Origin of the sequence: Bergeyella cardium, assembly GCF_009914665.1 — a bacterium.
Classification (GTDB): Bacteria; Bacteroidota; Bacteroidia; order Flavobacteriales; family Weeksellaceae; genus Bergeyella_A; species Bergeyella_A cardium.
In genome coordinates this window covers 1,974,728-2,032,398 of sequence record NZ_CP029149.1, presented here as the reverse complement: position 1 = coordinate 2,032,398, position 57,671 = coordinate 1,974,728, and the positions used below count along the sequence as shown (strand labels likewise).

General features: G+C 40.7%; 53 protein-coding genes, 2 tRNA genes, 1 other RNA gene and 1 pseudogene (2 of these 57 running past the window's edge). 38 read left to right on the top strand and 19 right to left on the bottom strand.

Features of this window, described 5'->3' with window-relative positions; translation table 11 throughout:
* The 3 genes and pseudogenes from purE to DBX24_RS09275 all read right to left on the bottom strand — a co-directional run.
* On the bottom strand, positions 1 to 172 hold the start of the coding sequence (gene purE, locus DBX24_RS09285) for a 5-(carboxyamino)imidazole ribonucleotide mutase (protein WP_120488923.1). Its footprint begins 332 nt before the window's first position; only the first 172 of its 504 coding nucleotides appear in the window; it begins with the start codon at positions 170 to 172; its stop codon lies off the left edge, out of view.
* A 570-nt stretch (positions 173 to 742) separates the two neighbouring features.
* Positions 743 to 1,751 (bottom strand): annotated as a pseudogene (locus tag DBX24_RS09280) (peptidylprolyl isomerase).
* Between the two features lie 84 nt (positions 1,752 to 1,835).
* Positions 1,836 to 2,354, bottom strand: coding sequence for an FKBP-type peptidyl-prolyl cis-trans isomerase (locus DBX24_RS09275; protein WP_160224663.1), 519 nt, complete (start codon positions 2,352 to 2,354; stop codon positions 1,836 to 1,838).
* A gap of 114 nt (positions 2,355 to 2,468) precedes the next feature.
* Here DBX24_RS09275 and lipA point away from each other — a divergent pair, with 114 nt between their 5' ends.
* The 4 genes from lipA to DBX24_RS09255 all read left to right on the top strand — a co-directional run bounded on the left by lipA (position 2,469) and on the right by DBX24_RS09255 (position 6,676).
* Positions 2,469 to 3,329: a lipoyl synthase gene (gene lipA / locus DBX24_RS09270; protein ID WP_160224662.1), complete on the top strand. Its 861-nt coding sequence runs from the start codon at positions 2,469 to 2,471 to the stop codon at positions 3,327 to 3,329.
* 70 nt (positions 3,330 to 3,399) lie between these two features.
* Positions 3,400 to 3,624 (top strand): hypothetical protein, encoded by a 225-nt coding sequence (locus DBX24_RS09265; RefSeq protein ID WP_160224661.1) that lies wholly within the window; start codon positions 3,400 to 3,402, stop codon positions 3,622 to 3,624.
* 69 nt (positions 3,625 to 3,693) lie between these two features.
* On the top strand, positions 3,694 to 5,076 hold the full coding sequence (locus tag DBX24_RS09260; protein WP_160224660.1) for a dipeptidase: 1,383 nt from the start codon (positions 3,694 to 3,696) through the stop codon (positions 5,074 to 5,076).
* Positions 5,077 to 5,440: 364 nt separating this feature from the next.
* The gene (locus DBX24_RS09255) at positions 5,441 to 6,676 is read left to right on the top strand and encodes a site-specific integrase (RefSeq protein ID WP_160224659.1); all 1,236 of its coding nucleotides are present in this window, start codon (positions 5,441 to 5,443) and stop codon (positions 6,674 to 6,676) included.
* A gap of 871 nt (positions 6,677 to 7,547) precedes the next feature.
* Here DBX24_RS09255 and DBX24_RS09245 read toward each other — a convergent pair.
* The 3 genes from DBX24_RS09245 to DBX24_RS09530 all read right to left on the bottom strand — a co-directional run bounded on the left by DBX24_RS09245 (position 7,548) and on the right by DBX24_RS09530 (position 13,475).
* Positions 7,548 to 8,732 carry an efflux RND transporter periplasmic adaptor subunit gene (locus DBX24_RS09245; RefSeq protein ID WP_160224657.1) on the bottom strand — a complete coding sequence of 395 codons (1,185 nt, stop codon included), beginning with the start codon at positions 8,730 to 8,732 and terminating at the stop codon, positions 7,548 to 7,550.
* Positions 8,733 to 8,737: 5 nt separating this feature from the next.
* Positions 8,738 to 13,069, bottom strand: coding sequence for a CusA/CzcA family heavy metal efflux RND transporter (locus DBX24_RS09240; protein ID WP_160224656.1), 4,332 nt, complete (start codon positions 13,067 to 13,069; stop codon positions 8,738 to 8,740).
* Positions 13,070 to 13,154: 85 nt separating this feature from the next.
* Positions 13,155 to 13,475 carry a DUF6660 family protein gene (locus DBX24_RS09530; protein WP_009750737.1) on the bottom strand — a complete coding sequence of 107 codons (321 nt, stop codon included), beginning with the start codon at positions 13,473 to 13,475 and terminating at the stop codon, positions 13,155 to 13,157.
* A gap of 418 nt (positions 13,476 to 13,893) precedes the next feature.
* Here DBX24_RS09530 and DBX24_RS09230 point away from each other — a divergent pair, with 418 nt between their 5' ends.
* The 10 genes from DBX24_RS09230 to DBX24_RS09185 all read left to right on the top strand — a co-directional run bounded on the left by DBX24_RS09230 (position 13,894) and on the right by DBX24_RS09185 (position 22,343).
* Complete coding sequence (locus DBX24_RS09230) at positions 13,894 to 14,598, top strand: GIN domain-containing protein (protein WP_160224655.1); 705 nt, start codon at positions 13,894 to 13,896, stop codon at positions 14,596 to 14,598.
* Between the two features lie 66 nt (positions 14,599 to 14,664).
* On the top strand, positions 14,665 to 16,386 hold the full coding sequence (locus DBX24_RS09225) for a phospho-sugar mutase (protein WP_120488929.1): 1,722 nt from the start codon (positions 14,665 to 14,667) through the stop codon (positions 16,384 to 16,386).
* A 64-nt stretch (positions 16,387 to 16,450) separates the two neighbouring features.
* Complete coding sequence (locus tag DBX24_RS09220) at positions 16,451 to 17,599, top strand: cysteine desulfurase family protein (RefSeq protein ID WP_160224654.1); 1,149 nt, start codon at positions 16,451 to 16,453, stop codon at positions 17,597 to 17,599.
* A 90-nt stretch (positions 17,600 to 17,689) separates the two neighbouring features.
* Positions 17,690 to 18,007 (top strand): thioredoxin, encoded by a 318-nt coding sequence (gene trxA, locus DBX24_RS09215; protein WP_120488931.1) that lies wholly within the window; start codon positions 17,690 to 17,692, stop codon positions 18,005 to 18,007.
* A 135-nt stretch (positions 18,008 to 18,142) separates the two neighbouring features.
* A tRNA-Asp gene (locus tag DBX24_RS09210) sits at positions 18,143 to 18,216 on the top strand.
* 29 nt (positions 18,217 to 18,245) lie between these two features.
* Positions 18,246 to 18,319 (top strand) — tRNA-Asp (locus DBX24_RS09205).
* Between the two features lie 130 nt (positions 18,320 to 18,449).
* Positions 18,450 to 20,075 carry an L-glutamate gamma-semialdehyde dehydrogenase gene (gene pruA, locus DBX24_RS09200; protein ID WP_120488932.1) on the top strand — a complete coding sequence of 542 codons (1,626 nt, stop codon included), beginning with the start codon at positions 18,450 to 18,452 and terminating at the stop codon, positions 20,073 to 20,075.
* 127 nt (positions 20,076 to 20,202) lie between these two features.
* Positions 20,203 to 20,580 (top strand): large conductance mechanosensitive channel protein MscL, encoded by a 378-nt coding sequence (gene mscL, locus DBX24_RS09195; protein WP_120488933.1) that lies wholly within the window; start codon positions 20,203 to 20,205, stop codon positions 20,578 to 20,580.
* Positions 20,581 to 20,640: 60 nt separating this feature from the next.
* Entirely contained in the window at positions 20,641 to 21,048 is a 408-nt protein-coding gene (gene tsaE / locus DBX24_RS09190) for a tRNA (adenosine(37)-N6)-threonylcarbamoyltransferase complex ATPase subunit type 1 TsaE (protein WP_120488934.1), read from the top strand.
* Positions 21,049 to 21,158: 110 nt separating this feature from the next.
* Positions 21,159 to 22,343, top strand: a complete 1,185-nt coding sequence (locus tag DBX24_RS09185) for a sigma-54-dependent transcriptional regulator (RefSeq protein ID WP_120489692.1) — start codon at positions 21,159 to 21,161, stop codon at positions 22,341 to 22,343.
* A 70-nt stretch (positions 22,344 to 22,413) separates the two neighbouring features.
* On the opposite strand, the gene DBX24_RS09180 is transcribed toward DBX24_RS09185, so the two are convergent.
* Together DBX24_RS09180 and DBX24_RS09175 are read right to left on the bottom strand one after the other, a co-directional pair.
* Positions 22,414 to 22,824, bottom strand: coding sequence for a type II toxin-antitoxin system HicB family antitoxin (locus DBX24_RS09180; protein ID WP_160224653.1), 411 nt, complete (start codon positions 22,822 to 22,824; stop codon positions 22,414 to 22,416).
* 42 nt (positions 22,825 to 22,866) lie between these two features.
* A complete protein-coding gene (locus tag DBX24_RS09175; RefSeq protein WP_120488936.1) occupies positions 22,867 to 23,049 on the bottom strand; it encodes a type II toxin-antitoxin system HicA family toxin in 183 nt (60 codons plus the stop codon).
* A 302-nt stretch (positions 23,050 to 23,351) separates the two neighbouring features.
* On the opposite strand from DBX24_RS09175, the gene DBX24_RS09170 reads away from it, so the two are divergent.
* The 9 genes from DBX24_RS09170 (at position 23,352) to map (ending at position 35,165) form a co-directional block, all read left to right on the top strand.
* The gene (locus tag DBX24_RS09170) at positions 23,352 to 24,716 is read left to right on the top strand and encodes an MATE family efflux transporter (protein ID WP_120488937.1); all 1,365 of its coding nucleotides are present in this window, start codon (positions 23,352 to 23,354) and stop codon (positions 24,714 to 24,716) included.
* 425 nt (positions 24,717 to 25,141) lie between these two features.
* Positions 25,142 to 26,992, top strand: a complete 1,851-nt coding sequence (locus tag DBX24_RS09165) for a DNA topoisomerase IV subunit B (protein ID WP_160224652.1) — start codon at positions 25,142 to 25,144, stop codon at positions 26,990 to 26,992.
* 35 nt (positions 26,993 to 27,027) lie between these two features.
* Positions 27,028 to 27,576, top strand: a complete 549-nt coding sequence (locus tag DBX24_RS09160; RefSeq protein ID WP_160224651.1) for a hypothetical protein — start codon at positions 27,028 to 27,030, stop codon at positions 27,574 to 27,576.
* 5 nt (positions 27,577 to 27,581) lie between these two features.
* Positions 27,582 to 28,871, top strand: a complete 1,290-nt coding sequence (locus tag DBX24_RS09155; RefSeq protein ID WP_160224650.1) for a TIGR00341 family protein — start codon at positions 27,582 to 27,584, stop codon at positions 28,869 to 28,871.
* Positions 28,872 to 31,451, top strand: a complete 2,580-nt coding sequence (locus tag DBX24_RS09150) for a DNA gyrase/topoisomerase IV subunit A (protein WP_160224649.1) — start codon at positions 28,872 to 28,874, stop codon at positions 31,449 to 31,451.
* A 539-nt stretch (positions 31,452 to 31,990) separates the two neighbouring features.
* Complete coding sequence (locus tag DBX24_RS09145) at positions 31,991 to 32,629, top strand: rhomboid family intramembrane serine protease (protein ID WP_160224648.1); 639 nt, start codon at positions 31,991 to 31,993, stop codon at positions 32,627 to 32,629.
* A complete protein-coding gene (locus tag DBX24_RS09140) occupies positions 32,626 to 33,885 on the top strand; it encodes a CinA family nicotinamide mononucleotide deamidase-related protein (RefSeq protein ID WP_160224647.1) in 1,260 nt (419 codons plus the stop codon). Before DBX24_RS09145 ends, DBX24_RS09140 begins: the two co-directional genes overlap by 4 nt.
* 30 nt (positions 33,886 to 33,915) lie before the next feature.
* Positions 33,916 to 34,347: a BT0820 family HAD-type phosphatase gene (locus DBX24_RS09135; protein ID WP_120489693.1), complete on the top strand. Its 432-nt coding sequence runs from the start codon at positions 33,916 to 33,918 to the stop codon at positions 34,345 to 34,347.
* 8 nt (positions 34,348 to 34,355) lie between these two features.
* Complete coding sequence (gene map, locus DBX24_RS09130) at positions 34,356 to 35,165, top strand: type I methionyl aminopeptidase (RefSeq protein ID WP_120488944.1); 810 nt, start codon at positions 34,356 to 34,358, stop codon at positions 35,163 to 35,165.
* 167 nt (positions 35,166 to 35,332) lie between these two features.
* Here map and DBX24_RS09125 read toward each other — a convergent pair whose 3' ends face one another.
* Entirely contained in the window at positions 35,333 to 37,000 is a 1,668-nt protein-coding gene (locus DBX24_RS09125) for an MBOAT family O-acyltransferase (RefSeq protein ID WP_185123856.1), read from the bottom strand.
* 21 nt (positions 37,001 to 37,021) lie between these two features.
* Complete coding sequence (locus DBX24_RS09120; protein ID WP_120488945.1) at positions 37,022 to 38,362, bottom strand: SGNH/GDSL hydrolase family protein; 1,341 nt, start codon at positions 38,360 to 38,362, stop codon at positions 37,022 to 37,024.
* 393 nt (positions 38,363 to 38,755) lie between these two features.
* Between DBX24_RS09120 and ssrA the strand changes: the two genes are divergently transcribed.
* Positions 38,756 to 39,155: a transfer-messenger RNA gene (ssrA, locus tag DBX24_RS09115) on the top strand.
* Positions 39,156 to 39,241: 86 nt separating this feature from the next.
* Here the strand turns inward: ssrA and moaA are convergent.
* From moaA to DBX24_RS09525, 5 genes are read right to left on the bottom strand one after another with little or no spacing between them, the layout of a single operon-like run.
* Positions 39,242 to 40,234, bottom strand: coding sequence for a GTP 3',8-cyclase MoaA (moaA, locus tag DBX24_RS09110; protein WP_160224646.1), 993 nt, complete (start codon positions 40,232 to 40,234; stop codon positions 39,242 to 39,244).
* The gene (locus DBX24_RS09105) at positions 40,224 to 40,523 is read right to left on the bottom strand and encodes a C4-dicarboxylate ABC transporter permease (RefSeq protein WP_120488947.1); all 300 of its coding nucleotides are present in this window, start codon (positions 40,521 to 40,523) and stop codon (positions 40,224 to 40,226) included. Before DBX24_RS09105 ends, moaA begins: the two co-directional genes overlap by 11 nt.
* Before the next feature lie 17 nt (positions 40,524 to 40,540).
* Positions 40,541 to 41,071, bottom strand: a complete 531-nt coding sequence (locus tag DBX24_RS09100) for a QcrA and Rieske domain-containing protein (RefSeq protein ID WP_120488948.1) — start codon at positions 41,069 to 41,071, stop codon at positions 40,541 to 40,543.
* Between the two features lie 19 nt (positions 41,072 to 41,090).
* Positions 41,091 to 41,666, bottom strand: a complete 576-nt coding sequence (locus DBX24_RS09095; RefSeq protein ID WP_120488949.1) for a 4Fe-4S dicluster domain-containing protein — start codon at positions 41,664 to 41,666, stop codon at positions 41,091 to 41,093.
* 56 nt (positions 41,667 to 41,722) lie between these two features.
* Positions 41,723 to 42,607, bottom strand: coding sequence for a molybdopterin oxidoreductase family protein (locus DBX24_RS09525; RefSeq protein ID WP_245957175.1), 885 nt, complete (start codon positions 42,605 to 42,607; stop codon positions 41,723 to 41,725).
* A gap of 69 nt (positions 42,608 to 42,676) precedes the next feature.
* Here DBX24_RS09525 and DBX24_RS09085 point away from each other — a divergent pair, with 69 nt between their 5' ends.
* Together DBX24_RS09085 and DBX24_RS09080 are read left to right on the top strand one after the other, a co-directional pair.
* Positions 42,677 to 42,862, top strand: a complete 186-nt coding sequence (locus DBX24_RS09085) for an ABC transporter permease (protein WP_260392816.1) — start codon at positions 42,677 to 42,679, stop codon at positions 42,860 to 42,862.
* A gap of 4 nt (positions 42,863 to 42,866) precedes the next feature.
* Positions 42,867 to 43,481, top strand: coding sequence for an ATP-binding cassette domain-containing protein (locus DBX24_RS09080; protein WP_120488950.1), 615 nt, complete (start codon positions 42,867 to 42,869; stop codon positions 43,479 to 43,481).
* Between the two features lie 255 nt (positions 43,482 to 43,736).
* Here DBX24_RS09080 and DBX24_RS09075 read toward each other — a convergent pair whose 3' ends face one another.
* Both DBX24_RS09075 and DBX24_RS09070 read right to left on the bottom strand, forming a co-directional pair.
* A complete protein-coding gene (locus DBX24_RS09075; RefSeq protein WP_120488951.1) occupies positions 43,737 to 44,690 on the bottom strand; it encodes a KpsF/GutQ family sugar-phosphate isomerase in 954 nt (317 codons plus the stop codon).
* Positions 44,691 to 44,738: 48 nt separating this feature from the next.
* Complete coding sequence (locus DBX24_RS09070; RefSeq protein WP_120488952.1) at positions 44,739 to 45,125, bottom strand: SRPBCC family protein; 387 nt, start codon at positions 45,123 to 45,125, stop codon at positions 44,739 to 44,741.
* A 41-nt stretch (positions 45,126 to 45,166) separates the two neighbouring features.
* Here DBX24_RS09070 and DBX24_RS09065 point away from each other — a divergent pair, with 41 nt between their 5' ends.
* On the top strand, positions 45,167 to 45,778 hold the full coding sequence (locus DBX24_RS09065) for an NUDIX hydrolase (RefSeq protein WP_120488953.1): 612 nt from the start codon (positions 45,167 to 45,169) through the stop codon (positions 45,776 to 45,778).
* Positions 45,779 to 45,949: 171 nt separating this feature from the next.
* Here the strand turns inward: DBX24_RS09065 and DBX24_RS09060 are convergent, their stop codons facing one another.
* Positions 45,950 to 47,236, bottom strand: a complete 1,287-nt coding sequence (locus DBX24_RS09060; RefSeq protein ID WP_120488954.1) for an adenylosuccinate synthase — start codon at positions 47,234 to 47,236, stop codon at positions 45,950 to 45,952.
* A 117-nt stretch (positions 47,237 to 47,353) separates the two neighbouring features.
* On the opposite strand from DBX24_RS09060, the gene DBX24_RS09055 reads away from it, so the two are divergent.
* The 11 genes from DBX24_RS09055 to dapB all read left to right on the top strand — a co-directional run bounded on the left by DBX24_RS09055 (position 47,354) and on the right by dapB (position 56,844).
* Positions 47,354 to 47,812 (top strand): GtrA family protein, encoded by a 459-nt coding sequence (locus DBX24_RS09055; RefSeq protein WP_120488955.1) that lies wholly within the window; start codon positions 47,354 to 47,356, stop codon positions 47,810 to 47,812.
* 9 nt (positions 47,813 to 47,821) lie between these two features.
* The gene (locus DBX24_RS09050) at positions 47,822 to 48,712 is read left to right on the top strand and encodes an endonuclease/exonuclease/phosphatase family protein (RefSeq protein ID WP_120488956.1); all 891 of its coding nucleotides are present in this window, start codon (positions 47,822 to 47,824) and stop codon (positions 48,710 to 48,712) included.
* A 27-nt stretch (positions 48,713 to 48,739) separates the two neighbouring features.
* Positions 48,740 to 49,486 (top strand): deoxyribose-phosphate aldolase, encoded by a 747-nt coding sequence (gene deoC, locus DBX24_RS09045; protein WP_120488957.1) that lies wholly within the window; start codon positions 48,740 to 48,742, stop codon positions 49,484 to 49,486.
* A gap of 114 nt (positions 49,487 to 49,600) precedes the next feature.
* Complete coding sequence (aroB, locus tag DBX24_RS09040; protein WP_160224645.1) at positions 49,601 to 50,656, top strand: 3-dehydroquinate synthase; 1,056 nt, start codon at positions 49,601 to 49,603, stop codon at positions 50,654 to 50,656.
* A gap of 30 nt (positions 50,657 to 50,686) precedes the next feature.
* Complete coding sequence (gene lpxK / locus DBX24_RS09035) at positions 50,687 to 51,727, top strand: tetraacyldisaccharide 4'-kinase (protein WP_160224644.1); 1,041 nt, start codon at positions 50,687 to 50,689, stop codon at positions 51,725 to 51,727.
* Entirely contained in the window at positions 51,711 to 52,523 is an 813-nt protein-coding gene (locus DBX24_RS09030) for a purine-nucleoside phosphorylase (protein ID WP_160224643.1), read from the top strand. Before lpxK ends, DBX24_RS09030 begins: the two co-directional genes overlap by 17 nt.
* 305 nt (positions 52,524 to 52,828) lie before the next feature.
* Positions 52,829 to 53,662, top strand: coding sequence for an energy transducer TonB (locus DBX24_RS09025; RefSeq protein WP_160224642.1), 834 nt, complete (start codon positions 52,829 to 52,831; stop codon positions 53,660 to 53,662).
* Between the two features lie 167 nt (positions 53,663 to 53,829).
* Entirely contained in the window at positions 53,830 to 54,591 is a 762-nt protein-coding gene (locus DBX24_RS09020; protein WP_160224641.1) for a ParA family protein, read from the top strand.
* Positions 54,592 to 54,628: 37 nt separating this feature from the next.
* Positions 54,629 to 55,519 carry a ParB/RepB/Spo0J family partition protein gene (locus tag DBX24_RS09015; protein ID WP_160224640.1) on the top strand — a complete coding sequence of 297 codons (891 nt, stop codon included), beginning with the start codon at positions 54,629 to 54,631 and terminating at the stop codon, positions 55,517 to 55,519.
* A 15-nt stretch (positions 55,520 to 55,534) separates the two neighbouring features.
* Positions 55,535 to 56,125, top strand: a complete 591-nt coding sequence (locus tag DBX24_RS09010) for a DUF5683 domain-containing protein (protein WP_120488964.1) — start codon at positions 55,535 to 55,537, stop codon at positions 56,123 to 56,125.
* 17 nt (positions 56,126 to 56,142) lie between these two features.
* On the top strand, positions 56,143 to 56,844 hold the full coding sequence (gene dapB, locus DBX24_RS09005) for a 4-hydroxy-tetrahydrodipicolinate reductase (RefSeq protein WP_120488965.1): 702 nt from the start codon (positions 56,143 to 56,145) through the stop codon (positions 56,842 to 56,844).
* A gap of 426 nt (positions 56,845 to 57,270) precedes the next feature.
* Here the strand turns inward: dapB and DBX24_RS09000 are convergent, their stop codons facing one another.
* On the bottom strand, positions 57,271 to 57,671 hold the 3' portion of the coding sequence (locus DBX24_RS09000; RefSeq protein WP_160224639.1) for a BspA family leucine-rich repeat surface protein. The gene runs 1,528 nt beyond the window's last position; the window shows 401 of its 1,929 coding nt (coding positions 1,529-1,929); its start codon lies beyond the right edge, outside the window — the gene reads right to left on this strand; it ends in the stop codon at positions 57,271 to 57,273.

The window sequence follows — 57,671 nt, the reverse complement described above, 5'->3', positions numbered from 1 at the left end:
TGGCTCTCAGCCCTCTTGATTTTGCAGATTTTGCATACTCAAACATTCTCTCGGGGGTGCGATGTGCAGAGACTACCGTAAGCTCGTAGGGGATTTCAAGGCTTTTTAAAAAATCAGCGGCTTGTTGCATAACGGGCAAATCACTCTGGCTGCCCATAATAATACCTATCATTTTATTATTTTTTTAGATTTTAAAGCCTCAAAGATAGGGTTTAAATTAATACGGTTTATAACCTATATCTTTATTTATATAAATAGAGCAAATTTTTATTAAATAAGCAAAATTGGTGTTCTTTGGAAGAGCGTTTATCAATATATTATAAAGATGATTTTTATTCTTTTTTGTCTCTTAATTAAGATGGTTAGTATAGTTGTATTTCCTTTTTCTTTCCTTCATCCGTAGGAGCCTTTCCTCTATCGGGAGGAGCTTCTCCTTCACATTTTTTTAAATGCCCTACTTATTGATTATAAGAGGGACTTACTCAAAAATTATTTCAAACAGATTGCTGATAAAACCCTACCCAATACGGAACAAAAAAAAGACTGCTTTTATGATAAAAACAGTCTTTCGGGTTTCTAATTTCTAGTTTAAGCACGCTCCATACTAGTAGCTAAGAATCTCACCGACTACGGTGTAAGTGCTTGCCACGCTGTGGTCTGCTTCACCGGCTACGATATAAGTGTCTCACCGGCTACGGTGTAAGTGCTCGCCACGCTAGTGGCTGCCTCACCGGCTACGGTGTTATTTGACTTGTACGAGCTTTACATCGAAGATGAGCCAAGCGTTTGGAGGGATTACACCTCCTGCACCTCTGGTGCCGTATGCTAAATCTGGTGGGATGATGAAGGTAGCTTCATCGCCTTCGTTGAGGAGGAGGAGCCCTTCGTCCCAACCGCGGATTACTTGCCCTGTGCCTACGGTAAATTCAATGGGCTCTCCTCGTTTGAAGGAGTTGTCAAACTCATTACCATTGGCTAATCTTCCTGCGTAGTGTACGGCTACATTTTTACCAGCTTCTGCCTTTGTACCGCTTCCTTTTTTGGTGATTTTGTAGAGGAGACCAGATGCGGTTTGTGTCATATCTTTTTTCAGATTTTCCAATTGTTTTAGTGCTTCCTCTTCCTGTTTTTTGATGAGTGCGGCGTTGTTTTCTTGAATTTTGGTTTTACCTTCTTCAAAAACTTTTGCAGCGTCGTAGTGCTTGTATTCATCTCCTTTGCTGAATATGGAAACTTTTTGGAGGACTACATTTTCTTTGGGTTTATCTCTTTCGTCTCTTTCTACGCTTGCAATGCTTTCAATTACTTCCTCTCCTTTTACCACTTTACCGAAAACGGTGTGCTTGCCATCGAGCCAAGGCGTAGCTACTTCTGTGATGAAGAACTGAGAGCCGTTGGTATTAGGTCCAGAGTTTGCCATAGAGAGGTAGCCCTTTCCGAGGTGTTTCAGGTCGTTTTTCTCATCATCAAACTTATAACCAGGCTCGCCCATCCCTGTACCGAGAGGGTCTCCTCCTTGAATCATAAAATCCTTAATCACGCGGTGGAAGATGGTACCATCGAAATAAGGTTTACCTTTTAGTTCTGCCTTTACAGAAGTGTTTTTTACCCTCTGCAAGGCTGATGAAACTCGCTACTGTAACGGGAGATTTCTTGTCCTCAAACTTCACGAGCATATTCCCTTTGGAAGTTTGAAGGTTTGCATAAAGCCCATTGTCGAGGCTTTCATAAGTTGCTTTGTCTACATTCATTTTTTTATAAATTGGTGTGCAGCTCACTATGGAAGTGAGAACCGCAGCGGTTAAAAATCCTTTTATTTTCATTTTTATAAATATTTAATTTCTTTTTAATCTGATGATGAGAGGCAAGTCTGCTGGGATTTTATCTCCATCGCCTAAAATTCCGTATGCTAATGATGAGGGCACCAGTAATACCATTTCTTCATTGGGTTTTAGGTATTTTAAAGCGTCTTCTACAGCTTTTAATTCTTCAATCTTAATAGGAGAAACCTCTTTCTGTACTACCGCTGGTGAGGGATAAATAGCCGTTGCATTAAAATCCGAAAGGCTGTATTCATAAGAATATAGCACTCCATTAGAGGCTTTTCTCCCTTTAAAATCTATACTTGACCAATAGTTCATAGCAGTGGGGTAGAAGTTCTGCTTTGCTTTCTCTTTTATCCAGTTTTTAATGAACTCCCGCTCTTGCTGGTTTCTGTTTTTGTTCTTTTTTTTGGACTGTTCCATATCATTTGCAATAGGGGCATTCATCCCATTTGCGGGGGAATATACTTTAGACTTCTCACAAGCGGAGAAACATAGAGTACCCAAAGCAATGATATAGATTTTTTTCATAAATGATGGCAAAAGTAGTGAATTTAATCTTTACCTCCTCACGATTGGGAATTATAAAATATTCCTTAATTTTGGCGAGATTTTTCACAAATGAAAATATCGTATTAGAAAGAAATGGAAGAACAAAGTACGCTTACCAACAAACCTAAATGGATACGCGTAAAGCTCCCAACAGGAAAGAATTATCGAGAGCTTCGCAGTTTGGTAGACAAATATAAACTCAATACCATTTGCCAGAGTGGGAGTTGCCCAAATATGGGAGAATGCTGGGGATACGGTACCGCTACATTTATGATTCTCGGGAATATCTGTACCCGAAGCTGTGGTTTCTGCGGTGTGAAAACAGGAAAACCCCTCGATGTAAACTGGGATGAACCAGAAAAAGTAGCTCGGTCTATAAAATTAATGAAGATTAAGCACGCTGTACTTACTTCGGTGGATAGAGATGACCTAAAAGATATGGGCTCCATACTCTGGGCAGAAACCGTAAATGCCGTTCGTAGAATATCACCAGGAACCACTATGGAAACCCTGATTCCAGACTTTCAAGGGGTGAGGAAAAATATAGACAGGCTGGTAGAAGTAGCACCAGAAGTTATATCTCACAATATGGAAACCGTAAAAAGGCTTACCCGAGAAGTGAGAATACAAGCTAAGTATGAGAGAAGTCTTGAAGTCCTTAAATACTTGAAAGAAGCAGGGCAGAGACGAACAAAAACAGGGATAATGCTCGGATTAGGAGAGGAGAAAGACGAAGTCTTCCAAGCGATAGAAGACATTAGAAATGCAGATGTAGATGTTATTACTCTGGGACAGTATCTTCAGCCTACTCGTAATCACTTACCTGTAAAGAGGTTCATCTCCCCAGAAGAGTTTGATGAGTACGGAGACTTTGCCCGCAGTCTTGGTTTTAGGCATGTGGAGAGTTCCCCTCTGGTGAGGTCTTCTTACCACGCAGAAAAACATATTCATTAATGGTAAGTTGTTGTGTAAGAAATTAGAAATACTTATTTTTGGCAAAATTTTAAATAGAAAATTAAGAATAATGAAAAAAATAGTTTTAGGTTTATCCTTAGTGGCATTGGTAGCCGTTAGCTGTAAAAAACTTCCTGAGGGAGGGAATAAAAATATCCTGAAATTGGAAGACGGTGTAGAAAGATACACCGATGATGAGCAGTCTCACTCCGAAGAAGAGCATACAGCTCCTGAAACTGCAGAAGCAGAAGCTACACCGGCAGATTCTGCTCAGGTAGAACAACCAGCTCACTAAGAAAAAAAAGAGAATAATGCCTTCTGTGTCTATCAGTGGGCATTTTTATTTTAACTTAAAATGACAACAATGCAAAAAACATTAGATTATATTCATCAAAATAAAGACAGATTCGTAGAGGAGTTATTTGATTTATTGAGAATAGCTTCTATTTCTGCTGACCCAGCATATAAAAATGATGTCCTCAAATGTGCCGATAAAGTAGCAGAATACCTCCAAAAAGCGGGAGTAGATAATGTAGAAGTTTGCCAAACAAAAGGCAATCCTATCGTATATGGGGATAAATTCATCAACCCAAACCTGCCTACTGTTTTGGTTTATGGGCATTACGATGTGCAGCCACCAGACCCGATAGAGCTTTGGAATAAACCTCCTTTTGAGCCTTATATTGAGAAAACGGATATCCACCCTGATGGTGCTATCTTCGCCAGAGGAGCAGCGGATGATAAAGGGCAGTTTTTTATGCACTTAAAGGCATTTGAAGCAATGATAAATACCGATGCTCTGCCTTGCAATGTTAAGTTTATTATAGAAGGAGAAGAAGAAGTCGGCTCCGTAAGTTTGAGCGATTTCGTCAATGAAAACAAGGAAAAACTCTCTTGTGATTGCATCCTTATTTCAGATACCAGCCTCTATTCTATGGAGCAGCCTACTGTAACTACTGGGCTCAGGGGGCTCAGCTATGTAGAGGTAGAAGTAGAAGGTCCTAATCGCGACCTCCATTCGGGTTTATACGGAGGTGCAGTGCCCAACCCGATCCATACCCTCAGCAGGATGATTGCTCAGCTGATAGATGAAAACGGTCATATCACTATCGATGGATTTTATGATAATGTACAAGTTGTTTCCCTCGAAGAAAGAGCCGAGATGAACAAGCTAAAAGATAATGTAGAGGAATACAAAAACGCCATCGGTCTTAGGGGGGTAGAGGGCGAGAAAGATTATACTACTCTTGAGCGAACCTCCATTCGTCCTACTTTGGACTGCAATGGCATCTGGGGAGGTTACACTGGCGAAGGGGCAAAAACCGTTATCCCATCTAAAGCCTATGCTAAGATCTCTATGCGCCTCGTGCCTTATCAAACGCCTGAAGAGATTATAGAGAAATTCACCCAATACTTCCATAAAATCGCGCCTGATAATGTGAAAGTAACCGTAAATCCGCATCACGGTGGGCTTCCTTATGTTCTTCCAATAGATACTAAGGAGTTTCAATCTGCCAAAAAAGCTATGGAAACGGCTTTCGGTAGGGAGGTTCTCCCATTCAGGAGTGGTGGTAGCATCCCAATTACCACAATGTTTGAGCAAGTTCTCGGTTCCAAATGCGTCTTAATGGGCTTTGGATTGGCGTCAGATGCTATCCACTCGCCAAATGAGCATTATGGGCTCTCCAACTTCTTTAAAGGTATAGAGAGTATTCCTCTCTTTTTTCAAAATTATGCTAAGCAATAAATTTTAGCTATGAGTCATTGGTTTTCGGTTAATAGCTGAAAGCCAATGGCTTTATAAAAAACTCAATAAAACAGATGAAAATAACAATCTTACTTTTTTCAACAAAATTACGAATAAAAAGCAAAACTACAAAAAATAATGTAATTAGCTCATACAAAGAGGATTAATTTTTTGACAGGAAGATAAGAGAAGACAGAGTCTTAGATGTTTTAGATAGGTTTTTTCAAAATTAGGTTTCTAAATCGTTACCTAATACATTGAAAAATATTTTTTATTAATAGGTTATATTTCAGTGTTTTACACCTTTTTTCATATTGTACAGTAACTTGATAAAAAGTACTTTCACAAATTAAAAAATTAGAGTATGAAAAAAGTAAAACGCTCAACCTTTAAGGTATTGTTTTACCTTAAAAAGAATGCCCCAAAGAAGAATGGTAAGGTTGCTATTATGGGGCGTATTACCATTGACAATCAAGTAGCTCAGTTTAGTACCAAACTTGAAATCCTTCCACAGAAATGGGATTTGAAATATGGCAGGGTAACAGGTAAAACAGAGGAAGCTACCCAACTCAACCGCAAGCTAGAAGAGATCCGTTCACGTATGGTTACTCATTATGAGGAGCTGATGAAGTATGAGGGAGTGGTTAATGCTCAGAAGCTAAAAGCTACTTTTCTAGGTATAGGAGTAATGGAAGATTCCTTGCTAAAAGTCTATGAGAAGTTTAAAGAGGACTTTGCCCTGATGGTAGAAAAAGGTGTTAGAAGTTATAGTACGCTCAACAAATACGAAAATGTATACACTCATTTGAGTGAGTTTATACAGTACAAATACCGCAGAAGTGATATTTCTTTCAAAGAGCTTACAGAAGACTTTATCAACGATTTTGACTTCTATCTTAGAGTTAATAAAAGTCTTACTCACAACACAATATGGGTTTATATGATGCCCCTTTGTAAAATGGTAGAAATAGCCATAGACAAAGGTATTATCTACCGCAATCCCTTTAAGAATTACATAAGCTCTATGGAGGAAAAAGATAGAGGCTATTTGCTTAGAGAGGAAGTAGAAACTCTTTTACAATATCACCCTAAGAGTGCTTCTGCTGAATTAGTACGAGACCTATTTGTATTTAGTTGCTTTACAGGTTTTTCGTATATTGACATCAAGCAGCTCAAGAAAAGTCACTTACAATCGTTCTTTGACGGTAACAAATGGCTTATCAAACGTCGTCAGAAATCCGATGTACCTTGTAATGTACGCCTATTGGATATAGCCGAGAAAATTATTGAAAAATATGAGGGTACGACTCGTACTGAGGCACTGTTTCCTACGCCCTCCAACACTAATTGCAATCTCTTAATCAGAAAGATGATGAAAGATTGTAACATCATTCGTGAAAAACCCATTTCATTTCACTGGGCACGCCATACCTTTGCTACTCTGTTCTTAACAGAAGGAGTCCCCTTGGAAAGTGTTAGCAAGATGATGGGACATAAGAATATCAAAACCACCCAGATTTATGCTAAAATCACCAATGAGAAAATTAGCAAGGATATGGAAATTGCTGCCGAACGATTAAAAAACTTAAAGATAGGATAACTAACTAATTTCTTCTTAGAATTAAAATCCATTGATAACATTTCAAAAAGAGATGTGTCAATGGATTTTTTTGTTGCCTTACAGAAAGCTATCTCACAAAGATAAGAGTGTTATTAAGACTTACCTATTTTCCCTATTTTAAACACTTAAGGCACGTAATGGCGGTTCGTTGTTCGAGTGCAAAGGTATTTCTGTGTTCTTAACGCTTCTTGCAAGGTCAAGCCCGATGGGTTTTTAAAAAAATCTCCAGCCCTTGTCCGTTGTCCTGCGGGTAGTATTTTTTTGAAAAACCTTGCAGAAGCTAAACACAGACCTTTTATGGCACTCGAAACGAAACCAGCTCATTCCGACCTTTAAGCGAATAAAAAAAATGTCAAATATGAGAAAAATGCCGCTTCTTACAGATTGTTTTTTGAAACGAATACCGCTTTTCCTCCCATTGTCGAATAAAAAATTTCAAACTATGTAGCTACCTAATTACGTTTTTACCTTCGTACATACTTGCTTGCTTTGATGCGTGAATGCAAAGTAATGTACAAATATACATATAGCTTTACATAGAATTGTAAATAACTCTGTAAGTAAGTGATTAAATATATTGCTAATATGCCCTAAATCACTTTATGAGCTTGTAGTGTTTATCTCCTTTTCTTATGGTTAATTAAAATTTGACCTTTAGGGAGAATTTTCTGTTCACCGGAACAGAGCAAGTTGTGTTTTGAGGCACGCATTAGGCGTTTAGGCACTCAAAACAACTTGCCCTTGCAGGGAGCTTAAAAAGCACTCCGAAGTCGTGATTTTTTACTTTTATATTTTTATTGTATTTCTAATGTAATAAAATTTTAATAATATATCCGATACATTACCAATTCTAATCACTATCTTTTCCAGCATTTACTAAGGTTGCGTTGATAAAGAATGCTCCTTTGGTGGCAATAGTCTGTTCGGGGGCTATAGGTTTTACAGGGGCAATGGCAGTATACCCACTTTCGGAAGCTCCTTTTACTACCTCCACTTTCTCAAAAGAGGTTTCTTTATCCGAAGTTTGGGTTACCAGAAAAATGTAGAATTTACCAGCATCCTCTACGATAGCCTCGTTAGGTACAGCAGGGGTCGTTTGTTTGTCAAGACTGATAACCCCTGTTACATTCATTCCATTGATGAGCCCTTGTTTGTCACCCTCTACGTGGCAATGTACAATGATGCTTTTGCTTTCGTTTTCAAACGAAGCCGCAATGTTATACACTTGGGCATCATATTCGCGAGAGGTGTTATTGGTAGGGTTGAAGTGCACTTGTTGTCCTACCTTAATGTAAGGCAAGTCACGCTCATACACTTGCAAGTGCAGGTGTAGCGAACTGTTGTCGATGATTTCCACAATAGGGGTGGAGGCATCTATATAAGCCCCTTTGTTAGTATATACCGCACTGATATTCCCACTAATAGGAGCCACTATCGCCAAAGTAGATTGCATTCCCTTATCGGTGAGTGTTTGAGGGTTTAAGCCCATTAGGCGTATTTGTTCTTCAAGCGAAGCTTTTTCGGTACGGAGAGTGCGTAGCTGAGTAGTAGCGGCTTGTAGGTTCTTACCAGTACCAGCATTCCCTTCATAGAGGGTTTGCTGACGGTCAAGTTCTTGTTTAGCAAGTTCTATCTGACCATTAACGGTGAGCAAGCGCTGTTGTTGTTGCAAGAATTCTGGGTTAGAAACAGTAGCGATTACTTGCCCTTTTTGCACATAACTGCCTATCTCTACCTTTACGCTCTTGATAATCCCCGCATATACAGTCGATACCTTCGCCTGATGGTCGGCAGGCACGCTCAGTATTCCATTGGCTTTGAGGGTAGCGGCAAGAGCTTTTTCTTCTATATGTCCCAAACGAATATCTACAGTTTGGATTTGAACTTGGGTAAGGGTGGTGAGGTTGCCTCCTTCTTCGTGGTGTTCTTCGCGCTCTTCGAGCTTTTGATTATTGGTAGTTGTAGGAGTGCCATTGCAGGCTGATAGACTAATTCCTATAAGGATAAAAGCGATTTTTATACCATATTTTTTCATTTGTTTTACTGGTTTAAAAGGGATTGTATTTCTATTACTTTTTGATTAAGCGCCTCGATACTCTCAAGGTATGCCAAGCGGGTATCTACGGCTGTCTGTAGGGTGTAAAGGTACTCCACATAGCTTATTTCACCTGCGCTATACCCTAACTGATTGGCTCGGATAATGCGCTCGGCTTCAGGTAGCGCTTCTTGTTTGTAAAACTGATATTTTTGCAAATTCAGTTGGTATTCCTCTTGCAGATTTATCCATTGAGTTTTAAGCTGTTTTTCTGTTTGTTGAGCTGCTTCTATAGCTGCTTCTTTCTGATATTTATAAGCTTTCACCTTGGCACGGGTAGCGGTAAAAATAGGAACTGAAAGCCCTATGGTGGCAAAGTGAAAACGTTTACTTCTATCAGTATAGGTCTCTACCCCTCCAATGGTTTGCATTCCTATAAGAGACTGATTGGTATAGCCCAATGTAAGGTCGGGCAGGGCTTGGGCACGCTCTAGACGTTTGTTGTGCTCAGCTATGTTTGCTTCTTGATAGCTGAGTTGTACCAAAGGGTGCTGAGAGAGTTGTACATCCGAAGGCTCACTGAGTAACAAAGGCTCATACACGGGCGACTTGGTAATGGTAAATGCTTCTTCTGTTTGCATTAACGTACGCAAGTTGCGATAGGTAGCTTGTTGTATAGTTTTGTTCTGTTGAAGTAACAAACTTATTTCTCCTTTCTTCACTTGGGCAGTGTTAATATCTATCTTCTTGGTATCCCCTGCTTTATAGCGTACTTCAGCAATGCGAATAAAATTATTGTAGAGACTATCAAGCTGCAAGAGCTGTTCCTCTTTAAAAGTCAAATATTGCAATTGCTGATATGCGTTGCGCACTTGCCGCTTCAGTTCATTCTGCTGAAGGGCTAATTGCCCTTGTTGTAATTGTGTCTCTGCTTGATAGAGCTTTTTGCGAGCAGCAAATACTGTAGGCAAAGGAATAGATTGTGATACACCTACTGAAAGGTCTTTTTCAGCACTGCTGTACTGCCCGTATTGCCCTGTAAAGTCTGTTTTAGCCAATTCAAAAGAGGTTCGCTCTTTAGCACTTGCTCCTTGTAGCTTGAGTTGTGCTGCCTTAATCACTCCATTGTTCTTAAGGGCTATTTGCTCTATTTCTTGTAGCGAGTAAGACTGCTGAGCGTGTAGCGCTATAGGACTGATAAGCAATAGGGCTATCGTGAGTACTTTAGCTGAAGGACGGCGCCAAGAAAAGGTACTATTGAAAGCGATGTAAAGCAACGGAAGCACGAAGAGGGTGAGGAAGGTAGCCGATACTAACCCCCCAATAACCACTGTAGCTAAGGGGCGTTGTACTTCTGCTCCTGCTCCTTGACTGAGTGCCATAGGTAGGAAACCTAAGCTCGCCACCATAGCCGTCATTAGCACAGGGCGTAAACGCATTTCGGTACCCGTAATCACGCGATGCAAAAGGTTGGTCATTCCTTCTTTTTTCAGCTGGTTGAAAGTGCCAATAAGCACTATACCGTTGAGCACTGCTACCCCAAAGAGCGCGATAAAACCAATACCCGCACTAATACTAAAAGGCATTCCCCGAAGAAGCAAGGCAAATACGCCCCCAATGGCACTCATCGGGATAGCGCTAAAGATGAGCAATGATTGTTTTATAGAGTGGAAAGCAAGGTATAACAAGAAAAATATTAAAAGTAGGGCTACAGGCACGGCTATGAGCAGTCGGTCGGTGGCTTGTTGTAGGTTCTCAAACTGACCGCCATAGGTAAAGTAATAGCCCGTAGGGAGCTTTACGCCCTTTAATTTTTGTTCTATATCACTCACCACACTCTGCACATCGCGCCCTTGCACGTTGAAGCCAATGACGATACGGCGCTTGCCTGCTTCACGGCTTACTTGTGCGGGGCCTAATTCATATTTGATAGTGGCCAATTGGCTCATCGGCACCTGCCCATTTTCGGTAGCTACCATCATATGCTGTACATCGTCAATTCCGGTACGATGGAGGCTATCGAGGCGTACCACAAGGTCGAACCTTCGTTCGTTCTCGAAGACAACCCCAGCCTTCTTACCAGCAAAGGCGGTACTGAGTACCTCATTGACCTCTTGCACCGAAAGTCCGTAGTTGGCCAAACGCACACGGTCGTAAGTAACATTGATTTGCGGAAGTCCGCTTACTTTTTCGACCTGTGGGGCGGTAGCACCTTCTGTTTTCTGGATAAGTTGGCTTACTCTTTGGGCGTAGTGGGCGAGGGTATCCATGTTTTCTCCAAAGATTTTTATCGTTACATCCTGTCTGACACCTGTCATCAATTCGTTGAAATGCATTTGTATAGGCTGGCTTTTCTCAAAAAAGACCCCAGGAATATCCTTGAGCCGCTCAATGATGGCATCTCCTAATTCCTCATAGGAGCGACCACTTTTCCATTGGTCTTGGCTCTTGAGTACGATCACAATATCGGAGGCTTCCAGCGGCATAGGGTCGGTAGGTATTTCGGCAGAACCTGTTTTGCCTATCACCATTTTCACCTCGTCGAACTCACGAATCAGGCGAGAGGCCTGCATGGAAGTCTCCAAGCTCTGCTTCAGGGAAGTGCCCGGTGGCAGAATACATTCAAAAACAAAATCGCCTTCTTGTAGTTGTGGAATAAACTCACCTCCCATACGGCTGAAAATGCCTACCGCAAGAACGAACAGTACCACGGTACTGCCTATTATCCATCCCCTAAGGCGGATAGAACGGACAAAGAGCGGTTGGTAGTGACGGTAGAGCCAGCTTATCATTCGCTCGGCAAAACTGCGCTTGTCACTTACTGTTTTAGGTAGGAGCAAAGCGCTCATGGCAGGGATATAAGTCAGGGAAAGGATCAGGGCACCCAAAATAGCAAAGACGACGGTTTGTGCCATAGGGCGGAACATCTTGCCCTCTACTCCTACCAAGGTAAGAATGGGAATATACACCATCAGGATGATAATCTCTCCGAAGGTGGCACTACTGCGTATTTTGGAAGCGGAATGGAATACCTCCTCATCCATTTGTGCTTGGGTAAGTCGTTGGTGGTTCTTTCGGATCGCCAAGTGGTGCATCACTGCTTCTACCACGATAACCGATCCATCTACGATAATTCCGAAATCTATCGCTCCCAAGCTCATCAGGTTGGCACTTACTCCAAAGAGGTTCATCATTCCTAAGGCAAAGAGCAAGGAGAGCGGAATGGCCGTGGCAACAATCAGTCCGGCACGCAGGTTCCCTAAGAAAAGTACTAAGATGAAGATGACAATTAGCGCCCCCTCTAAGAGGTTTTTCTCTACTGTATGGATGGCGCGTTGTACCAAGTCCGTGCGGTCTAAGAATGGCTCTATCACTACATCTTCAGGTAGGGATTGCTGTATGGTGGGCAGTTTTTCTTTGATCCGACTGACTACCTCGTGGCTGTTTTCGCCCTTGAGCATCATCACTACCCCACCTACGGCATCTACTTCGCCATTATAGGTAAGGGCACCATAGCGGATGGCACTGCCCAAGCGCACCTCGGCTACATGCTTGATAAAGAGGGGAGGGGTGTGCTTGCCTACGGCTATATTGCCTATGTCTTCAAGGGAGCGAGCCATGCCTATTCCTCGGATAAAGTAGGCATTGGGGCGCTTGTCGATATAGGCACCTCCTGTATTTTGGTTGTTCTGCTCCAAAGCAGTGAAAATATCACTGACACTCACCCCCATGGCACGGAGGCGATCAGGGTCTATAACCACCTCATACTGCTTGAGTTCGCCTCCAAAGCTGTTGATTTCGGCTATTCCTTTGGTACCATAGAGTTGGCGAGCCACGATCCAGTCCTGCATGGTGCGGAGGTCTTTGGCGGAATATTTGTTTTTGCTCTGTTCCGTAGGGCGAATGATATACTGATATACCTCCCCCAGTCCGGTACTCACGGGTGAGAGTTCGGGCGAGCCTATGCCTTGAGGGATTTGCTCCTGTGCCTCCTTGAGCTTTTCATTGACTAGCTGGCGGGCAAAGTAGATGTCCATATCCTCGCTAAAGACGGCTGTGATGACCGAGAGGCCAAAGCGGGAAATACTGCGTGTTTCCTCCAGCCCAGGAATATTGGCGATGGCTTGCTCAATAGGAAAAGTAACCAGTTGCTCTACCTCTTGTGAGGCCAAAGTAGGGGTAGAGGTGATGATTTGTACTTGGTTGTTAGTAATATCTGGAACGGCATCAATGGGGAGCCTTGTAGCACTCCATACGCCCCAAAAAATAAGCATAAGGGTCATGAATCCTACAAATAGCTTATTTTTGATGCTAAATAGTATGATTTTGTCTAACATTTCTAATAAGAATTAATGATTAGTTAATGACTAATGATGGGTGAGATGACTAATGAACAATCACTTGAGATGAAGAAAGAAAAGACTATATCTTGGGAGGAGTCCAGATATTCCCATAGCAGTTCGAAGACCATACGGTCAGGGGATAGCTATAGGAGGGAATGGTTGCGGTGGCTTGAGCAATGGTTAAGGCCTCATAAGTAGTGGGCGTGCTGATTACCATTTGGCAGCAAGTGCAAATGCAGAAAGGTGAACAGCTATCCAAATGAAAATGAGAGTGTTCCCCAGTTGGGGCTGTTACAAATTCATAAGAAGCTGAAGACTCCTCACCTTCAAGCATATCCGTACAAGGCAGCCCAGTGAGTGCCAACAGATATAAGCTAAGTATGAAGGTGAAAAATCTCATATTGGGAGCAAAGATACATTTTTTTCAATCTGACAAATTTTTTTGATTTTGTCGCATTCTACTACATAATTAAAAATAACACATCTGACACATTACCAGCTCCACGCAGACGTGCAGCAACGCACGTCTGCGGGTGCAAAGGTAAATTTTTTTGGTTATATTGTCAAGATGTTGTACCTTTGCACCTAGAAGTTACTGAGAAAATAGGTATAATCAAATGAAATAAGAGCTATTACTAAATCATTACCTAATCTTCTTGTAATTCCTGTATCTTCTTTATTTAAAATAGATTATAAAAGTAGTTTCAATTTTCATACAAAATATTATTTATAGACCTATATTTTGTCCCCCCATTGCTTTGAAAACACTAAAAAAAGCAATACTTTTGAGGAGCTTTTTTATCAATAGCATCTCAAAAATGAAAAATCTTATCTCTTTATTTCTCATCTCTCTTTTGCTCATCAGTTGTAGCAAACTCAAACCCGAAGGAGATATCCAACAAAAACAAATCCCACTAAAAAATTTCTCCTCCATAGATGCTAAGGGGAAATTCAGAGTGTTTTGGCTGAAATCCGAACAAAATCTATTAGAAATCGAGACTTATCCCAACTTCATTGATAATCTGAATATCAATATAAAGGATGAAAACCTCACCATTTCCGAGAAAAAGGAAACTTTCGGTAATGGATTCTACAGTATCACCATTTTCTCCAAAAATACCCCCTCAAAAATCACCCTTAGAGACTCTATCGAGTTCAATGTTTCGGGGCAATTAGCATTAAAAAACCTAAAATTATCCCTTAGTGATAATTCAAAATTCATCGGAGCAGTAAAATCTGACCGTACAGAGATTGAAATGCGGCACTCCAGCCTTGCCAACTTCAAAGGCTTCACCCGAGAGGCATTAATTAAGATAAAAGATACAGCGGGAATCATTGCACCTTATTGGGAAGTTAATACCCTTAGTATCAATTCCCATAACGGAGCTTATGCGGAGGTCAATACACAAGATTCCATAAAAGCAGACTTAAAAAACACCACGAAATTCGTTTATTATAATAGCCCTGTAAAGATTTTTAAGGCAGATAAAACCGTGAAAATCCAAAATATTAATCCGAAATAAAAATTAACCCCCTTACTCGCTAAGGAGTATCTTAAAACCAGATAATAATAACTAAAATCATAGATTATGACAGCATTAGAAAGAGCTAAACAATGGCTTACAGACGCTTTTGATGAGGAAACCAGAGCTCAGGTTCAGAAGCTCATCAATGAAAACTCAGCAGAATTAGAAGATTCCTTCTACAAAGCCCTCGAATTTGGTACTGGGGGGATGAGAGGTATTATGGGCGTAGGCACCAATCGCCTAAATAGATACACACTTGGGCAGGCTACTCAAGGACTTGCCAATTACCTCAAGGAGCAGTTCCCTGGTGAGGAGATTAAGGTTGCTGTGGCGTTTGATGTTCGAAATAATTCTCCAGAATTCGGAAAAATCGTTGCCGATGTCCTTACGGCAAACGGCATTAAAGTCCTCCTCTTCAAGGAGCACCGCCCTACGCCTGAGCTTTCATTTACAGTGAGAAATAAGAAGTGTAATGCGGGTATCGTCCTCACTGCATCGCACAATCCACCAGAATATAATGGCTATAAAGTCTATTGGAATGATGGCGCACAAGTCGTACCTCCCAATGATGAAAACATTATCAAAAATGTATATGCTGTAAATTTTGCAGATATTAAATTTAATGGAAACGACTCACTTATAGAATGGATAGGAGAGGAGCAAGATGATGTATACATTGATGCTTGTATGCAAAATTCCCTTTATCAAGAGGATAAAATCGGTTATGATAACCTTAACATCGTCTTCACTTCCATACACGGTACTACTTACACTACCATCCCTAAAGCACTTGCAAAGGCAGGTTTTAAAAAGGTAGATTTAGTCTCCGAGCAGATGATTCCGAGTGGCAATTTCCCTACTGTTGAGAGTCCTAATCCAGAGGAACCCGCTGCTCTCAGTATGGCGCTCAATCTTGCAGAGATAACCAATGCAGATATCGTTATCGGTTGTGACCCCGATGGCGACAGGCTCGGCATTGCCGTACGAAACCTCGATGGTAAAATGCAGCTCCTCAATGGCAACCAGACCAATACTGTTCTTTCGTATTACATCCTTGAGCAGTGGCAGCGTCTCGGTAAGCTCCAGCCTTCGGATTTCATCGGTTCCACCATCGTTACCTCAGATATTTTCTTTGATATTGCTAAAAAGTTCGGTATCGAATGCAAAGTAAGCCTCACAGGCTTTAAGTGGATTGGAAAAATGATTCGAGAGGTAGAAGGTAAGCAGAAATTCATCTGTGGAGGCGAAGAGAGCTTTGGATTTATGACGGGTGATTTCGTGAGAGATAAAGACTCTTGTGGCTCCATCCTCCTTGCCTGCGAAGCAGCAGCTTGGTGCAAGGCTCAGGGCAAAACCCTCTTCCAATATATGATTGATATCTATAAAGAAGTTGGCTTCTACTACGAAGGGCTCGTTAATGTGGTTAGAAAAGGAAGAACAGGTGCTGAGGAAATCAGCCAGATGATGACGAATTTCAGAAGCAATCCTCCAAAGCAGATCGCTGGTTCTCCTGTAGCCGAAATCCGAGATTATAAGGAGAGAACCCGCTTCTCTGTAGCTCAAAATACCACTGAACCTATCACCGATGTGCCTCAGTCTAATGTTCTCATCTTCTATACTGAGAATGGAAACAAAATCTGCGTCCGTCCTTCGGGTACAGAGCCTAAAATTAAGTTCTATGTATCGGTTAAAGCAAGCATCACCTCAGAAGAAGACTTTAGAAAAGAACTCCCAGTCTTGGAAGCTCAGATAGAGCAGGTGAAAAAGGACTTAAACCTCATCTAAATATTCATTCTTGTTGAATTTTAAAAAAGCCGTATTTTTACACACCTAAAAAAAATCTAATAAGATGAATAGAGTATATCTTGATAATGCTGCTACCACTCCTCTTTCTGAAGAGGTCGTTGATGCGATGGTAGAGGTGATGAAAATTAGCTATGGAAATCCTTCCTCTACCCATAGTTTTGGGCAAGAAGCAAAGGCTCTTATAGAGGGCGTTCGTCGCAATATTGCCGATAGTCTTAAGGTTCAACCTGCCGAGATTGTCTTTACCTCTTGTGGTACGGAGTCTAATAATCTCATCATCAAATCCTGTGTAGAGCATCTCGGTGTAGAGCGTATCATCACTTCTCCACTGGAGCACAAGTGCGTGGCAGAGTCTGTCCGAGATATGAAAGCTCGAAAAGGGGTAGAGGTGGTCTATATCCGACCGAATCATCAGGGAGATCTCAGCCTTGATGATATAGAAAAAGCTCTCCAAAGCTCCGATAAAAAGACTCTCGTTACCCTTATGCACGCCAATAACGAAGTCGGGAATATCTATGATATAAAGGCAATAGGTGAGCTATGCAAAAAGTATAATGCCTATTTTCACTCAGATACGGTGCAGACCATCGGGCATTTGGACTTGGATTTTTCTAAGATGAATATAGACTTCGCTTCCTGCTCTGCTCATAAATTTCACGGACCAAAGGGCAATGGCTTTGCCTATATTAGGAAATCTACTAAGCTAAAGGGAATGATTTCTGGTGGTGGTCAGGAGCGAGATATGCGGTCGGGTACCGAGAATGTGGTTGGTATTGTAGGCTTAGGCAAAGCCTTTGATTTGTGTATCCAAAACCTTGAAATCTATAAGAATAAGATTCAAGAGATAAAGGATTATACCATTCATCAGCTCATAGATAAAATTAAAGGTGTGAAGTTCAACGGTCGCTCCTCAGAGGCGGAGAACAGCCTCTTTACACTGGTGAATGTCCTTCTTCCGTTTAAAGACCCGCTTATCGGTTTCAAACTGGATATGAAAGGCATTGCTATCTCGCAGGGGAGTGCTTGTTCATCGGGAGCAGCAAAACCCTCTACCGTTATGCTAATGCTCCTCACCGATGAGGAAATGGAGAATTGTACGCCGCTTAGAGTGTCTTTCAGCCATTATACTACGAAGGAGGAAATAGACAAGTTGGTAGAGGCTCTTGTAAGCATTCAGCAGGATTTTAAATAGATGAAAACAATGTTTCAGATAGATGTAGAAAAAGATAATTGTGTATTATTTTACTACATTTGCAAAGTTAAAATAAGAAAAGAATAAATTATGGCATTAGAAATTACAGACAGCAGTTTCAAAGAATTAGTTTTAGATTCTGATAAGCCCGTATTGGTAGATTTTTGGGCAGTATGGTGTGGGCCTTGCCAAATGCTTGCTCCTGTTATTGATGAACTCTCTCAGGACTTTGAAGGTAAAGCAGTAGTAGGCAAGGTAGATGTAGATAACAACCAAGAGGTATCCGTACAATATGGAATCAGGAATATCCCTACGCTTCTTATTTTTAAAAATGGGGAAGTAGTAGATAAAATCGTGGGTGTAAATCCTAAATCTGTTATAGCAGAGAAATTATCTGCACATTTATAGGAAAAAAACACTATTGAAAATCAATACCCTTTTATCCAAAGGGTATTTTTTTTGGAAAAAAGTTTTGGAGGTTTGCAGAAAAACTATACTTTTGCACTCGTCAAAAAGGAACAACGCTCTTTATTAACACTAATTGATCCGGTAGTTCAGCTGGTTAGAATGCCGCCCTGTCACGGCGGAGGTCGCGGGTTCGAGTCCCGTCCGGATCGCAGAAATAGATTTTTCTCATAAGTTTATTGATCCGGTAGTTCAGCTGGTTAGAATGCCGCCCTGTCACGGCGGAGGTCGCGGGTTCGAGTCCCGTCCGGATCGCAGAATCTCACTAATGATTTAGTGAGATTTTTTGTTTTTTAATCCTACAAAAAGAAATTTTATTCTTTCGTTTTAAAATCTTAAATTTGGGCAAAATTTAATTATTCAAATACATTAAAAAAAGAAAAATATGTCAAAAGCAATTTCACAAGTTCCTATTGCGATTAATGAGCCAGTAAGAACTTACGAACCAGGAAGCCCAGAGGTAAAAAACCTTATTTCCACTTACCAAAAAATGTGGAATGAGAAAGTAGAAATCCCAATGATTATCGGTGGAAAAGAAGTAAAATCTGATGAAAAAGTAAGATTAGAATCTCCACAAGACCACCAGCACGATTTGGGATTTTTTTATAGAGGTAATGCAAGCCATATAGACCAAGCTATTGAAGCTGCTTTGGCTGCAAAACCGAAGTGGAATGCTCTCGGTTGGGAGCAGAGAATTTCTATTTTCCTTAAAGCGGCTGACCTTATTGCTGGCCCTTACAGAGATAGAATAAATGCAGCTACAATGATCGGGCAGTCTAAGAATGTGCACCAGGCAGAGATAGATTCCGCTTGTGAGCTTATAGACTTCCTTAGATTTAATGCAGAATTTATGACGGAAATGTACTCCGAGCAGCCGGTTTCAGATAACGGAATCTGGAATAGAGTAGAGTACAGACCACTTGAAGGTTTCTGTTTTGCGCTTACTCCGTTTAACTTTACTGCTATCGCGGGCAACCTCCCTTCTTGTATGGCGATGCTTGGGAATGTAGTCGTTTGGAAGGCTTCCGATAAGCAAATCTATGCAGCAAGTGTCATTATGGAGGTATTCAAAGAAGCGGGACTTCCAGATGGGGTGATCAACCTCGTGTTCTCACCAGGTAAGGAAACAGCAGATAAGGTTCTTACTCACCCAGATTTCGCGGGCTTGCATTTTACAGGCTCTACCGCAGTATTCCAAAGTATGTGGAAGAAAATAGGAGAGAATATTCATAACTATAAATCTTATCCGAGAATTGTAGGTGAAACGGGGGGTAAAGACTTCGTTATCGCTCACACTTCTGCGGATGTAGATGCCGTAGCTACTGCATTGGTAAGAGGTGCGTTTGAGTATCAAGGTCAGAAATGCTCTGCAGCTTCCAGAGCTTATATCCCTCAATCTCTTTGGGCAAAAGTAAAAGAAGCCTTAGCAGCTCAGCTCAGAACGGTTAAAGTAGGTACGCCAGAAGACCCATCCAACTTCGTAAATGCGGTGATCGACAAGGCATCTTTCGAGAAATGCAAGGGGTATATAGACAGAGCAAATGCCTCTTCTGATGCAAAAGTAATCTTCGGAGGTAAGTGCGATGGCAGTAAAGGCTGGTTCGTGGAGCCTACCATCATCGAAACAACCAACCCAAAATACGAGAGTATGGTAGAAGAAATCTTTGGCCCAATCCTCACCATCTATGTTTATGAAGATGAAAAGTGGACTGAAACGCTCAAATTGGTAGATACCACTTCTCCTTATTCATTAACGGGGTCTGTATTCGCGAGGGACAGATATGTGATAGATGAGGCTTTCAAGGCATTAGAAAACGCTTCGGGTAATTTCTATATTAATGACAAACCAACGGGTGCTGTTGTGGGTCAGCAGCCATTCGGTGGCGGTAGAGCGTCTGGAACCAATGACAAAGCAGGCTCTAAGATGAACCTACTCAGATGGGTTTCCGTTCGTTCGATTAAAGAGACTTTCGTAAGCCCTAAGGACTATAAATATCCTTATTTAGGCTAATATAAACGCGAATAATCTTAAAAGGTGGAGATCTAATCTCCGCCTTTTTTGTTGGATAAATAGAGATTATCTATTGTCAGTTTTAAAATTAAACTCATACTTTTGTCCATCAAAATAGTTAAAAATTATGAGTTTGATTAAAGAATTTAAAGCATTTGCATTCAAGGGAAATGTGATTGATTTGGCTGTCGGTGTCATCATCGGGGCAGCATTTGGTAAGATTGTATCCTCGCTGGTAGATGATGTCATCACGCCGCTGCTACTCAACCCCGTATTAAAAGCAGCGGGAGCGGATAATATTGCAAAACTCTCTTGGAATGGAGTTACTTACGGCAACTTCCTTTCATCGGTTATCAGCTTCTTTTGTATTGCGCTCGTTCTTTTTTGGTTGATAAAAGGAGCGAATAAGCTGAACAAAAAACCAGAGGAAGCACCCGCGCCACCAGCTGGTCCTACGCAGGAGGAGCTCCTTGCAGAAATCAGGGATTTGCTCAAAAACAAATAAGAATCTCACGACCGCTGAAAGGCGGTTTTTTTATTTATATTTGGCGCTTTAATTTTTCGTATGGAGTTTAAAATACACCGATTAGAGGAGTGGAATGAGGTGATAGATGCCCTCCTCCCGCATATAAAGCACAATATTCTCCTGATGAGGGGAAATCTCGGAGCGGGGAAGACTACCTTTACGCAGTTTTTACTAAAGAAGCTCGGTAGCGCAGATGAAGTCTCCTCGCCCACTTATGCTATCGTAAATGAGTATCATTCCCCGAGAGGCAGGGTTAATCACTTCGATTTGTACAGGATGAAGTCCATAGAAGAGGTTTATGATATAGGCATAGAGGAATATCTTGATAATGCTTTTCTGAACATTATCGAGTGGGCAGAGATTTATGAGCCCGCGCTCGAAGGTATCCCTTATCATAGCCTCAGCATAGAGGTGGAGGAGGGCGTGCGCAGGGTGGTTTTTGAATAACCCCGAGCCATAATCTTCTAAAAACTTATTAAATTTTATCAATATGCCGCCAAAGGAATGATTTTTGCCTCTGGGCAGTGCATTATAAAAACAGAAAAATTAATCAAGTTATGTCTCAAAAGGTTCTTATCGTAGAAGATGAAAAAACGATTTCTGGGGTGCTTCATAGCATCCTTTCGGATGAGCTTCCAGAGTATGATTTCACCATTGCCGAAGATGGCCTCGAAGGTTTAAAGAGGGTAGAAAAAGAGGAGTTCAGCTTAGTGATTTCGGATATTAAAATGCCTAAACTTTCGGGTTCAGACTTTCTCAAACAGAGCTTAAGCATTAATCCAGACCTTACTTTTATAATGATTTCCGGGCACGCAGATATAGATACTGCGGTTTCCTGCTTAAAGGAGGGTGCGTATGATTTTATCTCAAAACCGATAGACATCAACAGGCTGCTGACGAGTGTGAGGAATGCTCTGGACAAAGGAAACTTGAAGAAAGAGAATAAAACCCTCCAAAGCGAGAATAAAACCTTAAAGAAGAAAGTCAATAAGAAATACCAGATGATTGGCGAGAGCGAGCCCCTGAAAAAAATACAGCAGATGATAGATAAAGTTGCTGCATCGGATGCAAGGGTGCTCATCACAGGTCCCAACGGAGCAGGGAAGGAGCTGGTAGCCCACGCGATTCATTCCCAGAGCGAGCGCTCCAAAGGTCCTATAGTGGAGGTGAATTGTGCAGCCATCCCTTCCGAGCTTATCGAGTCTGAGCTTTTCGGGCATATAAAGGGCTCTTTCACTGGCGCTATAAAAGATAAATCTGGGAAGTTTGAGCAAGCAAATGAGGGCACTATTTTCCTCGATGAAATAGGGGATATGAGTCTTATAGCCCAAGCGAAAGTCCTCCGAGCTTTGCAAGAAAATAAGGTTTCTCCTGTGGGCAGCGATAAGGAGATTAAAGTTAATGTTCGCGTACTGGCAGCGACCAACAAGGATATGAAAAAGGAAATTGCCGAAGGGCGTTTCCGTGAGGACCTATACCATAGAATTTCGGTAATAGAAATCTATGTACCTCCATTGGACGAAAGAAAAGAGGACATACCACTTCTCGTAGAGCATTTTGCGAAACTCATTGCAGATGAGCAAGGAAATACCCCGAAAAAATTTTCTAAAGAGGCGATAAAAAAACTTCAATCTTTTTCGTGGACGGGCAATATCCGAGAGCTGAGAAATGTGGTAGAAAGGCTTATCATCCTCGGTGGGAACCCTATCTCAGAAGAAGATGTGGTAGCGTTTGTTCGTTAAGTATTTTTTAGAAAAAACATTTTGCCCTGCATATAGTGCAGGGCAAAATGTTTAAAAAAAAAGAGGGGGATTAGAGTAGCCTTACTTCTACAAGTTCTTTTCCGATATTCCGAATACCTTCCTGTATTTCATAAAGCCTTTTTTCGGAGGCTTTAGTCTTTCCTGTAGCGTATTTTCTCATCATTACAGGGCTTATTTTTAATCGTCTTGCCAGTTCTGATAAATTAATCTCGGGGAGTTGTTTGCATATTCCGTTAAGTTCAATTTCATATACGAATTCTACTCCTTTTTTATATTTTTTTACGAAGCCTAAATCACCATCTTTTTCGCATTCCTCTAAATGAAAATCAAAGGCATCTTGTAAATTTTTTTTCATTTCATCAAAAGTATTCCCATCAGCTACTACAATACCTTCTATGTTTTCAGTATTTGCCCAATAAACTCCATTTTCTTTACGAACGGTTACTTTTATCTTTCTCATTTTTTTATTTTTTTTCTAATAATAATTTAATAAACAACGGTTCTATTTCAGTCCTGCCTGTTTTAAAATTGCATTTATAGTCCCTTGGGGTAAATCTTTTTTAGGGTGAGGTATCGTTACTTTACCTTTTTTAGTTTGGTGCTTAAAATGATGATGGCTTCCTTTAACATTAACCAAATACCATCCGTCATCTTCTATAACCCTAATTAGCTCTGTACTACTCATTGGGTATTGTTTTAGTATTGCAAATGTAGGTAACTTTTTTGTACCCCAAAATATTTTAATCAGTATTTTATGTAATATTAATATTATTGATTTAAAGATATTTTATAACAATCCTTCTAAGATTAAGAAGAGGTATATTCCTTCTTTCTCCCTTCTTTCTCTCTGCATTGTCCTTTGCTGTATTTTGGAGGTTATCTTTTATTCCCATCTTATTTTATAGAATAAATTTATAATATTCATTGTTTTTTTTACGATTGTAATACTAAAAAGTTTGAGCTACTTTTGCCGCAAATTTTTAGTTAATGTCTTTTTTAAATCCCGTTTATACAAAACAAACATTAAAACTCGCTATACCTGTAATGCTTACTCAACTGGGGCAGGCTTCTGTAAATTTATTTGATAATATTATTGTGGGGCGCTTGTTAGGAGCTAATGCCCTTGCTTCGGTTTCGCTTGGGAACTCGGTTTTTTTTAGTGTTTTTGTTTTTGCATTGGGGATTTCACTTGCGATTCCACCCCTCGTGTCGGAAGCGAATTCGCAGAACAATCATTCGCAAATCAATAAGGTTTTTAGCCACGGTTTTGTGATTAATTTGGCTATCGGTATTCTTCTCGCCGCATTATTGCTGCTGATTTCTCCCCTGATGAAATACGCCCAACAGCCACCAGAAATCATTCCCGATGCTATGCGGTTTTTAAACATTATGGCGATAAGCATTATCCCCTTTATGATTTTTCAAACGATGAGGGAGGTATCAGAGGGGTTGTCCTATACCATTGGTGTTACGGTGGCTACAGTAGCGGCAAACCTCATTAATATCGCACTTAATTATACCTTTATCGAGGGGCTCTTCGGTATTACTCCTATGGGCGTAGCAGGTTCGGCGTATGCCACCCTGATTTCAAGGTTTTTCATCATCATTTTTCTCTATTTTATAATGAGGCGAGAGTCTAAAACTCAAAAATATTTAAAGGAATTTAGCCTTAAACTCGAGATTTTCTCAAAAGAAATGTTTCGTAAGATGCTCAAAATAGGTGTGCCCATCGCTTTTCAACTTTTCTTTGAGGTAAGTACCTTCGCTGGGGCATCGTTTATATGCGGACTGGTTTCTGCTACCGATGTAGCAGCACACCAAGTAGCGATGACAATGGTCTCCTTCACCTATAACCTTTGTGTAGGTTTCAGCGTGGCTTCCACTATTATGGTGGGCAATAAGTTTGGCGAGAGAGATTTCTTAGGTGCTCGGAAGATCGGTGTTAATAATATAAAAATCGCCTTTATATTTATGAGCCTCTGCTGTTTGATTTTTATCTTGGGCAAAGACATCCTGCCGACTTTCTATACCAAACCTGGTGAGACCAATGTCGTGGTGCTTGCTTCTATGCTGCTCATCATTGCCTCACTTTTCCAGTTGTCAGACGGCATCCAAGTCGTAGCGCTCGGTAGTCTTCGCGGGCTTCAAGATGTGAAAATCCCGAGTATTTTCACTTTCATCGCCTATTGGGTCATCACCATTCCGCTCGGGTACTATCTCTGCTATGTGCGAGGGATGGGCGCCGTAGGGATGTGGATAGCTTTTGGTGTGGGGCTCACCATCTCCGCCGTTCTGCTCGTTCGCCGCTTTCTGATTCTTACTTCTCGCTCTGATTTTGCGAGCGCTTCTTAACCGAAGAAGGCTACATCTTTTTTACTCATTATGATGAATGGCAAATAGCCTCCTCCCCCCTTCGGAGGCTCTATTTATCGTAATATAAGCCTATATTTTATAGATAAATTTTAATGAACAAAAAAAATGGAAATCTCTTTTCAGGTTGTTTGTAATCAATTTCACGTGAAATTCATCTTGCGCAACTTGTTTGAGACTACTTTCACATGAAATTTTTCTTACGCAATATGCGCAAGATTAATTTCTTAAACACTTATAACTATTCAGGTTATTTTATTATTAATTCCTCAAAGAAATAGTGATAAACGATAAATATTATCAATCGGTTTACTAATAGCTATTTACCAAAAGCCCGCAGCTCATCAATTGTCTATTACAATCGTTTTATTTACTTTTGTGCAATTCAGTTTTAAGATTTCATCTTTATGAGCACAAAAGAGCAGACAAATTATTCGGAAGAAAATATTCGTACACTGGAGTGGCAGGAGCATGTGCGGCTACGACCAGGGATGTACATCGGGAAATTGGGCGATGGCTCTTCGGCAGACGATGGAATCTACATACTGCTGAAAGAAGTCATCGATAATTCGATTGACGAATTCCGAATGAAAGCTGGAAAGAGAATAGAAATAAAGCTGGATGAGGATAAAATCACTGTACGAGACTACGGAAGAGGTATCCCGCTCGGGAAGGTAGTAGATGTGGTCTCCAAAATGAATACAGGAGGGAAGTACGACTCTAAGGCATTCAAAAAATCAGTGGGGCTAAACGGGGTAGGTACAAAGGCGGTGAATGCGCTCTCGACCTACTTTAAGGTGAAGTCTGTAAGAGAGGGGCAAACGAAATCTGCCGAGTTCTCAAAGGGTAACCTCACAGAGGATTTCCCTACCGCTGAAACCAATGAAAAGAACGGTACGGAGATTAGTTTCGTACCCGATGCCGAGATTTTCGTGAATTATAAATTCCGAAATGAGTACATCGAACGAATGCTGAGAAATTATGCTTATCTGAACCCTGGTCTTAAAATTATTTTCAATGGAGAGGCTTATTATTCGGAAGAGGGGCTAAAAGATTTGCTAACGGAGGAGATCGGCGAGGAGATTCTCTACCCAATCATCCACCTAAAAGGGGAAGACATAGAGGTTGCGATTACCCATTCTGATAAATCACAATCCGAGACCTATTTTTCCTTCGTCAATGGGCAGAATACTACCCAAGGCGGTACGCATCTCAACGCCTTTCGTGAGGCTTATGTAAAAACGATTCGTGAGTTCTTTAATAAAAATTTTGATGCTTCGGATGTGAGGAAATCCATCATTGCAGCGATCTCTGTAAATGTAGAAGAGCCTGTTTTTGAATCTCAGACCAAAACGAAGCTCGGCTCTAATGAGATGGCGCCTGGTGGCACAAGCGTGAGGTCATTCGTTATTGATTTTCTAAAAAAAGAGTTAGACAATTTCCTCCATAAAAACCCTGAAATAGCAGAAGCCATCAACAGGAAAATCCTGATCTCCGAAAGGGAAAGAAAGGAGCTCTCGGGCATACAGAAATTAGCTCGGGAGAGAGCAAAAAAGGTCTCTCTTCATAATAAAAAACTGCGCGACTGCCGACAGCATTACAACGACCAAAAAGCACAGAGGAAATCCGAAACACAAATCTTCATCACTGAGGGTGATTCTGCTTCTGGCTCCATTACCAAGTCCAGAGATGTAGAAACTCAGGCGGTTTTCTCGCTAAAAGGTAAGCCGCTAAACTGCTACGGACTGACCAAAAAAGTAGTCTATGAGAATGAAGAGTTCAACCTCTTGCAGGCAGCGCTCAACATAGAAAACAGTCTGGAAGACCTCAGATACAACCAAGTTATCATCGCTACCGATGCCGATGTAGATGGTATGCACATTCGCCTGCTGATGATTACTTTCTTCCTTCAATTTTTCCCTGATGTGATAAAAAATGGGCATCTCTACATCTTGCAGACGCCGCTTTTCAGAGTGAGAAATAAAAAAGAAACCCGCTACTGCTATACCGAAGAAGAGCGGATAAAAGCCCTCAGCGAGCTTGGGAAAAATCCAGAAATCACGAGGTTTAAAGGGCTTGGAGAGATATCACCAGACGAGTTTAAACATTTCATCGGAAAGGATATCCGCCTCGAGCCTGTAGTCATTGGTAAAGACCAGACCATAGACCAACTATTGGAATTCTATATGGGGAAAAATACACCCGATAGGCAGTCCTTTATCTTGGAAAATTTAGTGGTAGAAGAAGCACTGAGCTAATTCTACCATCAATCTTTATAAAAAACACAACACAGATGAGATTAAGTAACAGAAAAAAAGAACCATTGTATAATTTTATTAATACACTGGTGATATTTTCTTTCGCGATGAGTATTCTGATATTCTTTGCAGATAGGTTTGAGCTCCATACCCTCGGGTGGAAAGCTAGCCTCTTCCTGCTTATTAATATCGTGGCCTTTGGGCTGCACTTCATCCGAAGAAAACAGATTTTTGAGTACGACAGCGATGGCGAAGCTCTCAATTTCAGAAATTACAGCATAATTCCTTTTTTAGGAAGAGAAGCAAGAGATGAATTTCCTAAATACAAACTGATTTCTTTTGATATTACTGATGCTGTTCTGTTCAAAAGACTTCACATAAAAATAACGAGCAGAAAGAAAAATGAAATTGTCCTAAAATACGATATTTCTTACCTTACAAGCAGTGAAATAAGGGATTTGAAACTTTCTTTACAACGAACAATAAAAGCCAATAAAGAAAATAAAGAAAATAAAGAAAATAAAGAAAATAAAGAAAATAAAGAAAATAAAGAAAATAAAGAAAATACAGATAACGAAAAATAGATAGTATGAAACGACATAATTTATTTAACTTACACGAAGGAGAAGAGAAACAAGACAAGGTTTTACAAGATGTCTTAAAAAACATTTCATTCAAAGGGGCTAATCTTTGGATTTTGGCATGTGCTATATTCATTGCATCTATTGGTCTGAATGTCAATTCCACAGCTGTGATTATCGGCGCCATGCTGATTTCTCCACTTATGGGACCTATCGTAGGAATTGGGGTTGCCCTTGCCATTTATGATTTAACTCTTCTAAAAAAATCAGGAAAAAACCTACTTACGGCTACTATCGTGAGTCTTTTAGTCTCTGCGATTTACTTTACTCTCAGTCCCTTTAAAGAGGCTCAATCTGAGATTTTGGCCAGAACATCACCTAATATTTATGATGTTTTAATTGCTTTCATTGGTGGAATTGTAGGAGTAATTTCCATCACCCGTGTAGAAAAAGGAAACCCTATCCCTGGGGTAGCTATTGCCACAGCGCTTATGCCGCCTCTTTGTACGGCAGGTTTTGGGCTGGCAACTTTCAATTTTAAGTTTTTTGCTGGAGCCTTGTATTTATATTCTATCAACTGCTTCTTCATCGCCATTGCTACATTTACTATTGTTAAATTCCTTAAATACAAACCTGTTTCTACTCAGGACGAAAAATTTGACAGAAAAGTAAAATATTCCATTTACATTTTGTTTACTATTATGATTGTTCCAAGTATTTTCTTGGCTTACCGTCTCATTAGTGATAATAAATATACTAAAAATGTAGAAAATTTCATCAAAAATGAATTTACAGACAAAGGGCACACGGTGATTTATAAGAAAATAAACAAAAATGAAACACCAAAAACCATAGAATTGGTTTTACTAAACCAGCGAATGGACAGCATTGAAATTCAAGCGCTTAACAAAAAACTTGCCGACAGCTACGAAATCAAGGATACAAAACTCCTGATAAAAAATAATTCATCTAATCTAAAAAGTGAAATTTTAGCTGAAATCAACAAGCAGAACAAGGATTTCTCTGAAAAAGATATCATCATCCAAAATCTTACTTCGGAACTGAATGAATACAAATTTGATGACCGACAGCTCATCAAAGAACTCAGAATCATTTTCCCAGAGGTAGAAAACATATCTATCGGAAAACTAAACAGTTACGAAAAAGATTCGCGTAAACAGGAAAATACTGTCATCTACCAAATCAAAGAAAAAGAGAAGCTGGATGAAGAAAAGCTGAAAAAATGGCTTCAAACCAAGTTAAACGACCAAAATATCAGACTGATAAACACAAAATAAATGCAAGAAAACGAACATAAAGAAGAAACTTTAAAAAAAATATCTGGGCTTTATCAAGATTGGTTTCTTGATTACGCCTCTTATGTGATTTTAGACCGTGCCATTCCATCTGTTTATGATGGTTTTAAGCCCGTTCAGCGCCGTATCATGCACTCTATGCGCGAGCTGGAAGACGGCAGATACAATAAAGTTGCAAATATCGTCGGTAATACGATGAAGTATCACCCTCACGGGGATGCTTCCATCACCGATGCTATGGTGCAGATTGGTCAAAAGGAACTGCTGATAGATACCCAAGGGAACTGGGGAAATATCTACACTGGAGATTCGGCAGCTGCAGCCCGATATATAGAAGCTCGTCTCACGCCTTTTGCATTGGAAGTGGTCTTCAATCCAAAAACAACCGAATGGGTAAAATCCTACGACGGGCGAAATAATGAGCCCGTAGATTTACCTGTAAAATTCCCTCTTTTGCTCGCTCAGGGAGTGGAGGGCATTGGGGTAGGACTTTCTACAAAAATTCTCCCGCATAATTTTAATGAGCTCATCAATGCGTCGGTTGCCTATCTCAAAGGGAAGAGTTTTGAGCTGTTTCCAGACTTTCAAACGGCGGGTCTTTTGGATGTCTCTGAGTATAATGACGGTAAGCGCGGAGGCAAAGTAAGAGTCCGTGCCAAGATTACCCAGCAGGATAAGCATACGCTCATCATCTCCGAACTGCCGTTCTCCAAAACCACAGGCGATTTAATAGACTCCATTATAAAGGCAAATGAGAAGGGGAAAATCAAAATAAAAAAGATAGAAGATAATACATCGGATAAGGTGGAGATTATCATCCATTTGCACAATGATGTCTCTCCAGATAAGATGATAGATGCGCTCTACGCCTTTACGGACTGCCAGGTAACCCTTTCGCCTAATGCCTGCGTTATTATCGGGGATAAACCTGTCTTCACCTCCGTTTCGGAAATCCTGAAATTGAATACCGACCACACGGTTTCACTCCTCAAAAAAGAATTGGAAATAGAACTCGGAGAGCTACAAGAGAGCTGGCATTTTGCATCACTCGAAAGAATCTTTATCGAGAACAGAATCTATCACGATATAGAAGAAGTAAAGAGCTGGGAAGAGGTGCTCACCACCATAGACAATGGACTAAAACCACACACTGGGCACCTCCTCCGCAAGGTTACCACAGAGGATATCATCAAGTTGACAGAGATTCGCATTAAGAGAATTTCACGATTTGATTTGGATAAGTTCAGAGAAAACATCGCAGCACTTGAAGACAAGATAGAGAAAGCAAAATACAACCTCGAGCACCTTGTGCAGTACGCCATAGACTATTACCTCAGCATACAGAAGAAATTCGGAAAGGAAAGGGAGCGCAGAACCGAGCTAAGGATTTTTGACACCATAGATGCCACAAAAGTAGCCGTAGCCAATATTAAATTCTATGCCAACTATTCCGAAGGCTTCGTTGGAACAGCGTTGAGAAAAGATGATTACTTGTTCGATTGCTCAGATATAGACGACATCATCGTCTTCCGAAAAGATGGCACAATGCAGGTAGTAAAAGTAGATCAGAAAACCTTCGTCGGTAAGGATATTCTCTTTGTCGGAATATGGAAGAAGAACGACTCCCGCACCGTTTATAATATGATTTACCGTGAGGGAAAGCTCGGTCCGTACTATATGAAGCGCTTCTCCGTAACCTCCATTACACGAAATACCGAATATCCTTTAGCATCGGATAAAAAGGGTTCCGAAGTCTTGTATTTCTCTGCAAACCCCAATGGAGAAGCCGAGATTGTAAGCGTCATTCTCAAGCCTAATGCAAGGATTCGCAAGCAACGATTGGAGATAGACTTCTCCGAGCTTGCCATAAAGGGGCGAAACTCAAGAGGCAATCTCGTAACCAAATATGCCATTAAGAAAATCGATTTAAAGGAAGAGGGAATCTCCACCCTTGCCCCGAGAAAAATATGGTTTGATGATACCGTGCGAAGGCTCAATGCCGATGGTAGAGGTACCCTGCTCGGTACTTTTAAAGGGCAAGATAAAATCCTTAGCATTACCTCCAAAGGCGAAGCCAAGCTCCTGAGCTTTGACCTGAGTAATCGCTTTGATGATGAGTACCTCATCCTCGAAAAATGGAAACCACAGCAGCCCATCTCCTGCATCTACTATGATGGCGAGAAGAAAATCTATTTCATCAAGCGCTTCCTGCTGGAGAACACCCCCAACCTCCAAACCTTTATGCCGAGCGAGCATCCTAAGTCTTTCATCGAGTTTGTAGGCACTTCCGATGGTTGCACAGCGGAGATTATCTTCGCTAAGGATAAATCGGGCAAGGAAAAAGACCCCGAAACCGTGAACATAGACGACTTCATTGCCATAAAAGGGATTAAAGCCATAGGCAATCAGTTCGTCAAGGACAAGATAAAATCCATCAACATCAATATCCCAGAACCCGATGAGGAAGACCTCCTTACAGAGGACGAAACCTCCCCTCATTCTTCAGATGAAATCCCCGAAGAAGGCATTATAGGCGAACTGTTTGATGAGCCCACACCGTAGCCGGTGAGGCAACCACAGCGTGGCAGGCAATTAGACTGTAGCCGGTGAGGCACTTTTTTTACAAAAGTCCATCCGAGCGCTCGGACAGCTCAGCGGAGAGTTTTTAACCCTTTTTTTTATCATAAATTGCACGCAAAACAATCATCAAAAACCCCTATACACCGTAGTTTAAAGCATATTTTTCAGGAAATTTCCCGAACGAGCTCGCGGAGAGACTTTCGCCATCAGGAAATTGCTTGCCCGAGCGCACGGACAGAAAATTTCCTAAAATTAGTTGGAAAAATTGCTCCCCACGCTAGTGGGTTTCCTGAAATTAGTTGGAAAAAATTGCCTGCCGTGCTACGGCTAAGTTCCTCAGCTGGAAGCTGTACCCCCACGCTAGTGGCTAAGTGCGCCACCTGCAAGTCTATATACACATCTACTCTTTCTACTCTGTAGCTTCACGCTAGTGGCTAAGTGCACCACCTGCAAGGTGTGCTAACGAGTGCCAATTGCTTTAGAATTCCTTACTTTTGCGCAGTTTTAAAAGAATAATGCGTATGACTTTAGCGGGATTGGTAATTATAGCCATTACGGCGATTTTTTCTTACAGAGGTTTTAATGAACCCTTGTTTTTTGAGCAGTATAAGTTTAGCGTAGGGGCTATTCGCCAGAAGCGGGAGTATTACAGGCTTATCAGCTCGGGATTTCTCCACGCTGACTGGATGCACTTTATATTTAATATGCTCTCGCTTTACTTCTTCCAAGGGATTGTGAGCGCTGCATTCGGAGCGGGTGGCTTCCTCATTATTTATTTCGGTTCAATGCTCTTGGGGAATGCTTTCAGCCTGTTTTTATATAAGGATCAGCCTTGGTATTCCGCTATCGGTGCTTCGGGAGCGGTCTCTGGGGTTATTTTTGCTGCCATCGCCCTCAATCCAGATGGTATTAGTGTGAATTTTCTCCCTGGCTGGCTGTTTGGCACGCTCTATTTTTCCTACTCGGTTTATATGCTCCTCCGCCCAAAGCCTTGGGACAATCTGGGGCACTCCGCCCACTTGGGAGGTGCAGTCTTCGGACTGGTTTATATATTCATTGCAGCTACTCAATCGGCGATAGAGAATGGATTATACCTCATCATAATGCTTATCCCGATTCTCTACCTCGCCTATATCCTCTTTAAGAACAAACGAAGATGAGCAGACCAGTACAAGCCGTTATTATTTGCATAGGAGATGAGCTCCTTTCGGGAAATACTCTCGATACGAATTCTCATTATATAGCGAATGAATTGAGGGGCATCGGGATAGAAACCAAGCAAATCTATACCATATCCGATGAGGCTGAAATCATAGAAAAAACTTTGAAAGAAAGCCTTTCCCTCGCTGATATTATCATATCTACGGGAGGGCTCGGGCCGACCAAAGATGATAAAACATTAGAGGCATATTCCCGATTCTTCAATCGCAAGCTTGTTTTTAATGATGAGGTGTTTGCTCAGCTTAAAATATTCTTGGAAAAGAGAGGCAGAGCCGAGATTTTAGACCTTAATAGAAATCAGGCAATGGTTTTAGAGGGCGCCGAAGTCTTAAAGAATGAGCACGGCACTGCTCCCTGCCAGCTGATAGATGATAATGATAAGCTCATCTTCTGCCTGCCAGGCGTACCCTTTGAAGTAAAGCCTCTCATCAAAGAGAAAATCATCCCGCTTCTCAAATCTCGTTTTGGGCTGCATTCCATACTCACTGCCGTAGTTTCGGTTGTAGGAATCCCCGAGAGTGCATTGTCCCACAAAATTGAAGACTGGGAAACCCACCTCCCCAAGAGCCTGTCCCTCTCATACCTTCCCGTAGGAAATAGGATAAAACTGCGAATTACAGCAAAAGGAAGCACAGAAATCGAGCTCCAAAAACAGCTCAAAATCGAAATACAGAAGCTGAAATCTCTGCTCGGCACCAGCATTATCTCTGAGGCTAATGACAGGATACAGGATATCGTAAAAGACCTCCTCATCTCAAGGAAAATGACCATTTCCACTGCCGAGAGCTGTACGGGAGGGGCGATCTCTAAACTGCTCACATCGGTTTCTGGCAGCTCGGCTTATTTCGCTGGTGGCGTTTGTACCTACTCCCCCGAGATGAAGGCGAAAATACTCGGTGTAGCGCCTTCCATTATAGAGAAGCATACGGTGGTTTCGGCTGAAGTATCCCAAGCGATGGCAAAAGGCTGTCAGCAGCTCTTCGGCACTGATATTTCTGTATCCACCACAGGAGTTGCAGGTCCTAATACCGACCAGTACAATAATTCCATCGGTTTGGTCTATTATTCGGTAAGAATTGGTGAGAAAGAAAGCACACACAAGCTTTTTTTACCCCACTTGGAGCGGGAAGACTTCATTAATTTCGTCAGTGAAAAGGTCTTGCAAACAGTGGTAGAAGAAGTGCTTAAAAGTTAGTATATTTGCTTGCTCATTACAGAAAATATGATTAGAAGTAATAAAAAACTGGCTATTGATTTTGATGGTACCATCGTAGAAGATGCTTATCCAGCCATCGGAAAGCCCAAAATATTCGCATTTGAAACCCTTAAAAAATTACAGAGCGAAGGCTACAGACTCATTCTTTGGACTTACAGAAGTGGCAAAGCATTAGACGATGCAATTGATTTCTGTAAAAAGAATGGAGTAGAGTTCTACGCTGTAAATTCTTCCTTTGAAGGTGAGGTATTTGATGCCGAAACTCAATCTCGAAAAATAGACGCCGACCTCTTCATCGATGATAGAAACCTCGGAGGCTTCCCAGGCTGGGGAGAAATCTACAACATCATTAATGAGAAAATAGAATTCCGAGTAGAGGGGCGAGAGGTTCTCCCTTATTCCAAACTCAAAAAAGAAAAAAAGAAAGGATTTTTCTGGTAAAATAAACGATGATACAACTAAAAACATTAGAAGAGCTCTACCTCATTAGAGAATCTGCTCAGCTCGTCTCCAAAACACTGGGGATGCTCGCAAAAGAAATAAAACCTGGCGTTACTACGCTGCATCTCGATAATCTCGCCTACGAATTTATTAAAGACCACAATGCCGAACCAGGCTTCTTGGGCTTGTATGACTTCCCTAATACCCTTTGCATCTCTCCAAATGAAGAAGTAGTGCACGGGATTCCCAACAAAAAGCCCCTTGAGGAAGGAGACATCATCTCCGTAGATTGCGGTGTCTATAAAAATGGCTTTTATGGCGACCACGCTTATTCGTTTCAGGTAGGCGAGGTGAGCCCCGAAGTGAAAAAACTCCTCAAAATAACTAAGGAATCTCTCTACAAAGGTATAGAACAATGCATACGAGGCAAGCGGGTAGGGGATATTTCCTACGCTATACAGACCTATTGCGAGAAGGAAGGCTATGGGGTAGTTCGCGAGCTCGTGGGGCACGGTGTAGGTAGAAAAATGCACGAAGACCCTCAGGTGCCTAACTACGGCAAGCGAGGAAGTGGCAAAGTTCTGAAAGACGGTATCGTGCTCGCTATAGAACCTATGATTAATATGGGGACTGAGAAAGTTATTTTCCATCAAGATGGATGGACGGTTACCAGCCAGGACAATAGCCCTTCTGCGCACTTCGAGCATGATGTAGCAATCATCAAAGGAAAGCCCGTTCTCCTCTCCACATTTAAATATGTACACGAAGCGCTTGGTATTTCCTCCGATGAAGAAGAACCTTTCCAGTACGATTGGTAATGTTTGTATTTCATAATATTAATATTTATTTGTTAAACTTGAAATCCTCGTTTTAAACGAGGATTTCTTTTTTGTCTATAATAAACCAAAAGAAATCAAGGTGTATCATAATATTGAAACACCTTGATACTATTTTCTATATTTTTTATCTTAATAAAAACGATGCCTCAAAATTGCAGGTAGATAGGCATTACTTGTTCGGACGATTTAAAGAAACCGTAGAGGATGAGAAAGGCAAAGAAAATGAGGATATATAAGCCTAATGAGAACTTGTTTCGCTTTTCTACGAGTTTGTCTATAAAGTCATCCGGGATAAAGTGGATAAGCATTGCGAAAGCAATCATCCAAACCACATATTTGTAGTTTTCATAGAAGGGCATCCACACGCTGAAATCAAAGTTGAAAGCGATTTGCCGAATCATTGCCAGTGCGATATCAAAATCCTCAGCCTTAAAGAATATCCAGCAGAAGCAAGCGAAATGAAAGGTAAGAACAATCATTATGAAGTTATAGAGCTTGGAATTATTAAAGCGAGCAAATGCTTTCCCAGTCATCATCATCCATATTTTATGAATACCGAGCGCAATGCCGTGCAGTGCGCCCCAGATAATAAAATTCCAGCTTGCACCGTGCCAAAAACCGCCGAGGAGCATTGTGGTAAGGAGGTTAAAATTAGCTGCGATACCTTTATTATTTCCCTTTAAGAGCGGTGGGAGTACGAATATCATCAGCAAACCGAAAGTAATAAGCCCCGAGTAAAGATAAGACAGGCTAAAGAGATGGTTGAGCATCATAAAACTCCCGATGAGGAATAGAATAACGAAGAGGTAAGAGCCAAATGTAGCATTTCTATTCCCTCCCAGAGGGATGTAGAGGTAATCCTTTAGCCAAGAAGAGAGCGAGATATGCCACCTTCTCCAAAACTCTGTAATATTCGCACTTTGGTAAGGCGAGAGGAAGTTAGGCGGTATCTTGAAACCGAGCCAGAGAGCCATACCGATAGCCACATCGCTGTAGCCACTAAAATCGCAGTAGATGACCATTGCATAGCCGTAGAGGGCGATTAGATTTTCCAGACCTGTATGCAGTGAAGGGTTATCAAATATATAATCTACCAAGTTGAGGGTGATATAATCGGAGATGACCAATTTCTTTATTAACCCCGAGATAATGAGGTAGAAGCCTTTTGCAAATTCCTTCTCATTGATGTAATAAGGTTTATCCAGTTGTGGTACGAAGTCGTGCGCCCGTACGATAGGACCCATCATCAGCTTTGGGAAGAACGAAAGGAAGAGCAAATAATCTACAAACTTATGAGCAGGCTTAAAATCTCCTCTGTACACATCTATCGTATAGCTCAGGTTCTCAAAAGTGAAAAAAGAAATACCTATCGGCAGGAGGATATGGAGCGGATTAAAGCCTGTATTAAAAATCTCATTGGCAACCGAGATAAAGAAGTTGGTATATTTAAAGTAGAACAGCAGCCCGAGATTGATAACGATACTCACCACTAATGTAAGCGTCTTTGTCCGCTTTTCTTTGAGCTGGTATATCGCGTTTGACAGCAGATAATTGACCACCGCTGAGAGGATGACCAGCAGTACAAACGAGCCACTTGCCTTATAGAAAAAGTATAGAGAGAAGCAGGAGAATACATATTTCCTTGCTGTAGGCTTATGCCTCAGGAGGTAGAAGAGCAGGATAAATAGAAAGAAGAAATAGACGAAGAAGCCATTGTTAAAGAGCAGAGGGTTCTTGGGGTCGTAGAGAAACTGGCTGAAAAAAGCCTCTGCATTAAAGCTGTTGATAAGGTTTAGGAATATTGTAATAATCATTTTTCTATCGTGTGGTTAGGTTTATTTTTTCTTAGCTACATCTTTTTGGATTGCCTCAAAGAGCCTTTGTGCGAGGATTTCTGCCCCTTTGTGGTTGGGGTGTATATAGTCTTTATTGGCAAGTGCGGGTTTTTCATTTGCCCATTTCACTATTGAGTTTTCTCCGCCCATTGTCTCAAACTGATTATAGAAAGCGATTTTATTTTCAAAAGCCATCAGTGCTTGGGTCTCGATAAGGTTGGGTAATCCGATAGCTGTTTTAAACTCGCCATTGTACTTAAAAGCGCGGTCAGCCGAGCTGATGAGTAGAAATTCAGCCCCCTCAAAAGCGGTTTTCATCTTTGATAGGACTGGGGAAAACATCTTTGAGTAGAAGGAATAATCGGTGGTTTTTGGTTTAAAGAGTAGATTAACGCCGTACTGCAAGACGATGAGGTCGTATCTATTGTTTTTCTGTACCGAGCGCATAAAATCTTCATCAATTTTGTTCAGTTCTACGCCTGTAATCCCTCGGAAGGAGAAGTTATCCACAAAAATGCCACTCTCGCTCTCGAAACTAATACCGTACAGTGGTGTTTGAACATTATTCCCCGAGATTTTTATTCGGTTGGAGCTATCTTTCAGCAGCACTTTTCGGTTGAGCTTTTCGGTGGATGATAGCTGCACCGCTGCGCCATTTACCAGTACCTCTGATGCTGCACCACTACCAAAAATAAGGGCTTTTTCTGTGTTTGCTGAGTCCTTTATCGTGTTGTCGGTATAGCTCCCGGCACCTGTCCCTGTGTATTTATACCCCGAGATGTAGAGGTTTTGTGCGGCTTTATCCATAAAATTCGTCCCCTGCCAGCCTTTTACAGAAATCGTGGCCGACTGTCGGAAGCCCGCCACATTAGAATTAATTGGCAAGAAGCCCACGCCAGAGCCACCGTATTCCCCTTGTAGAAGAGCTCTCAGCGTCTGTGTCATCAGGTCACCTTCAATCATACTATCCCCGAAATAGGCAATCCGTATTTTCACTTTTTCTCCCTTTTTCAGTCGGTGTAGTTTCTCCGCAAACGAGGGTAGGGCAGGAGAGGAGCTCTCTCGGAAATCGGTAATCAAATTTCCTTTTCTGTAAAGTTCAAAATTCTCTTTTGCCTCGCTTTTCCCATTTTGAGAGGCGATTAATGAATCTTTTTTCTTTTTCAGCTCAGCGCTGGCGGTTGATTTTTTGCCATCAGACTTGATGAGTTCAGAGATGAGATTAACCTTATCAAATGGCTCCCAACTGAGGTTGAAAGCGGTGAAAATAACCGAAGCCACGAAATAGATAATCGTACAAATAGCGGTTAGCGATATAACCTTTTTATTAACATTTTTCAAGGTGATAAATCATTTTACTGCAAATTAACGATAAAATCTCTCTTTTATCCTAATAAATCCTAAAATAGCTTATAGATTTAGGATTTGTTTATAGTCCTAAACTAGAACGACAAGGTCAGAGACCCGAATAATAGGGTTAAAAACCCCGTCGTTGCGGTTAAAGACCCCGCCGACCCGGTTAAAAAGCCCGTTGACCTGGTTAGGAACCAGGAAAACGCGGTTAATAACCTAAAAATTGATAAAAAAAGTATGATTTTTTTATTAAAACAATAATTGAGGGCTGTTTAAAAGCCAGTAGTTAACTACCCAATTATACTGTGCTTGCTGTCTGTGATATCTTTCATTTTTGGGCTGAAAGGAAAAAAGCATTACTTTTGCGCTGATTTATCAATTGGGGTTGACTGGTTTCGACAGCAAGACCAATGGGTAAGTAAGCACGCAGAGAACCGTAGCGCGATCTCTATAATCCCTTGCTACAAATTTTAACTGGCAATGAAGAGTATGCTCTTGCTGCTTAATCTGAAGTATAGTAGGATAAGCGTTTTTCCCGAAGTAGAGTAAGGAAACAAGATGTCTCACGGAAGCTCCGTTCTGCGGCGTCCGAGTATGAGGCATAGGAAATGCAGAAATAAGCCTTTGGAGGCTTCGGCTAAAGGACGAAAACCCGAGAAGATAAGCTGTAAATTGAGTGTCTGTTCTCTGTTTGCAGACGAAAACTAAAAACAGAATAAGCGTGTAGAAAGCTTATGTATTGCTTGTTTGGACGAGGGTTCGAATCCCTCCAACTCCACAAAAACCTCCATAAACTAAATATTTACGGAGGTTTTATTTTTTTTAGCCTAATTAATATCTTAATTAGGTATAAAACATTCAATAGACCTAGCCGCCTATTTTTATCATACTTCTGTTGGCGAGTTTTTCTTCCTCTATGTTTTGTAGATGAATGAACTGTCCGCCTTTTTCTTTATGCTTTCGCCAGATACCTTCTTTTATGGCATTTTCAATGCTTTGCCCTTGGCGGTAGAGGGAAAGCAGATCAAATTCCTCTGCTCCGAAAAGACAGTTTTTCATTTTACCATCGCTGGTGAGTCGTATTCTGTTGCAACCCGCACAGAAGGAGTCCGTCATTGTAGAAATAAAGCCAAAGCTACCTTCGCTATCAATTCTCAGTTTGTATTTTTTTGAGGTATCGTTTTTAGCATCAAAGAGTTTAAGATAATCGTACTTCTCTCCAATGATGCTGAGCATTTTTCTAATGGGGAAAACCTTATTTCGCTCCCAAGAATTACCATTGAAAGGCATAAACTCTATGAAGCGCATTTCTATCGGGTAGCGATGAGAGAGCTCGGCTAATGGGAGGATATCATCTGTATTCACCCTATCTATGATAACCGCATTGAGCTTAATATTAAAGCCTTTTGAGATGCCTGTCAGTATATTTTCCCAGACTTTTGGGAGGGAATCTCGCTTGGTGAGTAGCTTGAATTTTTGACGATTGAGACTGTCTATACTGATATTGATATCTCTGATGTTTTTTTCTTCTAATAGGCTGAAATATCGGTCTAAAAGCACTCCATTAGTCGTGATAGCGATTTGAACATTGAGCTGAGAGAGGAGTTCTATGATTTGTTTAAAATCTTGTCTTACGAGGGGCTCACCACCCGTAATTCTTATTTTCTTAATTCCAAATTTTTCTACAAAGACTTTGGAGATATTGAAAATTTCTTCGGCGGACATAAGCTCTGCGATAGAGCTGCAACTGAAAGGCTCATCGGGCATACAGTATAGGCATCTAAAATTACAGCTATCTGTAATGGATAGCCGTAAGTAATCGTGTTTTCTACCGAAGGAATCTAATAAATCAATACTCATATTCTTCTTCTTTCTCGTCTCCTTTCATAATATTACCTGTTGGTATTCTAGGGATGTATCTTAAAAAGAAGACTAAGCACAGAAAAATAACTACAGAGCCAATTGCTGACCAAGTAGCAAACGGCTGTACTTCTATTTCTGTATTATATAGGTATAATGCCTTGTTAATCGTACCAAATAAAAGCCACATCTGGAGAGCGACGAACATAATATAAATTGCAATAACGAAGGTTAGCATTTCATTAATTCTGAATGTAACTTTCTTTATGGGTTTCTTTCTAATAGCCATAAGATTCAGTATTTATTTTATCCGTGATGTGCTTTGTGATGCTTTTTCTTTTGATAAGCATATTCTTCTACATAGATTCTGTTCTCTTTTACTACAACGCCCAGTTGCGGTAATGGTCTTGGTGGAGGTCCCTGTAAAACTTCTCCATTCTCTGGGTCAAAAAATCCGTGATGGCAAGGGCATTCTATAAGGTTTTCATCGTGTTTATAGATAACTCCACAAGAGAGGTGGGTACATTTTTGCTCGAAAACTTTCCATTTATCTTTTGCCATTCGAATGAGCATATAAGGGTTTCTGTGGTCTCCATCTATATAGAAGGTTTTTTGCTGCCCTACTTCCAGCTCATCAGTAAAGCAAACGAAATAATCTTTAATGACTTTTTTCTTATGGAAATAATTAAATACTGGAATGAAAACATTAGCAAAAGCCAACAATCCAGAGAATAAGGTTACGACTTTTACAAATTCTCTACGGGAGACATATCCTGCCTCTCTTTTCTTAATAGGGAAATCTGCTTTCCAATCAGGGATATTGTTATTATCAGACATTATTAATTGATTTTTATCATTAGAATACTTTTAATTCTTTACTGCCTTTCGGCATCATTATATTAACCTTAGTGGTTACGACTTCTTCACCGAATATAAAACGGTTAACGGGAGTACTGTTTGGCCTTTTCTTAGCTACATTTTCTCGGGTATCAAAGGTGAGCGCTCCACTTGGGCATACGGTAGCACACATTGGTTTAAGACCAATGCTTGTTCTATCGTAGCACATATTACACTTCATCATTAGCAGTGCATTCTGATCAGGGATTTGAGGTACTCCGAATGGGCAACTCATTACGCAGTTGGCACACCCAATACATTTAGAAACATCTGCAGAATGTACAATACCAAATTCATCTTTTGTGATAGCATCGGCGGGACATACATTTGCACAAATAGGGTCATCACAGTGCATACACACCTGAACCGTAGTTTGGATGGTTTCTGCTCTATCTACATAGTGTATGTGTATCATCGTAGTCTCCCCATTGGTCTCGCACTCGGCACAAGCCATTTCGCAAGAGTGGCAACCTATGCATCTCTGCATATCGAGGAAGAACTCCATATCATTAAACTTCTCGAACTGTTCTGCCATAACTTTTATAACTTCATATATCTTTATTACTGTTTAAATATCTTTTTGATTTGTATTTAATAGTGAATATCCCTACTTCTGTAAGCTAATTCAACGGACTCCTCTGCTCGCTTCCTGCCTGTTTTCTCTATTTTGCAGGCACAGACCTTAAACTCTGGCATTTTAGAGATTGGGTCTAATCCATCAAATCCTACGGTTAATTGATTCACTGCATTAACTCCTCCCCAGTGGTATGGGATAAAAATAGTATCTTTTCTTATGGTCTCCACGACATTGGCTGGGAATAAGGCTTCTCCTCTTCTGGTGATGACTTTAATTAAATCATCGGTCTCTATATTGTATTTAGCTGCCAGCTCAGGGTGGATTTCCATTAAGGGCTCAGGGTATATATCTACCAATTTTCCAATTCTCCTTGTTTGGGTTCCACTAAGGTATTGGCTTACTACTCGCCCAGTTGTTAATACGATAGGATATTCCTCATCAGGCTCTTCTACTGGGGTAATGTATGGAGTAGGGTTGAAGTGAGCCTTACCGTCATTGGTTTTAAATTTTCTATCCTCCCATAATCTCGGTGTACCAGGGTGGTCAAGGCTTGGGCAAGGCCAAAACATTCCCATATTTTTTTCTATTCTTTCGTAAGTAATTCCGTAATAATCGGCATAGCTCCCCCTAGTAATATGTCTTAATTCATTAAAGATGTCCTCAGATTTGGTATAGTTGAATTTATCTTCTACTCCTAATCTTCGTGCTAACTCCTTAAAGATATCAAGGTCTCTCATTGCATTTCCAGGAGGCTTTACAGCTCCAGTAATACGGATAACCCTACCTTCGGAGGAGGTAGTAGTTCCATCTTCCTCTTCTTGAAGAGACCCTGCCAATATGATATTTGCGTGGCGAAGAGTCTCGGATAAGAAGAAGTCTATACCAGCGTAGAACTCCAATTTTTCTAATGCACTTCCATTATCACGGGAATTGCACTTTCATTTGCGCACTGTATAGGCGAGTTTGGAGTGGTTATTATGGTCGGTGGGAATATTGCGAATGAAACCAGAATCGCTTCCGTAGCTATTTATGACCAGGTTCAGGCACTGAATTTTGAGGCAGCCAATCGCTATGCTTTCGTCCTTTTCATCTTCTCATTTCTTATCCTGCTTTTGATTTTCAGTATTAATAAAAAGTTCAAAATACAGTTCTAATCCTATGGAAATATCCATTAAACACCCTATTCTCACTTCCGAAGGAGAGAAATGCTTAGAGGTAGATGCTACGATTGATGAAGGGAGCTTTATAGGCGTATTCGGTAAGTCTGGAATAGGGAAAACTACTTTTTTTAAAATTCTTGCAGGCATTATACAGCCTGATTTCGGTCGGATATCCACCTCCCAAACCCTTCTCGATACTCAGCAAAACCTGTCATTACCACCGCAGAAAAGGGATATTTCGTTGATGTTTCAAGATTATGCCCTCTTTCCTAATATGACGGTAAAAGAAAATATCGCTTTTGCACAAAAGGTGAAAGATAAACCCTTTACCGATGAATTATTACAACGTTTTGAGCTCTCACCACTACAAAACCGATATCCTTACCAGCTCTCTGGTGGGCAGCAGCAGAGAGTAGCACTGGCTCGCACACTGGCACAAAAGGCAAAAATTATGCTTTTAGATGAGCCCCTCTCCGCCGTCGACAGGCAGATGAGACCAGTAATGATAGATACGATTTTTGAGCACTATAAGACCTACGAGCCAACGGTCTTTATCATCAGCCACGACCCCTCCGAATTTGAGAAACTGATCAGCGGTAGCATACAAATCTAAGATATTACCTAGACTTTATTTTATTCAATGAAAAGGATATTCCTATGTTTTCAGAAAATTTTTAATCTATTAGAGTAGCAGAATTATCATTTTTTTTTCTTTACTCCATTAGAACAGAATCATATAGTATGTTAGAGTCTATATTTATCCTTTTAAAGCTATATTGGAAAGTAAAATTATAAATCTACCAACAAGAGGAAACCTAATAAAAACTGGTTAGGAATTGGAAGGGGGGATAACTCATAGAGAAATTTTTCAATTAATCCCTTCGTCTAGCAGCCTATGCAGATCGATAATTCCAAAATACTTACCGTTTTCTGTTACAATCAACTGCCCAATATTGTTCTCCTTCAAGAGTTTCATCGCTTCTTTCGCAAGAGCCGTTTTCTCTATCGATTTAGGGCTTTTGCTCATAATATCTTTTGCCCTCAGATGAGATAAATCCTGCGTATTAATCAGCATTCTCCTAAGATCTCCATCGGTAATCACGCCCGTTATTTTCCCTCCATCGGTTACCACCGTAATCCCGTGCGAAGAAGCACTAATCGATATAATCACCTCTCGGATACCCGCCGTTTCAGGGACTTCAGGCTTTTGTTGGGAGAGGAATTGCTCCACCGTAGCCGTAAGATTCTTGCCCAAACTCCCCCCAGGGTGGAATTTTGCAAAATCAGTGTCCTTAAACCCCCTCATTTCCATCAGACAAATCGCCAAAGCATCTCCCAACGCCATCTGAACCGTCGTAGAACTCGTGGGGGCCAACTTTATCGGGCAGGCTTCCTTCTCCACATTCGTGTTGAGAATGATATCTGAGCCCTCGGCTAACTTACTTTTAAGATTACCCGTCATACCGATTAAGGCAGAGGAGTAGCTTTTCAAGTAGGGAACGAGGCTTACAATCTCAGGCGAATTTCCCGAATTGGAAATACAAAGCACCACATCTTGCTTCTGGATAAGCCCAAGGTCGCCGTGTATCGCCTCTGAGGCGTGGAGAAACTGTGCAGGAGTACCTGTGGAATTCATTGTAGCAACGATTTTATTGGCAATGTGTGCGGACTTACCTATCCCCACAATAATAAGTTTCCCTTGTGCAGAGTAAATTGTCTCTACTGCTTTCAGGAAAACTTCATCTATGCGCTCAGTGAGTCTGTGCAGTTCGCTGATTTCCGTTTCAATGGATCTTTTTGCTAAATCAATAATTGAGTTCATCGTAAGGAGATATGAGAATATGCAGATTTGCAGTGTTTCAGTGGGAGGCTATAGTTTTTCTATCTTGTCAGTAAGGCTGTTAATGAAGTTTTGAAGAGGTTTCTCTACCATCATCTTGATAAATGGATTGAAGTTACCTTTAAAAAGGAGCTGCACTTCGGATTTGTTGTCGCTCATAGGTTGCATCTGACCTATTAAGGAGAAATCAAGCCCTGCTTTTGCAGATTTTAGCTCTATGTTTCCATCAATCGTCTTATTGATGTCTAATGCAATCTCTGGCATCCCTTTTAGGCTGAATTTAAATCCCTTCTCTGTAGTCTCAAAGAATTGCAGACTTTCTGGCATTAAATACTGATAGTCCGAGGGATGTTTCAGCATTTCTTTAAGCTCTTGTACTGACTTATTTACAGTGATTTTTCTTCCTTCTAAGTTCATTTTTTATATTTTTGTGCATTAAATTTTCAAATACCTCACAAATGTATAAAGTTTTTATTAACGAAAAAAAAATATCACTCACTAAATCTCCCGAAAGCACGGTCAAAATTCTTCCTTACGAAGGTGCTCATACCATAGAGATAGCGATGGATCTTATTAAAAACACCTCTACACAAGAAATCAATATTTATTCTACCGATATAGGAGCTCTGTGGCAGAATTTCAAAAGCCAATTCAGAATAGTAGAAGCTGCTGGTGGTATAGTAAAAAATACAGAGGGGAAAGTACTTTTCATCTATCGGCTCAACAAATGGGATTTACCTAAAGGAAAGATAGAAAAAGGCGAAACCTATGAAAATGCGGCACTGAGAGAGGTCGAGGAAGAAACCCATCTTCGCCATCTTGTATTAGGATTACCTGTGATGACTACCTACCACATCTATACTGAGAAAAACGGAGATAATGTCTTGAAAATGACCCACTGGTTCCAGATGGAATACACAGGAAATGAGCAACTCATCCCCCAAACAGAGGAAGGCATAACCGATGTACAATGGCTTGATGAAGAGGATATCTACCTTAAAGTCCTCCCCAATACCTTTAAAAACATACATCTTGTATTAAATCAAAGTGGGGTAGCAGAAGATAAGTGAGACCTTGGATCTTATTTTTTATTTAGCCATATAATCAAAAGGTATTATAAAAATATTATTTCTTAATCTTCCCAGAGCTATGAACTCTGGGAAGAGATTTATTATAATAATTCTTTTTATACAGAGTAAACGCTCTTTAATATAATACTAATAAGAGCTTTACATAGTAGATTAAAACAAGTCTTTACGAATAATATTTTGGTTTCGCTCTGGACCTACGGATACGAGATAGACATTAATACCGAGGTAGTTTTCTATAAAGGAAATATATTTCTTGGCATTTTCTGGAAGTTCATCGTAAGAGCGTACTTTGCTGATGTCTTCATCCCAACCCTCGAGCTCGTGATATATAGGCTCATACTTATAGAGTTTGGTTGTAGATGAAGTAAAGTAATCTATAATTTTACCGTCTTCGGTCTTGTATTGGGTAACGATTTTCAATGTTTTAATGCCTGTCAGCACATCGAGTTTAGTGATAACAAGATTGTTGATACCATTAATCATACAAGCGTGTTTCAGAGAAACGAGGTCAAGCCAGCCTGTGCGTCTTGGTCTGCCTGTCGTAGCCCCGAATTCGTGCCCTACCTGTCTTATTTTCTCGCCGAGTTCATCATTAAGCTCGGAAGGGAAAGGGCCATTACCCACCCTCGTACAATAGGCTTTAGCCACACCGATAAGGTTTTGAAGGCTGGTTGGAGGTACGCCCGCACCTGTACAAACCCCACCAGTAGATGGAGAAGAAGAGGTTACAAATGGATAAGTCCCAAAATCAATATCCAGCATTAGGGCTTGCGCACCTTCAAAGAGGATATTCTTTCCAACTCTTATAGCTTCATTGAGTTCAAGTTCGGTATCTACGATTCTATTTTTTAGCTTCTGACCGATAGCGAGGAATTCTTCGTAGAGTTCATCTACATTAAGGGCGGGTTTGCCAAAATATTTTTCAAAAAGAGCATTTTTTACTTTCAGATTTTTCTCAATCTTTTCTCTCAGTACTTCGGGGTTGAGTAAATCTATCATACGAATACCCACTCGAGCGATTTTATCCTCATAGCAAGGACCGATTCCCTTTTTTGTAGTCCCGATTTGTGTTCCACCTTGCTCTTCTTCTCTATAAGTATCCAAGAGGATGTGATAAGGCATAATCACATGAGCTCTTCTACTGATGAATACATGATCAGTTCTGAGTCCTTTGCTCTCAATTTGCTCGATTTCTTTAATAAAGGACTTAGGATTTACCACTACGCCATTGGCAATAATACATTTCCCTTTGCATTGGAGAACTCCTGAGGGGAGGAGGTGGAGAACGAACTTCTCATCGCCCGCATAGACAGTGTGCCCGGCATTATCACCACCTTGGAAACGAACTACATAATCAGATTTTGCGGATAGAACATCGGTAATTTTACCTTTACCTTCGTCTCCGTATTGGAGACCTACAACTACATAGGTAGACATATTTTCTTTACTTTTTTTTAGATGCTCACAAAAGTAAGTTAAAAATGCATCAGCCACAAAATTAAATTCACACTAATTTATGATTAAATACTACTTTTGCAGCCCAAATGTGTTTCAATGAAGCAAATCTTTTTCAAACAAAAACAGCTATTCTTATTTATTATAGCGGGCGGTCTTAGTGCGATGATAGAGGTGAGTAGTTTTAAAGGACTAAGCCTCATTCTCCCTTCAATCATCTCCTCCGAGACCAATTTCTACGGCATACATTTCCCTTTGAGCAATGTTTTTTCTACCTCGCTCGGCATTATTACGAACTATTTCTTCAGCATTTGGTTCGTATTCCAGAGGGGGAAGCACTCCAAAAGGAGGGAGTTTGCCTACTTTATGTTGGTTTCATTGCTAAGTACTCTTCTGAGTTTGGTTTTCTTTCAAATATTTTTTACTTTTGTTTTCAAGAATCACTTAAAACTCATCATTTTCACATTTAGCGCGGAGGTTTTAAGCAAAATATCTGCGATTATTCTAACCTCAATACTGAATTATTTCGTGAAAAAGAAAATGATTTTTAATGGATAATACAAGATAATGCTGAGAGCCAAAGGAAATACTGCCCTTTTGATGTTTTACAATCTGGAGAATTTATTTTATCCTCTAAGTTCTCAGAATATTGATAATCAATTGAGAAATTGGTCGCTCAGCCGATACCAAAAAAAGCTAAAAAGCATTTCAGAAACACTCCTATTAATACAAAAAACCTACGGGAGCCTCCCGATCATCATTGGCGTATGCGAGGTACAGGGCATACAGCCTCTGGAAGACTTAATACAATATCCGCCGCTTTCTAGCTACGGCATTATACATTACAAAGGCCGTGACAAAAGGGGCGTAGATACCGCTTTACTCTATGATTCTAAGGAAATAGAGGTCCTCCATTCCGAGCCTCTTCCCGTTTCGGAAACCAGAAGCATCATCTTTACTAAAATACAGTATTGCAACTCAATATTCAATGTTTATACCCTCCATCTCCCGTCCCGAAGAGGGTCAGATGAGGCAAAAAACAAAAGAGAAATCATACTGAACACCCTCAAAGAGCATCTGATAAACAATCTTAACGCCCAAAAAGAGCCCGTCATCATTCTCGGTGATTTTAATGCCAATCCTAATGATGAAGCCATAAGAAATCTGATGAATATAAGCCCTCGTTTCCAGCTGATAAACCCTTTTTCAGAGGTTTATGCCAATAGGTCGTTTTCCAATTTCCATCGCTCAAAGGGTTTGTTGTTTGATCAGATTCTCTTCTCCGAACATCTCGTGTCAGAAAACTTCCCGTTAGCGTTTGTAAAAGCAGAAATCTTTGCTCCAGAACAACTGAAGCAGCACGGAAAGCCCTCGCGAACCTTCGCCGGAAGCAGATACTTGGGCGGACAAAGCGATCACTTCCCCGTCATCATACAAACAAAGACAATTATTAACTGAATTATTAACATAAAAAATTAGTAAGCTATGAATGTAGAAAATTTTTTAGATTCCACTTATCTAAAACTCCCAGAACAGTCTGGTCTCACCACAGAAGAGACCCGTAAAAAGGTAATTGAGCTCACCGACGAGGCCATTAACTACCATTTCTTCGAAGTGATGATTCGTCCAGAATATGTCCACTTCATCAAGAACTATATCAAGGAAAAGAGTGCCTCCGTTAAGGTTGGTACCGTTATCGGCTTCCACGAGGGCACCGCATCTGTAGAGGCGAAGCTCGCAGAGGCAGAAAAGGCGATTGCCGATGGCGTAGATGAGCTCGATTTCGTCATTAATTTCGAGAAATTTAAGGCAAATGAGCTCGCTTATGTAAAAGATGAGTTCCTAAAATGTACCGCTCTCGCGCTCAAACATCATAAAACCGCCAAATGGATTATCGAAATCGCCGCTCTTACCGATGAGCAGATTGCCAGCATCACTTCTCACATTCGCCAGTGGGCAGAGGAGAGTTTTGCAGGTAGAGAGCAAGAGATTTTCGTTAAATCTTCCACAGGTTTCTATAAAACGGAAGGCGGAAAGCCCAATGGAGCCACTCCAGAAGCCATTAAAATAATGATTGCCCACGCGGGTAAGCTCCCCGTAAAGGCTGCGGGAGGCGTTAGAACCCACCAAGAAGCCCTTGATATGATTGCGCTCGGTGTTAAGAGGATTGGTACTTCCTCTGCCCTCGCTCTTTCGGGTAAAGGTACTGCTCCTTCAAGCGCAGGATACTAAGCTATCATCATTCAAATACAAAATCCAGAGCCTGATAAGCCTCTGGATTTTTTTTTCATCTCTTACCAACCTCATATAATTAGTATTTTTGCACAGCTAAAAATTAAAATTCAAATGATTTCAATATTAGATACTCAATTTTCTCTACTGAATTTGTATTTGTCTGAGGCTTTACCAACTAAAATATTCATCCTTTGTGATGAAAACACAAATGAGTACTGCTTGCCTACGCTTTTACTCAATATGCAGACCGATATTCCTTTTGAAATTATAGAAATAGAAGCAGGTGAGGAAATGAAAACCATAGAAACGGCAACGCAACTGTGGGAGATATTGGCAGATTTCGGTGCGGATAGGAAATCATTGCTCATCAACCTTGGCGGAGGGGTTATTACCGATCTTGGTGGCTTTGTGGCATCTACTTATAAGAGAGGGATTCGCTTTGTAAATATGCCAACAAGCCTCCTCGCAATGTGTGATGCTTCTATCGGTGGTAAAACGGGGATTGACCATCAGTTTTTGAAGAATGTAGTGGGGACTTTTGCCCATCCAGAAGCTGTTTTCGTTTATCCGAACTTTTTAGATAGCCTTCCTTTTGTAGAGCTTAGGAGTGGCTTTGCAGAGATGCTTAAGCACGGTCTTATTGCCAGCCGTTCGCATTGGGAGAACCTCTCCTCTCTTTCGGAGATTAATGTAGCAGCAGTTTCGCCCTACATCAAAGAATCTATGATGATAAAAGAGAAGGTGGTGAGTATTGATTTCAAGGAAGAAAATATCAGAAAAACACTGAATTTCGGGCATACTATCGGGCACGCTATTGAGAGCCTTTTCTTGGAACAAGGTAGTTTGGTTCCCCACGGAGAAGCAGTAGCAGCAGGTATGATTTGCGAGACTTATCTCTCTTGTCTTGAAGGATTGATTAATAGAGAAACCCGTGATAATATTATAAACACGATAAGAAAATTCTATCCAGTGCTCAATATCCAGAATTTTACAGATGAAGCCTTGATTTCCCTAATGGCCAATGACAAAAAGAATACGTCTGGGAAGATTAATTTCTCCCTTATCTCTGCGGTGGGAAGCGGTATTTATGATTATCAATCCACGGAGAAAAATATCATTGAGTCTATTGAGTTTTACGGGTCGTTGCCTAAGGATTCATTTTATTAAAAGGAAGAAAAGAACTACTTTTGTACCCGTATGAAAAGATGGTATCTCTATCCTTTTTCCCTCGTTTATCATTTGGCTACGGCTACCCGAAACTTGGCGTATAGCATAGGAATTCTTAAGTCCACGAGGTTTAGAACCCCAATCATTAATGTAGGTAATTTGTCCGTAGGAGGCTCTGGAAAGTCTCCAATGGTGATGTATCTTGCCGATTTGCTTTCTCAATATTACCGAACGGGAGTGCTCTCTCGTGGTTATGGCAGGCAGACGAAAGGCTACAGGATTACCAATTACGACAGTAATTACAGGCAGGTAGGTGATGAAGCTATGCAGCTCTTCGAGAGGTTTAAAAATCGTTTCGTTATTGGGGTTTGTGAAGATAGAGTAGAGGGAGCAAAGAAGATGATTCCCGATATGGATTTAAAAGTTCTCCTTTTGGATGATGCCTATCAGCACCGTGCGATAAAAGCAGGTTTTAACATCCTGATGACGGATTATAACGACCCCTACTTTAAGGATTTCCTACTGCCTGCGGGCAACCTTAGAGAGAGCCGGGTAGGAGCCAAAAGAGCACAAGTTATTATGGTTTCCAAATGCCCAGATAACCTTACAGAGGAGAAGAAACAGTATTATATCTCTCGTATAAAGCCTACACAGAATCAAAAGGTGTTTTTCTCATCTATTAGCTATGATGAAAAGGTGTTTGGTAAAGATGGGCTGGGAAAACCTACCGAGCTCCCCGATAATAATCTGGCGTATTACGACATTCTCCTCATCACGGGGATTGCCAATCCTAAGCCCCTTTTGGAACATCTTTCCAAGTTTAACAAGAATTTTAAACATTTAAAATTTAAGGATCATCATAACTTTACAGATGCTGATATAAAGAAGATTATGGATGAATACCGAAAGCTTGGAGATTATAAACTCATCCTCACTACCGAGAAGGATTATGTAAGATTGAAAACTTTTGATTACCTTAGAGGTCTTATTTTTTACTGGCCGATAAATCTATCCATTGATAAAAAAGAAGAGTTTAATCAAATAATTATAGACTATGTTAAACAAAATTAAAGAAACCGCAGAATTTATTAAGGGAATCATCAAAGAAACCCCAGATTTCGCAATCGTATTAGGCTCTGGGCTTGGTGCTTTGAAAAACGAAGTAGAGCCGATACATACATTGGAGTATAGCGAGATTCCAAACTTTCCTCAGACTACCGTTGTAGGGCACGGAGGCAAGCTCATCTACGGAAATCTCGAAGGCAAAAAAGTACTGATGATGAGCGGTAGGTTCCACTACTACGAAGGGCACGATATTAAGACGGTAGTTTTCCCTTTCAGGGTTTTCCACGCGCTTGGTATCAAGAATCTCATCGTTTCCAATGCTTCTGGTGGGGTAAATAAAGACTTCCGTGTGGCAGATGTAATGATTATTCGCGACCATATTAATATGATGCCAGAGCACCCGCTCAGAGGTAAGAATATAGATGAATTCGGTCCTCGTTTCGTAGATATGAGTGAGCCTTACAGCAGAAAAATGATTGAAATAGCAGAGAAAGTAGCTACAGAGAAAGGCATCAAAGTACATCAAGGAGTATATGTAGCGCTTCAAGGGCCTACCTTCGAGACTCCTGCCGAGTACGGTCTTGTAAAAGCAATCGGTGGAGATGCTGTGGGGATGAGCACCGTACCAGAGGTTATCGTGGCTAAGCATCAGGGGATGGACTGCTTCGGAATCTCTATCATTACCGACCTTGGCGGGCCAGATATTGCCTTTACCGTCTCTCACGACGAGGTTCTACAAGCCGCCGAAAAAGCAATGCCAAATGTTATCAGCATTGTAAAAGGCGTGGTAAAGAATTATTAGGGGATATCGTCTCTTTCTTTTTTAAAGAAAGATTCATTTGAATACTTATTTTGGGGGCTTTGCCCCCTTTTATTTTTTCTGGGTAGTATATCTTAGAAAAAGACTTCCATCAAATACTTAAAAATAATGCAAATCTTGTAAAAAGAGGGTATTGCTTTAGATTTTAGAAATTATAATAGATATTCAGTTTTATTTATTTTTGGCAAAGACTTTGTAGAGTAGATAATCATTGGATTGAAATACTGAAAATAATCTTAAAAATTATAATAAATAAGACGAGTTTAATAAAATTAAAAACAGATGCAATGAAAAATTTATTTAAAAAAGAAGAATTCCTCTTAGATGAGGTGATTTTTCAAGGGAGAAACAAAGAATATGGCGCTTATGACCTGCGCTATCAATCAGACAAAATGCTGACAAAAGCAATGTTTATTGGAGTGGCATTTTTTGGCTCGGTATCCATCATTCCGTTGGTAACAAGTCTTTTTAAAGAAGAGCCTAAGGCTACGGTAGAGGTCGTTGCTCGCCCTATGGATATTGAAAATATAGAGAAAAAAGAGGACGAGAAGCCTCTCCCTGAAAAGTCAATAACTCCCCCTAAACCCCAGAAGGTAAATACAGTAGATAGCCGAGTGCCTGACCCTAAACGAAATGCGACAAATGAAAGCTCAGTCCCTACCAATGAAGAATCGCTAAATGCAATAAGAGGGTTGGAGACCATACAGGGGAAATCACCGGATATTAGACTTAATCCGTCTTCAAATGAGACGAATAACAGCGGTAATACAGGAGAAGTGAAATTTGAAAAACCTGTTATAATAGATGATTCACCAAAGACGAAGGTAGATGTAAGCGCAGATTTCATAGGTGGGATAGATGCTTTTAGAAATAAGGTGATGAGCAGTTTTGATATTTCCGAATTTGAGGAAAGTAATGAAAAATTAAGTACAGAAATCACTTTTGTCGTTGAAAAAGATGGTAGTATATCTAATATCAAGGCAAGTGGAAAAGATGATGCTTTTAACAAAGAAACCATCCGTGCTATCAAAAGTATAAAAGGAAAATGGACGCCTGCAAAAATTGATGGACAACCAGTTAGGAGCTATTTTAGATTCCCTGTTTCTGTAGTATTTAACTAAGGACATAGCTGTTTTTTTTATAGTTTTATCCACATTCTATAACCGAATGTGGATAATTTTTTATTCTAATAATTTTTTGGTTTGTAGAGGATTAAATATTGCTAATCCAATATCAATTTATTGCAAGAATAAAAAATTTGTACTTTTGGGGAATTATAATTTTTAGAATGGCTAAAATAATAGGAATTGCAAATCAAAAAGGAGGAGTAGGAAAAACGACGACTGCGGTAAATTTAGCCGCTGCACTCGGTGTCCTTGAAAAAAAAGTGCTGATTATTGATGCTGATCCACAAGCAAATGCTACCTCTGGTCTCGGTGTAGAAGAAGTGAGAAATTCTACCTATAATCTCTTGGAGCATAGTGAAAATGTGGAAGATTGCATATACAAAACCAGCTCTCCGAATTTAGATATTATTCCTTCTCATATTGATTTGGTTGCTGCCGAAATAGAATTGGTAGATAAGGAAAACCGAGAGTATATGCTCAGAACAGCCTTAGAGCCTATTAAAAATCAATATGATTTCATTATCATTGATTGTGCTCCGAGCTTGGGGCTTATTACCATCAATGCGCTTACGGCGGCAGATTCCGTCATCGTTCCTATACAGTGCGAATATTTTGCATTGGAGGGCTTGGGTAAATTGCTCAATACCATTAAGAATGTGCAGAATATCCATAATCCTGATTTAAGTATAGAGGGGCTTCTCCTCACGATGTATGATAGCCGGCTCCGTCTCTCGAATCAAGTAGTAGAGGAAGTGAATATGCACTTCCCAGAAATGGTTTTTGAGACGGTTATCAGCAGGAATGTAAGGCTTAGCGAGGCACCGAGTTTTGGTGAAAGCATCCTGATGTATGATGCCGAAAGCAAAGGTGCAGTGCAGTATATACAGCTGGCAGAGGAGGTGCTTCTTAAAAATAAAAAATAGAGAAAATGCGGTTTTAAGCGCTATAAAAACTTAAAAAATGAAAGACAAAAAAAGAGCAATGGGCAGAGGTTTAGGGGCAATCCTAAACTCTGAATCTAAAAATACAATACATACCGCTACCGATGCAGGTGCCGAGAAGTTGGTCGGAAATATTGTGGAGGTTCCAATAGAGGATATCTACCCCAACGCCACACAGCCGAGGACTTATTTTGATGAAAAAGCCCTTACCGACTTGGCTCAGTCCATTAAATCACTCGGTGTTATCCAGCCCATTACCCTGAGAAAGGATAAAGATAAATTTGAGATTATCTCTGGTGAACGGCGTTTCCGTGCGTCTAAGCTCGCAGGCTTAAAAACTATCCCTGCTTACATTCGCCTTGTGAATGACCAGGAGCTTCTGGAGATGGCGCTCGTAGAAAACATCCAAAGGGAAGACCTCGATGCGATAGAAGTTGCCCTTACTTATCAGCGACTTTTGGAGGAAATCGGTCTTACCCAAGAAAACCTCAGCCAAAGGGTAGGGAAGGAGAGGAGTACCATTACGAATTCTCTTCGTTTGCTCAGACTAACCCCCGAGATACAAAATGCCATCCGTAGTGCTGCAATTTCAGCGGGGCACGGTAGAGCCATCCTTAGTCTTGATACTGAGGAGGAGCAGCAGCAGCTTTTCGAGCAGATTATAAAAGAAGAACTAAATGTTCGCCAAGCTGAGGCATTAGCATCAGCGATAAAAAATCCGAAGGAGAAGAAAACCAAAGCTCAAAGGGAGATTTCTAATTATCATAAGAAAGTTCAGAAAAACCTCAGTGACCTGCTGGATACAAAAGTGGAGATTAAAACTTCTGCCAATGGTAAAAAAGGAAAGCTGGTTTTGGATTTTAAAAACGAAGCAGTGCTGGAAGAGATTCTCGCTTACTTTAACCGATAGCCACCGCTTATAAATATGAAAAAACTTTTGCTCATCATCTCTTGTTTTATCATTCATCTTGCCTTTTCACAGGAGGTAGATACCTTAAAGGTAGCACCTCAAACCGTGCAGGATATAGAGCGAGACATTCAGATGATAAATAAACCTTTAAAGATTACTCCTAACAGCCCTGTGAAGGCGGGTTTATACTCTGCAGTTTTACCTGGGCTCGGGCAGTATTATAATAAGAAATACTGGAAGATTCCTATTGTCTGGGGAGGGATTGGCACAGGGGTAGGCATCGTTCTCTGGAACCAGCGGAAGTATGATAAATACCGCTCTGCCTTTATTGCAGAGCTTAATGGGCAGCCTCACGAGTTCTCTGGTTTTCAGGGAGTGAATGAGGAGGTTTTGGGGCGCATTCAGGATAAATTTAAAAGGCAAAGAGACTATGCCATTGCCATTACGGGGCTTATCTATGTGCTCAATATTATAGATGCAGTGGTAGATGCGCATCTTTATGAGATGAAGCGAGACCCAAACCTGACTCTGAAACCTACCGTTATCTACGATGAGTATGCCGAGCAGAATGCAAAAGCAGGAATAAGCCTTAGTTTTAGATTTTAATACATACAGAATATAAAATGAAAATAGCATTAGTGGGTTATGGTAAAATGGGGCAGATTATCGATAGAATCGCGACCGAGAGAGGGCACGAAATCGTTGCCAGGCTCAACCAAACCCCGACTTCCGAGACGCTGAATAATGCCGATGTGGCAATAGAATTCTCCCAGCCAGAAGTGGCTTTCCAGAATATAAAAACCTGCCTTGAAAACCATACGCCTGTGGTCTGCGGTACTACGGGCTGGCTCAGCAGGAAGCCAGAAATAGAGCAAATCGCACAGGCACAGCAGTCCGCTTTTCTTTATGGTTCTAATTTCTCTCTCGGTGTGAATCTTTTCTTTGCTCTGAATGAGAAATTAGCATTGATGATGGCTCATTTTGATGAGTATAATGCCCAGCTGGAAGAGATACACCACATTCATAAGAAGGACGCACCGAGCGGTACGGCAATTTCCTTAGCTGAAGGGCTTATCGCTCATCATCCGAAGTTTCATTTGTGGAAATTAGATGAAACCGAAGGTGCCCAATTAGGAATTTTTGCCATTCGGGAAGATGAAGTTCCAGGTACGCACTCGGTATTCTACCGCTCCAAAGTAGATGAAATCGAGATAAAACATACGGCTTTCAGTAGGGAAGGCTTTGCGCTCGGGGCGGTAGTTGCCGCCGAGTGGTTAAGAGACAAAAAGGGCATTTTCAGTATGAAAGATGTCTTAGGAGTATAAAAAATGAGGAGGCGAAAGCCTTCTTTTTTATGAAATTAATAAAATTATCTCTGTTTTAATGCGTAGTTTATCTGTTTTTGAAGAAAATCTTAGTAAGATTACTAAGATGGAGCATTAAATTAATGCTCTATACCTCTAAATTAGTGCTCCAGAGGTCAAATTTTGACCTCCATCGCATTAAAATAGACCGACGACGGTCTAAAATTGACCTCCATCTCATTAAATTAATGCGTCATCGTATTAAATTTGACCTCCGTTGTATTAATAAATAATACTATGAGCCAATTAATATTGATTAATCGGCTCAAATATACGATAATTTTGATTCGATTACGGGAATTAATCGGCTCACAAAAGAATCCAAAAGAAAAACAGTACAACCATAAGTGGCTGTACTGTTTCATATTAATTTGCTCAATCAGAGTTTTAATCTTTAATGATTTTCTCTGTATAAGTAGCGTTTTGGGTATTGATTTTAAGGATATACACACCTTTGGAAAGGTTGCTTACGCTTCTTTGGTTTGTGCTGAGTGTTTTTACGAGGCTTCCGTTTGCGGAGTAGATTTCTATGCTCTTGATGCCGTCTAAGCCTTGAATGTGAAGCTCATCTTTTACTGGTTTTATGATGAAGAACTGTGGTTTTTGCGCTACATCTTCGGTTGCTAAGTCGGCAGTACAGCCTGCATCAAATGTATCGCCAGAGATTTTCCACCATTTAATGTCGATAAGTTTTTGTCTGTAAGGCTTAGCAGCAGCACCATAAGTAACGGCTTGAGAAGAGAAGACTACATCTCTTCCTGTATTTGGGTTTTCTGCCCAGCCTTTGA

Bases quoted from the DNA above. Each gene is read 5' to 3' on its own strand.
- tsaE (WP_120488934.1), top strand. From the start codon at position 20,641: ATGGAGTTTAAAATACACCGATTAGAGGAGTGGAATGAGGTGATAGAT.
- DBX24_RS09170 (WP_120488937.1), top strand. From the start codon at position 23,352: ATGTCTTTTTTAAATCCCGTTTATACAAAACAAACATTAAAACTCGCT.
- DBX24_RS09010 (WP_120488964.1), top strand. From the start codon at position 55,535: ATGAAAAAACTTTTGCTCATCATCTCTTGTTTTATCATTCATCTTGCC.
- DBX24_RS09225 (WP_120488929.1), top strand. From the start codon at position 14,665: ATGACAGCATTAGAAAGAGCTAAACAATGGCTTACAGACGCTTTTGAT.
- DBX24_RS09275 (WP_160224663.1), bottom strand. From the start codon at position 2,354: ATGAAAAAAATCTATATCATTGCTTTGGGTACTCTATGTTTCTCCGCT.
- DBX24_RS09020 (WP_160224641.1), top strand. From the start codon at position 53,830: ATGGCTAAAATAATAGGAATTGCAAATCAAAAAGGAGGAGTAGGAAAA.
- deoC (WP_120488957.1), top strand. From the start codon at position 48,740: ATGAATGTAGAAAATTTTTTAGATTCCACTTATCTAAAACTCCCAGAA.
- DBX24_RS09255 (WP_160224659.1), top strand. From the start codon at position 5,441: ATGAAAAAAGTAAAACGCTCAACCTTTAAGGTATTGTTTTACCTTAAA.
- DBX24_RS09055 (WP_120488955.1), top strand. From the start codon at position 47,354: ATGAAGCAAATCTTTTTCAAACAAAAACAGCTATTCTTATTTATTATA.
- DBX24_RS09165 (WP_160224652.1), top strand. From the start codon at position 25,142: ATGAGCACAAAAGAGCAGACAAATTATTCGGAAGAAAATATTCGTACA.
- DBX24_RS09030 (WP_160224643.1), top strand. From the start codon at position 51,711: ATGTTAAACAAAATTAAAGAAACCGCAGAATTTATTAAGGGAATCATC.
- DBX24_RS09530 (WP_009750737.1), bottom strand. From the start codon at position 13,475: ATGAGATTTTTCACCTTCATACTTAGCTTATATCTGTTGGCACTCACT.
- DBX24_RS09075 (WP_120488951.1), bottom strand. From the start codon at position 44,690: ATGAACTCAATTATTGATTTAGCAAAAAGATCCATTGAAACGGAAATC.
- DBX24_RS09125 (WP_185123856.1), bottom strand. From the start codon at position 37,000: ATGATTATTACAATATTCCTAAACCTTATCAACAGCTTTAATGCAGAG.
- DBX24_RS09160 (WP_160224651.1), top strand. From the start codon at position 27,028: ATGAGATTAAGTAACAGAAAAAAAGAACCATTGTATAATTTTATTAAT.
- DBX24_RS09245 (WP_160224657.1), bottom strand. From the start codon at position 8,732: ATGAAAAAATATGGTATAAAAATCGCTTTTATCCTTATAGGAATTAGT.
- lipA (WP_160224662.1), top strand. From the start codon at position 2,469: ATGGAAGAACAAAGTACGCTTACCAACAAACCTAAATGGATACGCGTA.
- pruA (WP_120488932.1), top strand. From the start codon at position 18,450: ATGTCAAAAGCAATTTCACAAGTTCCTATTGCGATTAATGAGCCAGTA.
- DBX24_RS09070 (WP_120488952.1), bottom strand. From the start codon at position 45,125: ATGAACTTAGAAGGAAGAAAAATCACTGTAAATAAGTCAGTACAAGAG.
- DBX24_RS09060 (WP_120488954.1), bottom strand. From the start codon at position 47,236: ATGTCTACCTATGTAGTTGTAGGTCTCCAATACGGAGACGAAGGTAAA.
- dapB (WP_120488965.1), top strand. From the start codon at position 56,143: ATGAAAATAGCATTAGTGGGTTATGGTAAAATGGGGCAGATTATCGAT.
- DBX24_RS09265 (WP_160224661.1), top strand. From the start codon at position 3,400: ATGAAAAAAATAGTTTTAGGTTTATCCTTAGTGGCATTGGTAGCCGTT.
- lpxK (WP_160224644.1), top strand. From the start codon at position 50,687: ATGAAAAGATGGTATCTCTATCCTTTTTCCCTCGTTTATCATTTGGCT.
- DBX24_RS09140 (WP_160224647.1), top strand. From the start codon at position 32,626: ATGAGCAGACCAGTACAAGCCGTTATTATTTGCATAGGAGATGAGCTC.
- DBX24_RS09240 (WP_160224656.1), bottom strand. From the start codon at position 13,069: ATGTTAGACAAAATCATACTATTTAGCATCAAAAATAAGCTATTTGTA.
- DBX24_RS09230 (WP_160224655.1), top strand. From the start codon at position 13,894: ATGAAAAATCTTATCTCTTTATTTCTCATCTCTCTTTTGCTCATCAGT.
- DBX24_RS09095 (WP_120488949.1), bottom strand. From the start codon at position 41,666: ATGGCAGAACAGTTCGAGAAGTTTAATGATATGGAGTTCTTCCTCGAT.
- DBX24_RS09220 (WP_160224654.1), top strand. From the start codon at position 16,451: ATGAATAGAGTATATCTTGATAATGCTGCTACCACTCCTCTTTCTGAA.
- DBX24_RS09185 (WP_120489692.1), top strand. From the start codon at position 21,159: ATGTCTCAAAAGGTTCTTATCGTAGAAGATGAAAAAACGATTTCTGGG.
- moaA (WP_160224646.1), bottom strand. From the start codon at position 40,234: ATGAGTATTGATTTATTAGATTCCTTCGGTAGAAAACACGATTACTTA.
- DBX24_RS09025 (WP_160224642.1), top strand. From the start codon at position 52,829: ATGAAAAATTTATTTAAAAAAGAAGAATTCCTCTTAGATGAGGTGATT.
- DBX24_RS09080 (WP_120488950.1), top strand. From the start codon at position 42,867: ATGGAAATATCCATTAAACACCCTATTCTCACTTCCGAAGGAGAGAAA.
- DBX24_RS09050 (WP_120488956.1), top strand. From the start codon at position 47,822: ATGCTGAGAGCCAAAGGAAATACTGCCCTTTTGATGTTTTACAATCTG.
- DBX24_RS09100 (WP_120488948.1), bottom strand. From the start codon at position 41,071: ATGTCTGATAATAACAATATCCCTGATTGGAAAGCAGATTTCCCTATT.
- map (WP_120488944.1), top strand. From the start codon at position 34,356: ATGATACAACTAAAAACATTAGAAGAGCTCTACCTCATTAGAGAATCT.
- trxA (WP_120488931.1), top strand. From the start codon at position 17,690: ATGGCATTAGAAATTACAGACAGCAGTTTCAAAGAATTAGTTTTAGAT.
- DBX24_RS09175 (WP_120488936.1), bottom strand. From the start codon at position 23,049: ATGAGTAGTACAGAGCTAATTAGGGTTATAGAAGATGACGGATGGTAT.
- DBX24_RS09065 (WP_120488953.1), top strand. From the start codon at position 45,167: ATGTATAAAGTTTTTATTAACGAAAAAAAAATATCACTCACTAAATCT.
- mscL (WP_120488933.1), top strand. From the start codon at position 20,203: ATGAGTTTGATTAAAGAATTTAAAGCATTTGCATTCAAGGGAAATGTG.
- DBX24_RS09180 (WP_160224653.1), bottom strand. From the start codon at position 22,824: ATGAGAAAGATAAAAGTAACCGTTCGTAAAGAAAATGGAGTTTATTGG.
- DBX24_RS09260 (WP_160224660.1), top strand. From the start codon at position 3,694: ATGCAAAAAACATTAGATTATATTCATCAAAATAAAGACAGATTCGTA.
- DBX24_RS09155 (WP_160224650.1), top strand. From the start codon at position 27,582: ATGAAACGACATAATTTATTTAACTTACACGAAGGAGAAGAGAAACAA.
- DBX24_RS09105 (WP_120488947.1), bottom strand. From the start codon at position 40,523: ATGGCTATTAGAAAGAAACCCATAAAGAAAGTTACATTCAGAATTAAT.
- DBX24_RS09150 (WP_160224649.1), top strand. From the start codon at position 28,872: ATGCAAGAAAACGAACATAAAGAAGAAACTTTAAAAAAAATATCTGGG.
- DBX24_RS09015 (WP_160224640.1), top strand. From the start codon at position 54,629: ATGAAAGACAAAAAAAGAGCAATGGGCAGAGGTTTAGGGGCAATCCTA.
- DBX24_RS09145 (WP_160224648.1), top strand. From the start codon at position 31,991: ATGACTTTAGCGGGATTGGTAATTATAGCCATTACGGCGATTTTTTCT.
- aroB (WP_160224645.1), top strand. From the start codon at position 49,601: ATGATTTCAATATTAGATACTCAATTTTCTCTACTGAATTTGTATTTG.